The sequence below is a fragment of the Pseudomonas sp. 2 genome, assembly GCF_056627435.1.
In genome coordinates this window covers 337,114-394,784 of the sequence record NZ_JBWXNG010000002.1, presented here as the reverse complement: position 1 = coordinate 394,784, position 57,671 = coordinate 337,114, and the positions used below count along the sequence as shown (strand labels likewise).

Annotated in this window: 42 protein-coding genes (2 of these 42 only partly in view); 21 read left to right on the top strand and 21 right to left on the bottom strand. The window is 60.9% G+C overall.

What is annotated here, in order from left to right; all coding sequences use genetic code 11:
• From AC1MEK_RS04735 to AC1MEK_RS04720, 4 genes are all read left to right on the top strand, one after another.
• A protein-coding gene (locus AC1MEK_RS04735) for a serine hydrolase domain-containing protein (protein ID WP_480395101.1) crosses the window boundary here: on the top strand, positions 1 to 33 show its end. 1,068 nt of this gene lie to the left of the window's left edge; 33 of the gene's 1,101 nt are visible here — the last part of the coding sequence; its start codon lies off the left edge, out of view; the stop codon is at positions 31 to 33.
• Positions 30 to 368 carry an amidase gene (locus tag AC1MEK_RS04730; RefSeq protein ID WP_480395100.1) on the top strand — a complete coding sequence of 113 codons (339 nt, stop codon included), beginning with the start codon at positions 30 to 32 and terminating at the stop codon, positions 366 to 368. Before AC1MEK_RS04735 ends, AC1MEK_RS04730 begins: the two co-directional genes overlap by 4 nt.
• A gap of 72 nt (positions 369 to 440) precedes the next feature.
• Entirely contained in the window at positions 441 to 1,022 is a 582-nt protein-coding gene (locus tag AC1MEK_RS04725) for a YceI family protein (RefSeq protein WP_480395099.1), read from the top strand.
• Between the two features lie 2 nt (positions 1,023 to 1,024).
• A complete protein-coding gene (locus AC1MEK_RS04720) occupies positions 1,025 to 2,182 on the top strand; it encodes a phospholipase D-like domain-containing protein (RefSeq protein ID WP_480395098.1) in 1,158 nt (385 codons plus the stop codon).
• 14 nt (positions 2,183 to 2,196) lie between these two features.
• Here AC1MEK_RS04720 and AC1MEK_RS04715 read toward each other — a convergent pair whose 3' ends face one another.
• The gene (locus AC1MEK_RS04715) at positions 2,197 to 5,070 is read right to left on the bottom strand and encodes an RHS repeat domain-containing protein (protein WP_480395097.1); all 2,874 of its coding nucleotides are present in this window, start codon (positions 5,068 to 5,070) and stop codon (positions 2,197 to 2,199) included.
• A gap of 180 nt (positions 5,071 to 5,250) precedes the next feature.
• Here AC1MEK_RS04715 and AC1MEK_RS04710 point away from each other — a divergent pair, with 180 nt between their 5' ends.
• The 3 genes from AC1MEK_RS04710 (at position 5,251) to AC1MEK_RS04700 (ending at position 10,682) form a co-directional block, all read left to right on the top strand.
• A complete protein-coding gene (locus AC1MEK_RS04710; protein ID WP_480395096.1) occupies positions 5,251 to 5,832 on the top strand; it encodes a DJ-1/PfpI family protein in 582 nt (193 codons plus the stop codon).
• Positions 5,833 to 5,846: 14 nt separating this feature from the next.
• Entirely contained in the window at positions 5,847 to 6,152 is a 306-nt protein-coding gene (locus tag AC1MEK_RS04705; protein ID WP_480395095.1) for a ribbon-helix-helix domain-containing protein, read from the top strand.
• 159 nt (positions 6,153 to 6,311) lie between these two features.
• Positions 6,312 to 10,682, top strand: a complete 4,371-nt coding sequence (locus tag AC1MEK_RS04700; RefSeq protein ID WP_480395094.1) for a SpvB/TcaC N-terminal domain-containing protein — start codon at positions 6,312 to 6,314, stop codon at positions 10,680 to 10,682.
• A gap of 50 nt (positions 10,683 to 10,732) precedes the next feature.
• Here AC1MEK_RS04700 and AC1MEK_RS04695 read toward each other — a convergent pair whose 3' ends face one another.
• The 5 genes from AC1MEK_RS04695 to AC1MEK_RS04675 form a co-directional block, all read right to left on the bottom strand.
• Entirely contained in the window at positions 10,733 to 12,256 is a 1,524-nt protein-coding gene (locus AC1MEK_RS04695; protein ID WP_480395093.1) for a fumarate hydratase, read from the bottom strand.
• A gap of 250 nt (positions 12,257 to 12,506) precedes the next feature.
• Complete coding sequence (locus AC1MEK_RS04690; protein ID WP_480395092.1) at positions 12,507 to 14,900, bottom strand: RHS repeat domain-containing protein; 2,394 nt, start codon at positions 14,898 to 14,900, stop codon at positions 12,507 to 12,509.
• Between the two features lie 38 nt (positions 14,901 to 14,938).
• Positions 14,939 to 17,392, bottom strand: a complete 2,454-nt coding sequence (locus AC1MEK_RS04685) for an RHS repeat-associated core domain-containing protein (RefSeq protein ID WP_480395091.1) — start codon at positions 17,390 to 17,392, stop codon at positions 14,939 to 14,941.
• 93 nt (positions 17,393 to 17,485) lie between these two features.
• Positions 17,486 to 20,110: an RHS repeat domain-containing protein gene (locus AC1MEK_RS04680; protein WP_480395090.1), complete on the bottom strand. Its 2,625-nt coding sequence runs from the start codon at positions 20,108 to 20,110 to the stop codon at positions 17,486 to 17,488.
• Between the two features lie 96 nt (positions 20,111 to 20,206).
• Positions 20,207 to 21,145: a hypothetical protein gene (locus AC1MEK_RS04675; RefSeq protein WP_480395089.1), complete on the bottom strand. Its 939-nt coding sequence runs from the start codon at positions 21,143 to 21,145 to the stop codon at positions 20,207 to 20,209.
• Between the two features lie 319 nt (positions 21,146 to 21,464).
• Between AC1MEK_RS04675 and AC1MEK_RS04670 the strand changes: the two genes are divergently transcribed.
• Positions 21,465 to 22,583 carry a GGDEF domain-containing protein gene (locus AC1MEK_RS04670; protein ID WP_480395273.1) on the top strand — a complete coding sequence of 373 codons (1,119 nt, stop codon included), beginning with the start codon at positions 21,465 to 21,467 and terminating at the stop codon, positions 22,581 to 22,583.
• Positions 22,576 to 23,505 (top strand): iron-sulfur-binding ferredoxin reductase, encoded by a 930-nt coding sequence (locus AC1MEK_RS04665; protein WP_480395088.1) that lies wholly within the window; start codon positions 22,576 to 22,578, stop codon positions 23,503 to 23,505. Before AC1MEK_RS04670 ends, AC1MEK_RS04665 begins: the two co-directional genes overlap by 8 nt.
• Here the strand turns inward: AC1MEK_RS04665 and AC1MEK_RS04660 are convergent.
• A complete protein-coding gene (locus AC1MEK_RS04660) occupies positions 23,502 to 24,809 on the bottom strand; it encodes a hypothetical protein (RefSeq protein ID WP_480395087.1) in 1,308 nt (435 codons plus the stop codon). The genes AC1MEK_RS04665 and AC1MEK_RS04660 overlap by 4 nt on opposite strands.
• 303 nt (positions 24,810 to 25,112) lie before the next feature.
• Here AC1MEK_RS04660 and AC1MEK_RS04655 point away from each other — a divergent pair, with 303 nt between their 5' ends.
• Positions 25,113 to 27,902 carry an RHS repeat domain-containing protein gene (locus tag AC1MEK_RS04655; RefSeq protein WP_480395086.1) on the top strand — a complete coding sequence of 930 codons (2,790 nt, stop codon included), beginning with the start codon at positions 25,113 to 25,115 and terminating at the stop codon, positions 27,900 to 27,902.
• Between the two features lie 67 nt (positions 27,903 to 27,969).
• Here the strand turns inward: AC1MEK_RS04655 and pyk are convergent, their stop codons facing one another.
• Positions 27,970 to 29,421: a pyruvate kinase gene (gene pyk, locus AC1MEK_RS04650; RefSeq protein ID WP_480395085.1), complete on the bottom strand. Its 1,452-nt coding sequence runs from the start codon at positions 29,419 to 29,421 to the stop codon at positions 27,970 to 27,972.
• Between the two features lie 179 nt (positions 29,422 to 29,600).
• Between pyk and AC1MEK_RS04645 the strand changes: the two genes are divergently transcribed.
• Both AC1MEK_RS04645 and AC1MEK_RS04640 read left to right on the top strand, forming a co-directional pair.
• Positions 29,601 to 29,975, top strand: coding sequence for a tetratricopeptide repeat protein (locus AC1MEK_RS04645; protein WP_480395084.1), 375 nt, complete (start codon positions 29,601 to 29,603; stop codon positions 29,973 to 29,975).
• 312 nt (positions 29,976 to 30,287) lie between these two features.
• On the top strand, positions 30,288 to 30,647 hold the full coding sequence (locus AC1MEK_RS04640) for a PilZ domain-containing protein (protein ID WP_274134760.1): 360 nt from the start codon (positions 30,288 to 30,290) through the stop codon (positions 30,645 to 30,647).
• 9 nt (positions 30,648 to 30,656) lie between these two features.
• Here AC1MEK_RS04640 and AC1MEK_RS04635 read toward each other — a convergent pair whose 3' ends face one another.
• Genes AC1MEK_RS04635 through AC1MEK_RS04610 form a run of 6 tightly spaced genes read right to left on the bottom strand, consistent with a single transcriptional unit; the run spans position 30,657 to position 37,568 of the window.
• A complete protein-coding gene (locus tag AC1MEK_RS04635) occupies positions 30,657 to 32,012 on the bottom strand; it encodes a DUF58 domain-containing protein (protein ID WP_480395083.1) in 1,356 nt (451 codons plus the stop codon).
• Positions 32,009 to 33,064 carry an AAA family ATPase gene (locus tag AC1MEK_RS04630; protein WP_480395082.1) on the bottom strand — a complete coding sequence of 352 codons (1,056 nt, stop codon included), beginning with the start codon at positions 33,062 to 33,064 and terminating at the stop codon, positions 32,009 to 32,011. The genes AC1MEK_RS04635 and AC1MEK_RS04630 overlap by 4 nt, the downstream gene beginning before the upstream one ends.
• A complete protein-coding gene (locus AC1MEK_RS04625) occupies positions 33,061 to 34,278 on the bottom strand; it encodes a DUF4350 domain-containing protein (protein ID WP_480395081.1) in 1,218 nt (405 codons plus the stop codon). Before AC1MEK_RS04625 ends, AC1MEK_RS04630 begins: the two co-directional genes overlap by 4 nt.
• A complete protein-coding gene (locus AC1MEK_RS04620) occupies positions 34,275 to 35,867 on the bottom strand; it encodes a DUF4129 domain-containing protein (RefSeq protein WP_480395080.1) in 1,593 nt (530 codons plus the stop codon). Before AC1MEK_RS04620 ends, AC1MEK_RS04625 begins: the two co-directional genes overlap by 4 nt.
• Entirely contained in the window at positions 35,854 to 36,834 is a 981-nt protein-coding gene (locus tag AC1MEK_RS04615; RefSeq protein ID WP_480395079.1) for a stage II sporulation protein M, read from the bottom strand. The genes AC1MEK_RS04620 and AC1MEK_RS04615 overlap by 14 nt, the downstream gene beginning before the upstream one ends.
• Positions 36,831 to 37,568: an RDD family protein gene (locus tag AC1MEK_RS04610; protein ID WP_480395078.1), complete on the bottom strand. Its 738-nt coding sequence runs from the start codon at positions 37,566 to 37,568 to the stop codon at positions 36,831 to 36,833. The genes AC1MEK_RS04615 and AC1MEK_RS04610 overlap by 4 nt, the downstream gene beginning before the upstream one ends.
• 182 nt (positions 37,569 to 37,750) lie before the next feature.
• On the opposite strand from AC1MEK_RS04610, the gene sbcB reads away from it, so the two are divergent.
• A complete protein-coding gene (sbcB, locus tag AC1MEK_RS04605; protein WP_480395077.1) occupies positions 37,751 to 39,181 on the top strand; it encodes an exodeoxyribonuclease I in 1,431 nt (476 codons plus the stop codon).
• A gap of 102 nt (positions 39,182 to 39,283) precedes the next feature.
• Here sbcB and mvaT read toward each other — a convergent pair whose 3' ends face one another.
• The gene (gene mvaT, locus AC1MEK_RS04600; RefSeq protein ID WP_480395076.1) at positions 39,284 to 39,661 is read right to left on the bottom strand and encodes a histone-like nucleoid-structuring protein MvaT; all 378 of its coding nucleotides are present in this window, start codon (positions 39,659 to 39,661) and stop codon (positions 39,284 to 39,286) included.
• A gap of 347 nt (positions 39,662 to 40,008) precedes the next feature.
• Here mvaT and purU point away from each other — a divergent pair, with 347 nt between their 5' ends.
• Both purU and AC1MEK_RS04590 read left to right on the top strand, forming a co-directional pair.
• Entirely contained in the window at positions 40,009 to 40,860 is an 852-nt protein-coding gene (gene purU, locus AC1MEK_RS04595) for a formyltetrahydrofolate deformylase (protein ID WP_480395075.1), read from the top strand.
• 134 nt (positions 40,861 to 40,994) lie between these two features.
• The gene (locus AC1MEK_RS04590; protein WP_480395272.1) at positions 40,995 to 41,177 is read left to right on the top strand and encodes a hypothetical protein; all 183 of its coding nucleotides are present in this window, start codon (positions 40,995 to 40,997) and stop codon (positions 41,175 to 41,177) included.
• Here the strand turns inward: AC1MEK_RS04590 and gpgF are convergent.
• Positions 41,154 to 42,149 carry a glucosaminyl phosphatidylglycerol flippase gene (gpgF, locus tag AC1MEK_RS04585; RefSeq protein WP_480395074.1) on the bottom strand — a complete coding sequence of 332 codons (996 nt, stop codon included), beginning with the start codon at positions 42,147 to 42,149 and terminating at the stop codon, positions 41,154 to 41,156. The genes AC1MEK_RS04590 and gpgF overlap by 24 nt on opposite strands.
• 187 nt (positions 42,150 to 42,336) lie before the next feature.
• On the opposite strand from gpgF, the gene AC1MEK_RS04580 reads away from it, so the two are divergent.
• On the top strand, positions 42,337 to 43,821 hold the full coding sequence (locus tag AC1MEK_RS04580) for a helicase HerA-like domain-containing protein (protein ID WP_480395073.1): 1,485 nt from the start codon (positions 42,337 to 42,339) through the stop codon (positions 43,819 to 43,821).
• A 149-nt stretch (positions 43,822 to 43,970) separates the two neighbouring features.
• Here AC1MEK_RS04580 and AC1MEK_RS04575 read toward each other — a convergent pair whose 3' ends face one another.
• Both AC1MEK_RS04575 and AC1MEK_RS04570 read right to left on the bottom strand, forming a co-directional pair.
• On the bottom strand, positions 43,971 to 45,443 hold the full coding sequence (locus AC1MEK_RS04575) for an inorganic phosphate transporter (protein ID WP_480395072.1): 1,473 nt from the start codon (positions 45,441 to 45,443) through the stop codon (positions 43,971 to 43,973).
• A 237-nt stretch (positions 45,444 to 45,680) separates the two neighbouring features.
• On the bottom strand, positions 45,681 to 45,878 hold the full coding sequence (locus AC1MEK_RS04570; RefSeq protein WP_480395071.1) for a hypothetical protein: 198 nt from the start codon (positions 45,876 to 45,878) through the stop codon (positions 45,681 to 45,683).
• 834 nt (positions 45,879 to 46,712) lie between these two features.
• Between AC1MEK_RS04570 and pcaR the strand changes: the two genes are divergently transcribed.
• From pcaR to pcaD, 4 genes are all read left to right on the top strand, one after another.
• Positions 46,713 to 47,555, top strand: a complete 843-nt coding sequence (gene pcaR / locus AC1MEK_RS04565) for a pca regulon transcriptional regulator PcaR (protein ID WP_480395070.1) — start codon at positions 46,713 to 46,715, stop codon at positions 47,553 to 47,555.
• A gap of 298 nt (positions 47,556 to 47,853) precedes the next feature.
• The gene (pcaF, locus tag AC1MEK_RS04560; RefSeq protein ID WP_480395069.1) at positions 47,854 to 49,056 is read left to right on the top strand and encodes a 3-oxoadipyl-CoA thiolase; all 1,203 of its coding nucleotides are present in this window, start codon (positions 47,854 to 47,856) and stop codon (positions 49,054 to 49,056) included.
• A 169-nt stretch (positions 49,057 to 49,225) separates the two neighbouring features.
• Positions 49,226 to 50,515 carry an MFS family transporter gene (locus AC1MEK_RS04555; RefSeq protein ID WP_480395068.1) on the top strand — a complete coding sequence of 430 codons (1,290 nt, stop codon included), beginning with the start codon at positions 49,226 to 49,228 and terminating at the stop codon, positions 50,513 to 50,515.
• A gap of 93 nt (positions 50,516 to 50,608) precedes the next feature.
• Positions 50,609 to 51,397 carry a 3-oxoadipate enol-lactonase gene (gene pcaD / locus AC1MEK_RS04550; protein WP_480395067.1) on the top strand — a complete coding sequence of 263 codons (789 nt, stop codon included), beginning with the start codon at positions 50,609 to 50,611 and terminating at the stop codon, positions 51,395 to 51,397.
• 185 nt (positions 51,398 to 51,582) lie between these two features.
• On the opposite strand, the gene AC1MEK_RS04545 is transcribed toward pcaD, so the two are convergent.
• From AC1MEK_RS04545 to AC1MEK_RS04535, 3 genes are read right to left on the bottom strand one after another with little or no spacing between them, the layout of a single operon-like run.
• Positions 51,583 to 53,049: an AdeC/AdeK/OprM family multidrug efflux complex outer membrane factor gene (locus AC1MEK_RS04545; RefSeq protein ID WP_480395066.1), complete on the bottom strand. Its 1,467-nt coding sequence runs from the start codon at positions 53,047 to 53,049 to the stop codon at positions 51,583 to 51,585.
• Positions 53,046 to 56,174: an efflux RND transporter permease subunit gene (locus tag AC1MEK_RS04540; protein WP_480395065.1), complete on the bottom strand. Its 3,129-nt coding sequence runs from the start codon at positions 56,172 to 56,174 to the stop codon at positions 53,046 to 53,048. Before AC1MEK_RS04540 ends, AC1MEK_RS04545 begins: the two co-directional genes overlap by 4 nt.
• A gap of 3 nt (positions 56,175 to 56,177) precedes the next feature.
• The gene (locus tag AC1MEK_RS04535; protein WP_480395064.1) at positions 56,178 to 57,320 is read right to left on the bottom strand and encodes an efflux RND transporter periplasmic adaptor subunit; all 1,143 of its coding nucleotides are present in this window, start codon (positions 57,318 to 57,320) and stop codon (positions 56,178 to 56,180) included.
• Between the two features lie 252 nt (positions 57,321 to 57,572).
• Between AC1MEK_RS04535 and AC1MEK_RS04530 the strand changes: the two genes are divergently transcribed.
• A protein-coding gene (locus tag AC1MEK_RS04530) for a TetR family transcriptional regulator (RefSeq protein WP_480395063.1) crosses the window boundary here: on the top strand, positions 57,573 to 57,671 show its 5' end (the start). The gene runs 549 nt beyond the window's last position; the window shows 99 of its 648 coding nt (coding positions 1–99); its start codon is at positions 57,573 to 57,575; its stop codon lies beyond the right edge, outside the window.

The following is a 57,671-nucleotide window of genomic DNA, read 5'->3' as shown; positions in this document are numbered from 1 at the left end:
TTGAAAGCCGTGGCCGGGGAGGGCGCCCAATGACTACGCGCAAGAGCGTCATCCGCCGTCGACCGTTCAGCAGCCTGGGCATCCTGATTCTGCTCTCTCTGATCGCCGTGATCTGGGTCTGGCGCGTCCAGTTGCAGGCGTTTCCCACCATCATCAGCGCCTACACCGCCAAGGAGTACTGCTCCTGCCGGTTCGTGACGAACAACCCGGCCGAGTACTGCCACAGCTATGTCAAGCAGTGGCTGCCCAGCACCCTGAGCGAAAGCCCGACCGACAAGCGCGTCACGGCCACCGGCATGGGCCGCGAGAGCAGCGCGCAGTGGCAGGGTGTGCGACAGGGGTGCCGGTTGATATCGCCAGCGTCGTGATCGCGAACATCGCCAATTGCCTGTGGTCTGACTGCCGGATAAGGTTGGCTCAACCGCGCATCTGGAGTTCGCATGCCCATTCTCAACCTCCTGTTGCTGGCTTCGCTCGCCCTGCTGGCGCTGCCTGCCCAGGCGAACTGGTACCTGGATAACGAGTCCTCGCGGCTGTCGTTCATCTCGACCAAGAACGCCGATATTTCCGAGGTCCATCGTTTTCTCAATCTGCACGGCAAGGTCGACACCAAGGGCGTGGCTGAGCTGGAAGTGGAAATGGAGTCGGTGAGCACCGGCATTCCGCTGCGTGACGAGCGCATGCGCAGGCAGTTGTTCGACATCAAGCAATTCCCCGAAGCGCGCATCACCGCGCAGCTGGACATGCGCCCGATCAACGCGCTGGCCCCCGGTGCGCAACTGGAGTTGCGCCTGCCGCTCAAGGTGCAGATGCATGGCCAGTCCCAGAGCTACAGTGCCGAGCTGTTGGCCACGCGCCTGGATGATCGACGCTTTCAGGTGGTGACCCTCGAGCCGCTGGTGCTGCACGCCGAGGATTTCGGCCTGCTGCCGGGGCTCGATGACTTGCGCAAGGTCGCGGGGCTCTCTGCCATCGGGTTTTCGGTGCCGGTGGGCGCCGTACTCATCTTCACGGCGCGCTGACCATGCGCGGCGCGATCTTTCCGTGGCGTGACGACAACCACTTCAACCTGCTGGTGGACGGGCCCGCATTCTTCCCGCGCATGCTCGCCGCCATCGACGGCGCGCAGCAGCAGGTCGAGCTCGAGTTGTATCTGGTGGAGGCGGGGGCCTGCGCCGAAGCGGTGGTGCAGGCGCTGGTCAATGCGGCTCGGCGCGGCGTGATCGTGCGTTGCCTGTTCGATGATTTCGGTTCGCTGGCCTTCACCTTGAGCCTGCGCAATCGGCTGACCGAAGCCGGGGTGATCCTGCGCTTTTACAACCGCGTGCACTGGCGCCGCGGCATCCGTAATTTCTACCGCGACCATCGCAAACTGCTGCTGGTGGACAAGCAGCTGGCGGTGGTCGGCGGCACCGGCGTGACCGACGAATTCTGGCGCCCCGATCAGGACACCAGCGAGTGGCACGAGGTCATGGTGGAAATCCGCGGGCCGCTGGTGCTCGACTGGCAGGCGCTGTTCGACCGGCAGTTCCACGCCAACGCCCGCCGTCGCGCCTGGCGCCCCGCTGAAAACTTCGGCCTGCCGCGTTTGCCCAAGGCGCCGGTCAGCGGCCAGGGTTTTGGCCGAGTGGCCTACGCCGACTCACGGCAGCATCGCGACATTCTGCAATCGCTGATTCACGCGCTGTACACCGGCAAGAAACGCATCTGGCTAGCCACGCCGTATTTCCTGCCCACCTGGAAAGTCCGCCGTGCCCTGCGTCGCGCCGCTTCCCGCGGCATCGACGTGCGCCTGCTGCTCACCGGCCCGCGCACCGACCACCCTTCAGTGCGCTACGCCGGCCACCGCTACTACCCGCGCCTGCTCAAGGCCGGGGTGAAAATCTTCGAATACCAGCCCTGCTTCCTTCACCTGAAAATGGTGCTGGTGGATGACTGGGTGAGCATCGGCTCGTGCAACTTCGACCATTGGAACCTGCGCTTCAACCTGGAAGCCAACCTTGAGGCGATCGATCCTGGGTTGACGCAGGCGGTGACTGAAAGCTTCGAACGCGATTTTCTGCTCAGCAGCGAGGTCAGCCTCAAGGACTGGCAGGCGCGACCGCTGTGGCAGCGGGTCAAGCAGCGTGTGTGGGGGTGGGTGGATCGGTTGGTGGTCAATGCGCTGGATCGTCGGGGATAGGGCCTGGAAGGCTTTTATTGTCTTTTATGAAATGAGATGAAGTTGGCGATCGGTCTTGCTCTCCCTGAACTGGCGGTAACCTGAAGTAAATGCCTGAGTGCCGAGTCGAGAGCACCCAAGCTTGAAGAGTCTCCACCATCCAGGTTGTACGAAGACGCCAGAGGCATATTTAACTCGCCCTCTCGAGGGTTCAAGTGATCGATACGCGCCATCACCCAGGTCCATTCCACGCCAGTAAAACCCGGCTCCAATATTTTCAGCAGCATGTTTCTTCCCTGATTGAGACCCACTGCGATTCTGGTTCTGTTGCTGTCGTGTTCTGGCAGGCTAATTCCGGAGCGTGCATTAGGGTCTCCCATATGGCCCAACTGACCGACCTTGTCCGTCTGGCGGGGCGTATAGTGAAAATCCGGATGTTGCGCTTTGTGCCTTGTAAATTGGGGTATACCTCTTGTCGTTAACTGTGGGGCAGTCTGAATGAATGAGCCATCAGGCAGGGTCATTTGTACGTACTCATCCTCATAGTCTCGGGGAGGTGGGGCGAATGGCTTTTCCTCGTTGTCAATGCTGTTTCTCCCAACCGATGCGTGTGGGATGGAGGAGCCCCTCATACTTCCCCCCATATTGAAATAACCGCCATTAATGTAAGCAACGGGTGGATTATCACTGCGACTGGTGCGATTGATTTCTTCTCCCGTGGCCGATCCGAGAGGCAATAGACTGTCGCCGCCCGACATTTTCGGCGAGTAAATTCGGGTGTCAATAGACAAGTAATGCAGCACTCTGGGCCGTGCGGTTTCTCGTTCAAGTTCGAATCCAAGGCGCTGGAATAGCGCATTATCGCCTGTGATACTGACACTGATGATGCCAGGAGCAATGGTGCGAACACGAACAGGGGAGAGGAAGTTTCTGCGCACGATATCCCAGCTGTCGGCACCGTCCCTATCAAAGCGAGAAACCGGGTTATTCCGTGTCATCACATATACATTCAGACCATCCAAAACGCTTACCGAGTCGGGACTCACCCACCGCATCAACCACGGCGCGTAATACCTGAACCCGTAGTAATAAAGCCCCGTCGCATCCCGCTCCTTGCTCGAGTAACGAACGGTCTTGTAATTCGCCTCGACTGCACTGCGTGCCGCCCACCACGAGGTACCGCCGAACGGGTAATACAGTTCCTGACTGATCAATAAGCCCGCGTCATCAAGCTCCAGCATACTCGAGCCCAGATGATCGTTCAGGCTGTAGCGCACCTGATCGTTTTCAATGCCTGCCGGTTTGCCTTGCTCCCAGTGCAGGATGCGCACGCTGCTTAGCCCCGCTTGGACCGAGCACACAGACAACAACTCTCCATCGGGCTCGCTGCGCATTTCCAGCCCTGGCAAATAGCGCACTTCTCTGACAAGCGTTCTTGCCTGACTGCGTGCGTGGCTTAGTTTGCGACACCGCTGACACCCACTGTCGTAGAGGTAGATTTCGTCATCGTCGCTGCCGTCCTGATGTTGCACCGTGGTGACGCGGCTCATTTGATTTCTCAGGTCCCAGCTCAAGGACTGTCCGCGCAGCAGTTGTTGCAGGTTGCCGTTGGCGTCGAATCCCTTCTCGAAGTCGGCGTCATCGTCCTGCAGGCTGCGATTGCTATTGGGCGCGACGAGCAGGTTGCGGGTGAACGACTGAGTGCCGGCATGACGCAATTGCAGCAGATTGCCGCCAGCGTCGTACTGGTAGGTCTGGGTGTAATTGCCGAGTCGCTCGGGATCGGGCGGCAGGTTCTGCAAATCGGGCAAATCAGGTCCGTGGCTTGCACCGGTCGACACTTCACGGCCTGTCGCCTCGATTAATCGGGACAGACTGTCGTAGCGATAACGATTGATTGGTTCGATTTTCTGGTTGGCAAAGAAGCGGGTCGGCTGCGCCTTGTCTTCGATTTCGACCACGTTGCCCACGGCGTCGTACTGGTAGTGCAAATCCTGAAGTAAAGCGCCGCCGGGTCGTTGCGCCGTGATTCGTTTCAAGCGGCGGGTCTCGGGTTCATAGGCGGTTTCGCTGACGATTCCGTTGCCCAGCTTTTCGCTTACGATCTGGCCTTCAGCGCTGTAGCGGATCTGGCTGACCAACGCTCGAATGCGCTGGCTGCCACTGGATTGCAGGTGGACTGCCGCAGACAGGCCGGTGACGTCATAGCCATGCATGACCCGATTGCCCGTGGCGTCGACCTGCGTCACAGGCTGGGCAGTTGCATCAAAGGTGAAAGTGGTCGTGTGGCCTTCGCCGGGTTCGAGCATGGCGTCACGCCCGGTGACATCCAGCGGCCAGTCAACGGTCAGCGCATCGTTCAGAAAACGCCGATGTTCGAGCAGGGCCGCGCCGAGCAGGCCATAGTCGGTATACATCAGCGTGCCTGCCGGATCGTCATGACGGATCAACCGGCCGCATTGATTGTGCAGCGCCAGGGCATCGGATGCAGTGGCGTAGGCATAGCGCTCGACGACGGCAAGCGGTTGGCCTGCCAGCGATTCGCTCACGCAGACGGGGCGCAGGAGAGGGTCATGTTCGATGAGGCTGAAACTGCCTCGGCCATCGCGTATTTCCAGCCGCTGACCGTCGGCGCCGGGCAACGTCGAGCGCCATCCGGCATCGACGCTGTCATGGCGCAATACTCGCCCTGACAACGCGCGAACCACCGTGGTGTTGGCAGGCAGCCCCGCCGCCCACAGACGCGGATCCCAGTCGGCCAGCGGGCGTCCCGATACATCATGGAGATGGCGGGTGACCTGCTCGCGGATTTCGCCCCCCTCCTCGGCGCAGCACCAGGCGACCTCTCGGGCGCGCAAGGCGCGAGGTTCGATCACCTGCAACTGCGGAGTGTGGGTATGAAGGCTCATCGGCATGACATCCGTGTCGGTTCTCTCACAAAGCCTAGAACGCCTGTTCGCCCGGGCTCCGGGCAGTCGACCAGCGGCCAGTCCCGCCGTGCGCCTGTAGTACTAGGCTGTTACCCACCCACACCGGGTTGGCCAAATACTGCATGCCATCGCGCATCGCGTTTTCAGGGGGAATAGAGCATGGCTGCCAAGAAGATTCTCATGCTGGTCGGCGACTACGTCGAAGATTACGAAGTGATGGTGCCGTTCCAGGCGCTGCAAATGGTCGGGCACACGGTGCACGCGGTCTGCCCCGGCAAGAAGAAGGGCGATGTTATCCGAACCGCCATTCACGACTTCGAAGGTGATCAGACCTACAGCGAAAAGCGCGGCCATAATTTCGGCCTGAACTTCGATTTCGACAGCGTCAAATCCGCCGATTACGACGCATTGCTGGTGCCGGGCGGGCGCTCTCCTGAATACCTGCGGCTCAATACGCGAGTCCTTGAATTGGTGCGCGAATTCGGCCGGGACAACAAGCCCATCGCCGCCGTTTGCCACGGCCCGCAACTGCTGGCCGAAACCGGCGTGCTCAAGGGCAAGTCGCTCAGTGCCTATCCTGCCTGCGCCCCTGAAGTGCGGCTGGCCGGTGGCGAGTATGTGGAGATCGGCATGGACCAGGCCCACACCGACGGCAATCTGGTGACCGGCCCGGCGTGGCCTGCGCATCCGGCGTGGCTGGCGGCGTTCCTGAAATTGCTCGGTACTCAGATCATTTTGTAAGGCGAGGTGTTGCCATGTGCGAGCTCTACGTAAAAGCCGACCCCATCCTCTACGAGTCCCGCTCGCGCTCGTTGCGTATCTGCGGCGTGGTGACAACCTTGCGTTTGGAAAACCAGTTCTGGGACATCCTGGCCGAGATCGCTTCGCACGATGGCATCACCACCAATCAGCTGATCAGCAAACTGTATGAAGAAGTGATGGATTACCGAGGCGAAGTGGTCAATTTCGCCTCGTTCCTGCGGGTCAGCTGCATGCGTTACCTGAGCCAGCACCGGGTGAGTGCCACACCCTTGAGTCTGGTGCGCAATGCCGCGACATGACGGCCAGCGCTGGCCGCTATCGCGATACGTTCTAATCGCGCCGCTCAGAGGTTTCTAGACTCAAAGCATCGAGGCGTTGATCGCGACTCGGCGCATCGAATGCTGTGATCGCCCTCCCATCGTGCAACGCCAGTGTTCAAGGGACTGGAGAGCACGATCATGGCCGATCAGGAGCAAACCGTCGGGATCGCCGCGCCCTCGCTGCCCAAGGGTGGGGGCGCCATTCAAAGCATCGGCAAGGGCTGGGGGGCCGTCGGCGCGACCGGCGCTGCCTCGCTGAACATCCCGCTGCCCATCACCGTCGGGCGCGGCTATGCGCCAGCGCTGTCGCTCAATTATCAGAGTACGGTCGGCAACGGGCTGTTCGGCCTGGGCTGGAGCCTGAGCCTGCCCAGCGTGGCGCGGCAGGCGTCCAAGGGCGTGCCCTCGTTCACTGACGATGATCTGATCGTCGGCCCCGACGGCGGCGTGTGGATGGCCGAGCGTGATGCTCAAGGCCGGGTCGTCGAAACCACAGTGGTGCAGTACGGCGATCTGCAACTGGACAGGCCGTATCAGGTCATTCGCTACTTCGCCCGGCTGGAGGGCGCCTTCGCGCGGCTTGAGCACTGGCGCCACGCTGGCGATCCTCAAGGCTTCTGGCTGATTCACGATGCCGACGGGGGCTTAAGCATCTTCGGCCGCAGGCCGGCGGCGCGGCTGGCCGACCCGCAGGCCCCGGATCGCGTCGCCGAATGGCTGCTGGAGGAAAGCGTCAACCCGCTGGGCGAACACATCCTGTACGAGTATAAGCTGGAGGACCTTGCCGGGCTGACAGCAGCGACTGACCCGCGTCCCGGGCGCAACTTCCTGGCTCAGCGTTATCTATCGAAAGTGCGTTACGGCAATTTCACTGCCTGCGCCGATCTTTACCTGTGGCAGCCCGATACGCTGCCTGGGCTGCAGTGGCATTTCGACTTGTTGTTCGACTATGGCGAGCGGGACGGGCACTCCGATCACCTGGCCTACGGCGAAGACAGGGTCTGGGAAGGGCGCGCCGATTTTCACGCCTCGTTCGCCTACGGGTTCGAGCTGGGCAATCTGCGTTTCGTCCATTACGCCATCATGTTTCATCACTTTCCCGACGAGTTCGGTTCCGCCGAACCCATGCTGATCGCGGCGCTCAAGTTCCACTACAGCGATCTGCCCAGCAGCGGCAAGGTGCTGACGTCTGTCGAGAGCCTGGCCTGGTCGGCTGACGCGTCCCGGTCCATCCAGCGTCGCCCGCCGGTGGCGTTCGCTTATCAGGATTTCGACGTCGAGCAAGGCGCGTTCAAGGCGTTCGAGGCGATGCCCGGGCTGGACGATGGCCAGGGTTATCAATTGGTGGACCTGTACGGAGAAGGGCTGCCCGGCGTGCTGTATCGCGATGACAAGGGCTGGCTGTACCGAGAGCCGTTGCGCGATGCCCAGGCCGAGGATATGAATGCGGTCAGGTACGGCCCCTGGCAGTTGCTGCCGGGCGTGCCGGCTGCCGATTCAAACACAGGCGTGCAACAGTCGCTGGCCGATCTGACAGGCGACGGGCGGCTGAACTGGATCGTCGCGCAGCCGGCAATGGCCGGCTATTTCACCCTCAACCCGGACCGCAGTTGGTCAAGTTTTGCGCCATTCTCGGCGTTTCCTGCCGAGTTCTTCAATGCGCGCGGGCAGATGGCCGATCTGGTCGGCGGCGGGCTGTCCGACTTCGCCCTGATTGGTCCGCGCTGCGTTCGCCTCTATGCCAGCGAACGCACGGCAGGCTTTGCCCCCGGCCACGATGTCGAGCACGACGAAGAGGGCGATCGCCTGCCGATGCTCAGCGACAGCCCGTCGGAGCTGGTCGCGTTTGGCGACATTCTTGGCAGCGGCCAACAACAGCTGCTCAGGATTCGCCATGACGAGATCCGCGTCTGGGCGAATCTGGGCCGGGGCCGCTTCGGCAAGGGCTTCCGCTTCGCGGCGCTGCCCTTTGCTTATGAGGAATTCGACGCCGCGCGGGTGCGCCTGGCCGACATGGATGGCTCCGGCGCGGTGGATCTGGTGTACCTGCAGTCCGATGGCTTTCTTTTGTTCATGAACCAGTCGGGCCGCGCCCTGGCCGAACCAGTCAAACGGCTGTGGCCGCAAGGCGTGCATTATGACGCGCTGTGCCAGGTCAGCATGGCCGATCTGCGCGGCCTTGGCTGTTCCAGCCTGGTGCTGAGCGTGCCGCATATGGCGCCCCGGCACTGGCGCTACGATCACCCCGACGCCAAACCCTATCTGCTGCATGAAACCAACAACAATATGGGCGCGTCGGGCACGGTTACTTACCGCAGCTCTGCACAGGAGTGGCTGGACGAAAAACGCGAGCGGCTGGACGCCGGCGAGGTGCCCGAGGCGGGCGTGCCGTTCGCGCTGCACGTGGTGAGCCGGCAGACCCAGCTCGATGAGGTGACCGGCAATCGATTCACCCAGCTTTTTTCTTACCGGCAGGGTTACTACGACGGCCGTGAACGGGAGTTTCGCGGCTTCGGCCTGGTTTGCCAGACCGACAGCGAGGCCATGGACCCCAGCCGCGCGGCGGAAGGCTTCACCGCGCCAGTGCTCAGCAAGACCTGGTATCACACCGGGCGTTATCCAGCGCGCGCTGCGACGGGTTTCAACCACAGCGACAGCCAGGCGGTGGCGTTGGGGCCAGACTTGTTGAGTACTTACGTCGACGGTCGCGATCAACCGATCGTCAATCCAGGCGAACAGGACCTGCAGGAAATGGCCCGCGCCCTGGCAGGCTCGGTGCTGCGTGTCGAGGTGTTCGGGCTTGAGGGACAAGTGCCGAACCCGGTGCCGTATTCGGTGCAGAGTTCGCGCTATCGGGTGCGCCAGCTTCAGCCCGCAGGCGCCGGGCAACCTCACGCGCGCCTGCTGGCTTTGCCGCTGGAGTCGATCAGTTATCAGTACGAAGGCCAGGCTGACGATCCGATGTGCCAACGTATGATCAATCTGAACTGGGACGACTACGGCGTGCTGACCCATGGTGCAAACGTGAATTATGCAAGGCGCAAAACGCCGGCTGATCCGCCGCCTTTTGACGACGAGCACCAGCAGCGTTGGTGGCGCGCGGCCCATGATGAGGCCCAGCAACGCTATTACTTCACGGAAACCCGCGCCCAGGCGATCCATCTGGATACCGCGCAGACCTGGCGCCTGGGCCTGCCTTACCTGAACCGGGCCAACGCGATGATGGCCGAGGCAGCCGATATCGACGCCGAGGACATCAGCCATGAAGCATTCAGTGATCCGCAGGGCTGGTTCGCCTCGCTGCCGCGCACGCTGACGGCATTGACCAGGCAGCGCTATGTGGGCGCCGGGGAGGGCGAGGCCACCTTTCAGGCGCTGCCCGATGCGCTGGAGCTGGCCGAGCTCGACGAGCATGCGCTGACGGCTTATGACCGGGTCATGACCCCTGATGAACTGACCGCTAAACTGCTCGAATTGGGCTATCAGCGCATGGCCTGTGTGTTGCCGGAAGAACCCTCGCGCATCCTTTGGTCAGTGAAGCGGGGATTCAACACCTACGCAGGGGCCAGCGACTTTTATCGCGTCGACGCTTTCCGACCGACCTCAAGCCATGGTCTGAGCCTGGTGGAATACGACGCCTACAGTCTGATGGTCCGTGCGATGACAGCCCCGGATGGTTGCAGAACCTCGGCAAGCTTCAGCTACTACAGCCTGCAGCCGCTCAGGATCATCGATCCCAACCAGAACAGCCAGGAAGCGCTCTACGATGGTTTTGGCGTCATGTGCATGACCAGTTTCTACGGCACTGAACTGGGCGAGCCGGTGGGGTTCGGCTCGCTGGAAGACGTGCAACTGTTCAATGAGACGCCCGAACAGGCGCTGAACTCACCGTCCTCGATCCCCTACGCCACGGCCATCCATTACGACGCCTTCAGCTGGATGAACCACAAGGTTCCGGTTCACAGCCTGACCCTGCAATGGGACCGCTACCCGGATGATCCCGAGCGGCAGTTACGCAAAATGCTCACCTCGGTGGACGGTTTTGGCCGAACCCTACAAACCCGTCAACTGGTCGAGCCGGGGCTGGCTTATGAGGTGGTCGATTCAAAACTGTCGTTCGAGGACGGCAAATTGCGTGAGGTTGCGGCCGACCCGCGCTGGCGAGTCAGCGAGCGGGTGGAATACAACAACAAGGGCCTGGCGATCAGGGTCTATCGGCCTTATTTCACCAACAGCCACGGTTATGTCGACGACAGCTCGGTGCGCGAACACTGGTACCACGACAAGCAGTTCCACGACCCTCTGGGGCGCCCCACTGAGACCTGGACCGCCAAGGGCTGGCTGCGCCGCACGACGTACGTGGGCTGGTACAGCATCGCGGAAGACGAAAACGACACCGCCGAAGAGGTCAATGCCCGGCGGGCAGAGGCCGGCTTGCCCTTGCTGGACGACGGATCGAACGTGGGCCGGAAAAAGAACGTGTTCGGTTTCAGCGAACGTGGCCCATGAAAAAGCCCGGCACGCAGGCCGGGCTTTTTCACATCAGGCAATGGGAGTGCTTACTGCACTTCCACCGCCAGGCTGTCACTGATCTTCTTCTGCCAGATGGCAGGACCGGTGATGTGTACCGACTCGCCCTTGCTGTCGACCGCAACGGTGACCGGCATGTCTTTGACTTCGAACTCGTAGATCGCTTCCATGCCCAGTTCAGGGAATGCCAGCACTTGCGATTTCTTGATCGCCTGAGCCACCAGATACGCAGCGCCGCCGACGGCCATCAGGTAGACAGCCTTGCTGTCCTTGATCGCGTCGATGGCGGTCGGGCCGCGCTCGGATTTGCCGATCATGCCCAGCAGGCCGGTTTGCTCAAGGATCTGACGGGTGAACTTGTCCATGCGCGTGGCAGTGGTCGGGCCAGCCGGGCCAACCACTTCGTCACCGACCGGATCGACCGGGCCGACGTAGTAGATGAAGCGGCCTTTGAGATCCACCGGCAGGGTTTCGCCCTTGTTCAGCATCTCGACCATGCGCTTGTGCGCAGCGTCGCGGCCGGTGAGCATCTTGCCGTTGAGCAGGACGGTTTCGCCCGGCTTCCAGCTCTGCACTTCTTCCGGGGTCAGGGTGTCGAGGTTGACGCGACGGGCCGACGGACCGGCTTCCCAGACGATTTCCGGGTAGGCGTCCAAAGGTGGCGCTTCCAGCGACGCAGGGCCGGAGCCGTCGAGCACGAAGTGGGCGTGACGGGTGGCAGCGCAGTTGGGGATCATGCAGACCGGCAGCGAGGCGGCGTGGGTCGGGTAATCCATGATCTTGACGTCGAGCACGGTGGTCAGGCCGCCCAAGCCCTGGGCGCCGATGCCCAGCTGGTTGACCTTCTCGAACAGCTCCAGACGCATTTCTTCCAGGCGGTTGGACGGGCCGCGCGCCTTGAGCTCGTGGATGTCGATGGACTCCATCAACACTTCCTTGGCCATGACCGCGGCCTTCTCGGCGGTGCCGCCGATGCCGATGCCCAGCATGCCAGGCGGGCACCAGCCGGCGCCCATGGTCGGCACGGTTTTCAGGACCCAGTCGACGATCGAGTCGGACGGGTTGAGCATCGCCATCTTCGATTTGTTTTCCGAACCGCCGCCCTTGGCCGCCACGTCCACTTCAACGGTGTTACCCGGCACGATGGAGTAGTGGATGACCGCTGGAGTGTTGTCCTTGGTGTTCTTGCGAGCGCCGGCCGGGTCGGCGAGGATCGAGGCGCGCAGGACGTTTTCCGGCAGGTTGTAGGCGCGGCGCACGCCTTCGTTGATCATGTCGTCCAGGCTCATGGTGGCGCCGTCCCAGCGCACGTCCATGCCCACGCGTACGAAGACGGTGACGATACCGGTGTCCTGGCAGATCGGCCGATGGCCGGTGGCGCACATGCGCGAGTTGATCAGGATCTGGGCCATGGAGTCGCGGGCGGCCGGCGATTCTTCACGCAGGTAGGCCTCGTGCATGGCCTGGATGAAGTCCACGGGGTGGTAATAGGAAATGAACTGCAGGGCGTCGGCGACGCTCTGGATCAGGTCGTCTTGCTTGATCACGGTCATGAAGCGCGCTCCTCTGATAGGCGGGAACATGTTTGGGGCTGTTTTCGCAAGAGGCTTTCGACTTCCACGTAAACGGCCTTCGGCTCGGCTACCGCTCAGGCAGCGGCAGGAAAAAGGCGCGGCAGTATACCGCGTGAGCGACGGCGCGACACCCTGCCGCAGGGTTAAACATACGTCTAACGGGACAGGGTGCGCCGAACGGTTGTATCAGCAGCACAGGTGCGTCTGATGCCTTCCCGAGGCGTTCGGATCAGGCGGGATAGTACGTTTTGAATGTAGCCGGTACATAGTCAGGCCCACTCGAATAGAGTGTCGGTCCATGGAAGCCTTTCAAATGCTTGAGCTCAGGGCTCCTGTGCAGCGGTGTGGTTGTGGTAATACCGTCAGGAGTCCAGTAGCTTCCCGTTTTGCCCATCCAGCCGGGTCCCGTCGCGTATATGACTTCGTCATAGCCCCTGACCGGCCGTCTCAGGACGTTAGCGACTTCCTGCGCCGCTCCGCTGGTGCCTCCCTGGCAGGCGATCAGGACGAGCTCCTGATCTTTGGGATAATGCTTCAATCGTGGGGCTATTTCGCGTCTGGCAACGTTTGCTGCGGATTCCTGAACGCCTCGTGCATTCATCAGCGTTCCATCAGCGCCGCCATGGGTTTGAAAGCCTACCTGGTTATCCCAAAGCGTTTTGTGGAAGTACATGCCTTTCTCGGAAATGATCTCTGCGTCCCCTTCCATGCGTATGGCTTTGGTAGGACGAAGGTTTGCCGCTTTCGCTGATTTGCTGGCAAGGCCGCCCAGAACGCTGGCTCCCAGACCTGTTGCAAACGAAATCCACCCCAGAATGTCGGTGGTATGTTCGTCCGCGCCTGCGATCTCCATGCCCAACGCTGCCACGCCGGTCCCAAAAGATACGATGTCCAACGCTGCGCAGCCCACAATCATCATTGCGCTGGGAGTGAGCGCACTCCATCCAATGTAGGCACCTGCTGCCATGATGGTTGAGGCAGCACCCAGACTTGCGATCAACGCTGCGGCGCTGAGAGCCAGCCCGAGGCCAGCTAGCGCATAATTCAGCCAACTATGCCCGTCAGGATCGATACGATTGACCGGATCCCCTGCGCAGTAGGCATACGGATTAATCCCGCCGCTTGCGAACGGGCTTTCGCTGTCGGGGCTGAGAAAACACATCAGTACCGGGTCATAGGGGCGGTAATCGCCGAGGATCTGCCAGCCAGTCAGCGGCTCGCTGCGTTGGCCTGCATAGCCGAACGGCACATGTTCGTCGTGATGATGTTCGACGCCATACGCGCTGTAGCGACGGGGGCGCACCGTGCTGTCGGTTTCAAGGCGCACACTGCCTTGGGCATCTGCACCCAGCAAGGTGGTTTGGCGTATCCCGTCAGTGAGCTTGCTGATGGCGAACAGACCATGCTTATCCGAGTGGTACTGCAGGCTGTCAGTGCCGGTCCGGTCGTGGGTCAGTTCCTCGCCGCTGAAGAAACTGCGGGTCAGGATGCCGTCGACAGTGCGGTCTGCAAGCCGACCGTGAGCGGTGTACCCGTATTGGCACATTCTTTCGCCGTGTTTGACTTCAACCAGGCGATTCTGGGCATTCCAGACCATGCTGCGGCCCAGACTGTCGCTGATGACCCGACCGCAGGCGTCGTAAGTCAAGGTAGTCTGCGACGGCCAGGATTTGTGCGTGTGGGTAACCTTCACGACCTGCGTGGGGTTTTCAATGGCGTAGAAATAGCGCGCTTCGTCAACGCTGTTGTCGGTGTAGGTGGTCACGACCTTGGTATGGCCATTGAGCGCATTGAAGGTGAAATGTTGGCGGGCGATACGGTTGCCGAATGGATCGCCGGGAGCGACAAGGGCGCTGGCGGAGTACCCTGTCAATCGGCCCCGGATGTCGTATTCGAACGTTTCTTTGCCTTGATCCGCCCCCTCGGTCCAGGTGCGCGAAGCCACCTGATCCAATGCCGAGTAGCTCAGGGTTTGCAGGATAGTACGGGTGGCTGCGTCGCCATTTTCATCAAGGGTGACGGTTTCGAATGTGCGAGTGTGCTCGCGGCCCAAGGTGTCGTAGGTCAGTGAAGTGGTCACTGTCCGGCGCTGTTGGATGTCCTCTACCAGAATGCTGATCAGGCGCGACAGCCCGTCATAGCGATAGCGCGTGTGCACGTTGCCAGCGTGCGTCTGCTCGACACGGCCATGGGCGTCCAGATGACGCTGGTGCAACGTACCTTCAGGGTCGACAAATGTCAGTAACAAGTCATTCAGCGAATAGTGCCAGTGGGTGTCGTGCAGCATGTTGTCGACGCACCAGGTGTCCTGGCTGGGTTGACCTGCGGTCGTGAAACCGAACGACTCGGTGCCAAGCGCTCCGCTTGCCGAAGCGGGCATGCCCAATGGATGGTAAGTGAGGATATGTGCGGGCTCTCCCTGAGGCGTGACGCTGAGTAACTGGTTGTTCAGCATCTTCTCGTAGGTGAACTCGACGCGCCTGCCGTCGGCCAGAGTGTTCGCTGTAGGCGGAAGTTGCCCCTCAGTGTAGTGGTAGCGGGTGGTACGGCCTGTGGCTTCTACGGATAGCTGGCGGCCCAGGCCATCGAAGGTCTGTCGGCCGATCATCATGGGTGCGTTCATTTTTCCAATCCTTGGAAGTTTTATCCAGGAGGTCGTCATCAAAGTTTGATGGTCGTACCGTCCGGGAAGAAAAAGGTTGGCTTGGCCTCTCGATAAGTCGTCTTCCAGGCCGTGAACGGGTTCCGTGTAGCACGCAAGCGTTCCAGGAACGGAACGGTTTCGGTCGGAATATTGGCTGCGTTGCGGGAGGTTTGAAGATTGGCGAAGCCTTTGACGAATGTTTTCTGACTGAACGCCTGTACAGGGCGCCCCAGTTCCCTGGCAACCTCGACTGCCGCACCATTTTTGGCTCCCCAACAGGACAACAAGACGAATGAATGGCCTGTCTGGTCAACGCTTTTGAGCTGAGGCGCGATGAAGTCTCTGGCCAGATCAGCCGCCCGGGTAACCTTGCCGTCTGGTCCCATCAGTAATGCCCGCAGAGGGTCTCCGTGGGTGAGCAGCGCGGCATGGCCGGTACCTTGATAGGTTTCGATGAGGCCCACGTGTACTGTCCCCGAAGAGTCCTTGAGAAATTCGGTGGAGCGGCCAAGGCGCTTGACCTGAGGGCCTGTCCAGCCACGCTCTATATCCAGAGTTCTCTGTCTGGCACTGGCCTGCCTCAGACCTCGCAACTTGGCCCCGACCCCGGCGCCCGTCAATCCTGTCACCAATGAGATTCCTCCTAGAATCCCGGTCGCGGTGCCATCCTGTCCCGTGGCTTCGAGTGCTGTGCTCGCAATGCCGGTGGCCAGGGAGACAATGTCCAGCGTCGCTACGGCAAGTGCTGTGATCTGCGCTGTGGTCAGCGCCCCAGCTCCGGCATGGAACAGGGCCCCCGCAGCGGGCAGGGCTGCCTGCAGACCGGGAATCAGCGCCACGGCGCCCAACGCAATGCCGAGCCCCGCCAGCGCGTAGCTGACCCAGCTGTGTCCGTCGGGATCGACACGGTTGACCGGGTCGCCGCCGCACCAGGCGTACGGGTTGATTCCGCCAGGTCCAAACGGGCTGTCGCTGTCGGGTGCCAAAAAGCACATCAACACCGGGTCATAGGCGCGGTGGCCGCCGGGGAGGTACCAACCGGACAATGGCTCGCGCTGCTCGCCCGTGTAGCCGAAAGGGCTGCTGTCGAGATAAGAGATATCTGCGCCGTGAGCCGTGTAACGGCGTGTGCGAATCGATTCGCCAACCTCCACGCGCGTGCTGGCCTGGGCGTCGGAGCCCACCAGCATGTAGCGACGCACGCCGTCGGTCACTTTGCTCAGACCGAACAGGGCGTCCATGTCGCCAATCAGCTGAATGTGCTCATGGCCGGTCTGCTTGTGGGTGAGTTGATCGGCGCTGTAGTGGTCACGCGTCAGCGAGCCATCGAGCACGCGATCCGTGAGACGACCGCTGGGGTCGTAACGGTATTGGCACGTGCCGGTCGGGGTGCGCAGCTCAGTGAGTCGACCCTGGGTATCCCATTGCATGTTGCGGCCGAGGCTATCGTGGGTGACCCGACCGCAGGCGTCGTGAATCAGGCTGATGTGTGCAGGCCAGGACGCATGGCTATGAGTGATTTTGACCACTCTGGCCGGATCGTCACTGGCGTAGCTGAAGCGGGCCTCATCGCTACTCCCGTCGGCGAAGTGGCTGATGACTTTTTCGTAGCCGTTCAATGCATTGAAGGTAAAGAACTGTTCGACAATTCGATTGCCATACGGGTCTTGCGGCGCGGCGAGCGCGTTGGCGGTGTAGCGCACCAGCCGGTCGCGCACGTCGTATTCGAACGTTTCCGTGCCTCGTTGGCTGCCATCGTTCCAGTGGCGAGCAGTGACCTGATCCAGTGCCGAGTACTCAAGCGTCTGGGTGAAGGTGCGTAGGGTGTGCTGACCGCTGGCATCATCCTTAGGCGTACCAGGCTGGATGACGGTGAAGGTGCGGGTATGCTCGCGCCCCGCGTCATCGTAGGTAATGGAGGTGGTCAGGGTTTTTCCGTCCGAATCGCTGACGCTGAGCGTGATTGGACGTGAGAGTGCGTCGTAGGTGTAGCTGGTGTCGGTTGCATCGACGCTGGTCTTTTCCACACGGCCAAATCTATCCAGGTGGCGTCGGTGAGCGGCTCCCTGAGTATCGTCGAAGCCTTGCAGCAGCCCTGCGAATGAGTATCGCCAAGCGGTGGTGTGGATGTTTTCGTCGACGGTCCAGCGATCGGTGGCCGGTTGGCCGGTAGCTGTGAAGTTGAAGGTTTGAGTGCCCAGTGCTCCCGTGACAACTGAAGGCTGGCTGTGAGTGGGGTGGTGGCTTATCTGTGTCGTTGCCTCACCTTCGGCGGCGATACCCAGCAATTGATTGTTCAGCGCCTTCTCGTAAGAGAAGGTCACTCGCTTACCATCGGCGAGCGTATTGGAGGCTGGAGGAATCTGGCCTTCGGTGTAGTGATATTGGGTAATGCTTGGGCCCGTTTGCACGGTGAGCTGGCGTCCGAGGCCATCGAAGGTCTGTCGGCCGATAATCATGGGTGTGTTCATTTTTTCCAGTCCCTGGAGTCGTTCGGTTTTCAGGGAAACCTCTGGTACGCAGACATTCCCCTACCGTCATTGCGGCCTTGCGCAGGATTCGCTTTACGTGGTTCGGGCGGGTTGGCTGATCGGGGCAGTGACCGCGATGGTTTCCGGATGGTTGTCATCGCTGTGCAAGGCGTATGTCCAGTTCACGACCGTGTCGTCCGCCAGCCGCTGTTCGACGGTGCGCCCGTACACGTCGAGTTGAACGTGGGTCACGCGATCTGGCTGCCCAGGAACCTGGATAGCGGTACTGACGATGCGGTCCAGCCCGTCGCGTGCCCACGCCTTGGTACGAATCAGTGTGCCCTGGGTATCGTAGAGTTGTTCGCTGAGTGGGCTACCGGCAGCGTTGTAGCGGGTCAGCGTGGCAGGCCCCCGAATGTCTGCGTTTTGCTGCCATGCCTTGAGGGTCAGGTTCACCGGATCGTGTTGGGTGCGGCTTTGGACTCCGTCGGGAGAGGTGCTGCAGGCGACCCGTCCCCAGTCATCGTAGTGGGTGGTCGTCGTGAGCGTGAGTGGCGTCACGTCCGCGGGATTTTCCGGGGCCCGCAACCAGTCCTGCTGCGTCTCACTGATGGTTCGCCCTTCTGCATCGAATACGGTGCGGGCGATCTCGCGAAACACGCCTGGCGCATGGTCGATGTCTTCCAGCTCGACACGGATTGTACGGCCTTCTCCGTCGAGCCATTGTCGGCGCCGCTGCCCGGTAGCATGACGATGCTCGATCATCACTGGATTGTCGCCCCCCGCACCTACCTGTCGGGCCAGATCGTCATTTATATGGTAGGCCGTGGTGCGCGTGGCTTGATAACGGCTGTCATCCGCGGTGACCGCAAGGCTGATTCGGCCCAGAGCGTCATATTCGTAGCGGGAAATCACGCCAGCATAATTGCATTCGCGCGTGAGCTGCCCGGTGCCGAGTGAGCGAGCACTGCTTTGGGTCGCGCTGACTTGATCGGTATTCTCGAACCCTCGAACGGTGACGTGAGTACTCAACTCATCTTTCGTGAGTTCATAACGATAAAGCGTCGTGGTCGGCTTGCCGTTGAGCGTGGTGACTCTGCTGGCAACGCGGGCATAGTGCGGACCCTGTTCGCTGATGTAGGTCTGGGTCGTGCTTTCCGTGAGACGCCCCAGGGTTTCATCCATGGCCGTCTCAGAGCTGACAACGATGAACGCGGCGGCGCCCTCTACGCATGAAGGCAGTGACTGGTAAGTGTAGGAAGTGGACGTCTCGGACGCGCCGCCATAGGTTCCATCCGTCAGGCGGGCAGGTTTGACGGTTTTCTTCTTCAGAAATCTGACTATCCCCAACGGGTTTGCCGGGCAGCCCTCGGCGCCGCTGGCAGGGTAGTACTCATTGTGTTCTTCGATACCGTTGGGCGTGCGAGTGAACAGGACATTGCCAGAGGCGTCGTAGCGATACTCGGTTTCTTCGCTGCGCCGCTGATTGATCTTGTGATCAATGAAAGTCGTGGTCATCTTGTGAGGCAACTGACACCATGCCGGTTGATCCGCCCACGGGGTGTCGGGCGCGATGTTATAGGTGGTGCCGCTCTGGATCTCGCAATCGCCGCGTTGGGTGGTTTCGCGGGTCTGCAGATGGAAGCGATTCCAGGTGCGGGTGATGATGGCCAGGGTCTGGCCTTGCCCGTCAGTCTGGGTTTCGGTCAGGCCGTAGTCGTAGTCCTGTTCCACCTCATAGAGGTTGTCGCGGCCGTTTTCCCAGTCGAATGCCTGATCGCTGCCGTACCCCAGGAAGTTGTGCGCGCCGTCCCATTCGTACGAGCGAGTGAGTTCGGTATTGGATGTGCCTGCCGAGTGTTTCCATTCGACGACCCTTGGCAGAACGGGGAAGGGCGCCCCCGGCGGCAGTGGGTGACCGAATTCACCCGTTCCCCAGGTCACGCTGTCCGAGGCACCCAGCGGGCTGGTCAGCTCGGTGGGCAGCAGCAGGTGATTGCGGTCATCCAGCGAGTGCGGGTCGTAGACAATGCTGAAGGGGGATTCGATGCCTGGCAGGTAGATATCGCCCAACATGTCGTTCGACAGCTGCAGACGCAGCGTTTCGGTTTTCTGGCCGGGTACCTTGAACCGGACCTCGCCTTCATCGCTTTCGATGTGCAGCAGGGTGCGGCTTTCATCGCGGATCTTTTCAAGGATGAAATCGTCATTGGCAAACGCCGACCACTGCACATGAACGCGTCTGCCCTCGGGGCTACGAATTTCCGTGACCAGATGGCGGGAGCTGTCCTGCTGGCATGTCAGGATTTCGCTTTGCCCGGTTTTGTGATCGATGCGGAACACGCCTTCGCTTTGGCACGTCACGACCATGGATTTGAGTTTCACGTCGAAGAACGCGAGTTCTCCTCCGGGCGTGAGGTCGGAGCTGTCCAGATCGACGGCAAACTGTTCACCGGACGAAAGGCGCAAAGTGGGGGTGTCCTGATGCAGGTCAAGTTCGCTCAAGTCCAGCGACCAGCCCAGGCCAAAGCCACGGTTGCGCGAAGAACCCATCACGCTGAATGCCAGGGTGGGCGATAGAGATGGTCCGGCCAACTGGTTGGCGGGCATCAGAGGGAGTTGGAAGGCAATCGTGAATTGACCGGTGCGCGTATCGACGCCGGTTTTTATGCAGTCCATGAAATTTGTGGCTTGGGTGTGAATTCCGTTTAGAGACATTATCGCTGTTTCCTGCAAGCCTGTTGGTGAGTGTCACGGGCATGCCACTCGATAAGCGCAATGGGAGGGCATGCCTGTAACGAATGGGCGATTTTGCTATTCGTACATCTTGAAGTTAGGAATGTTGCCGTTGCTTTCTTGGGTCATCTCGATCTTGTGCATATTTCCATATTGATCCAGCAGTCCCCAACGGCTCGGTTCGCTTTTGTAAGCGATGTTGTAGTCCTCTATGGTTATCTTGAGGCGTACGAAGTTCATGACATTTGGCCTGCTGACCTTGAGCTTGACGTTCTGAAAGACGAAGCTTTTTTCTGTACCGACCCTGTAGGCATAGTGAAAGTGCTGCTGGTAGCGAGTGTTGGGCGCCTCACCGCTTGGGATGCTGTAATACCAGGGGGAAACATCTATCTGGTTCTGGTAGTAGCAGACTCCCTCATCTGCACCAAAAGGGATGGAGTCGACGAGTCTGTATTTTTTGTCCTTGAAAGACAGATGATACGTGTCGAAATCCGCGTCGAAATCGTCGATTTCCTCATTGACGACGTCCTCTCCCCAAAAACTGAAATCTTCCCGTGTCATGCGCAGAGGTGTGATCGACTCGACAATCGCAAAGGAGTTGAAACGGCTGGTCTCACTGATATAAAGCGTATTCTCGTCCTTACGAATAGCCGCATAGACTTTATCCAGAGAACCGCCTGGACGCGTTGACGAGATGTAAAACTTTTTTCGACGTATGGTTGATCCATACTCCAGGTTGGCGGGTGGAACACCCGTGCTCTGAAAGTATTCGAACCGTTCATCGCGTTTGGGGGAGGCATAGAGCCCCGCTGAAAGTTCTCTGTATATGCCGTCATCATCCAGGGTGACCAATTGAATGCTGTCCAGTTGCTCGTCGGTGAGTACGATGTCTTTCTTTGGGGTGACGCTGACGGTGACTTGAAGTTGCTGATTGCCGTTGGCATAAACCCGATTCGAGTTGGAGGTTACGCCGATAGTGAGCTTGGTAATCCAGTTGGTATCGTCGGTGGGTCTCATTATGTTCCATCCCTGGTTGTTGAGAGTTGGCTCATGGTAGGCCCGGTTCCTGAGTCGGAAGATATAAATATATATATCGCTCAGTGAAAGCCTGAGCATGTGTTTCAGAAGTTTCCATTGGCTCTCATGGGCACTTCCGTGTTCAGCGCTGACCGCCTGATGTCCACGGGGCCAAGGGATACGTTGGCGAAAGCCCCTGATTCCTCTACATTGAGAGCCTCTGAGGGCGAGGGGCTGTCAGCCGCTTCCGGTCCGCAGCCCCGGCAATGTAAAAGCGCAATGGCTGCACCCGCAGGACAGGACAACTGCTTATCCAATGATGAACCCACTTCACAAAGAAGGCTCGGTCCAGCGCCTGCGCCTCAAGCGTCACGGGATGGCTGCCTGTACCTACGTATTGCTGATTGCGCTGGTCTGGGTGGCGTTCTGCGCAGGCTACTACCACGCGACGTTCTTCGGCGTATGGCTGGCCAGCGTTACGGTGCTGTTGTCGCAGGGGATCCTGAGTCTGGTGTTCTTCGGCGGTTACAATCAGCGCTTCAAGGACGCCAGCCTGACCGAGCTGCAGGTCCTGATGGGGCTTGGCTGGCAGACATTCCTGCTAGCCCATATGGACTCGGCGCGCGGCACCTTCCTGGTGCTCTACGTGCTGGTGCTGCTGTTCGGCCTGTTCCACCTGCCCCCCAAAGTCTTCACTCGCTGCGCCGTTTTTGCCCTGCTGGGCTTCACCGGCCTGAATCTGTGGGATGCGTATAGCGGTCAGCTCGACGATCCCGGCCTCGCCACGTTGCAAACCTGCGCCCTGTTCATCGTGCTCAGTTGGCTGTGTCTGTACGCGCGTTTCGTGCAGCACTCGCGCCAGCGCATGCATCAGCACCGGATCACGCTGCAGGCGCATCAGGAAACCCTGCGCGGCATGATGTTTCAGCTCGAAGAGCTGGCTTCCACCGACGAGCTGACCAACCTGTTCAACCGCCGGCATTTTCTGCGCTTGGCCACCCGCGAGCTGGAAATCATGGACGGTCATCACACTCAGGGGCTGGCGCTGATCGACCTCGACCACTTCAAGCGGGTCAACGATCAGCTTGGGCACTCCGCCGGAGATCGGGTGTTGCAGGTGTTTGCCGCGACGGCCAGCCAGTGCCTGCGCAGCGATGACGTGCTGGCGCGCTATGGCGGCGAAGAGTTCGTTTTGTTGATCCCCCGCGCCACCCGCGCGCAACTGGTTGACTGCTGCGAGCGTGTGCGCGTGGCGTTCGAGCAGGTATCCATTCCCGGATTGCCGGGCCTGGAGCTGAGCCTGTCGATCGGCATGACCCTGATCGAGCGTGGCGAGGATCTGGACCGCGCCCTGCAGCGCGCCGACCAGTCGCTGTACCGCGCCAAGCATCTGGGCCGTAATCGTTGCCATGGTGCCTGGGATTACGTCGATGCCTGAGTTGCGCGCCGGGAGGCGACATTGGCAAGTGGCGCCGGGCAGTAATCTGCTCGACGCGCTGAATGGCGCGGGCTTGAGCGTGCCCTACAGTTGTCGCGCGGGCAGTTGCCATGCGTGCCTGGTGCGCTGCGTGCAGGGTGAGCCGGACGACGCGCTGCCTGAAGCCCTGGCGCAGGACAAGCGTGAACAGGGTTGGCGTCTGGCCTGTCAGTGCCGGGTGGCGTCGGATCTGGTGGTCGAGGTTTTCGATCCGCTGCGCGATGGCTTGCCTGCCCAGGTGGCGTCCAGCGACTGGCCGGCTGCCGAGATCCTGCGCCTGCGACTGACGCCCGAACGCCCGCTGCGTTATCGCGCCGGCCAGCATCTGGTGCTGTGGCTGGACGGTGTGGCGCGCCCCTATTCGCTGGCCAGCCTGCCCGGCGAAGATCCTTGGCTTGAGTTCCACATCGATTGCCGCCACGCCGGGCAGTTCGCCGATCGCGCCCGGCAACTCCGGGTGGGCGATCCGGTGCGACTGGGCGAGCTGCGTGGCGGGGCGCTGCATTACGACCCTGATTGGCAGGAGCGGCCCTTGTGGCTAATGGCGGCAGGTACGGGGCTGGCACCGCTCTGGGGGCTGTTGCGCGAGGCCCTGCGCCAGAGCCATCAAGGGCCGATCCACGTATGGCACGTGGCGCGAACAGGCTATCTGCAGGGTGAAATTCAGGCGTTACTTGAGCACGCTGCAAATGTTCAATATACCCACGTGCCGTCGGCGGAGATGGCGCCTGCCCTGGCGGAACTGAAACCGCCAAGGCAGGCTGTCGCGTTGCTGTGTGGCGGTCCTGAGCGGCTCGATGCTTTCGCCAGACGACTGTTCATGGCCGGGCTGCCGAGGCGGCAGGTGTTTGCCGATGCGTTTGTTGTTGGGGGCAGTGATTAGTTTCTGGGGGAGTGCGTCAGGCAACGCAGCACGTAACCTCTACCGACCATCTCATGATTCTCATCCAGCATTGTGCCGAAGCCGTATATCACGGTTTTGCCATTTGCTTGGACGATGAAACCAAGAGCTTTCATCTCCGGGGCCCGGGGGAGCCAAATAAGTTGATAACCGGCACCGTCAAGTCCGAACGCGGGATCCAGGTTACCATCGTTCAGGTATCGCCCAATGACAAGAATACTGTTGTACACATAACCGACGGCGATGAACTGTTTGAACGGCATTGCTGCGCCGATACCCGCCCAGATCGATTGCTGAAAGCCGAATTGCAAGTCGCCTTTACTGTTTTTTAATTTCCCGTTGTGATCGAACATACAGCAGGTCGCGTATGAGTAACTGTCAGGGGGGATCCCCCATGACGACGACCCCACGCAGAGAATGTCTCCGGTGCCAGGTACTGTCACTGCGCCATGGAGCATGTGAGTATCTTCCCAGTCAGCGTATCCATGGTTGCCGAACGACTCATCCGCACTTCCATCGCTAAGGATTTCTGATATTCGACCTCCCCAATAATCTCCCGCCGCCATGGTGTAGCCAATAAGCAACATTTGGTGTTTATCCGAGCTCGGCAAAATATCCCTAACTCTGCTAAACGGTCCCGGATTTTTATACATGATGACGCCATTATCTCCGAATGTCGTGTCCAGCCTGCAGTCCAGATTTAGCCTGAGCATCAGAGGGTTGCTTCGCAGATATACATGTTGATCATGCAAGGAAACGTTGGCGTCAAATTGCTGGGCAGTCTTTACGAGCGCGTTGTCTGAAACGTTTGAGCGTCCCCAGTCGTAAACGGTGTGGATGATGATGCCGTCGGTGCCAAAATTCTGGTCCAAAACGCCTTTGGAACTCAATCGGATTATTCCAAAAGCAAGGGGGTCGCTGATACTTAATACCGTATTGTGTATGAAAATCATGATCCAGTAATCATCGGTTTTCTTGTCGTCAGTAGGCAGAAGCAGGACGGCAAAGGGCATAAATAAATAGAAGTCTTCGGGGTTGGGAACACTCAATTCCAGAAATGGGTCATCAGGGAACATTGAGTCGTCCAATACCCCTTCGTCATTCAGCCAGAAAAGACTGTGGCCATTCCGCTCGGTATTGAAGCCTAGGCACAAGAGTTTGTCATTTTTGGGAACACAAGACGAAATCCGGCTAATCGAGGGGGCCGTGAACATGCCTTCTGTTGAAAATGAGGGATCGAGAAGTTCTGGAGTTTTTTTGGTTTTTTTGTCGCGTAACGTCTTCATGTTTACATTCCTTGTATAGGGAGCGCAGCTTGGAAAGTGCATTTTTACTGCAAATTAAATTCTGAGGGGGATGGCGTGCTCAGGGAAATATTCATTCGCTTTCAAGCTGCTTAGTGTTATCACGAGAGGTGATATGCTTAATGAGTAGGTCGTGTTTCGGGCGATACAGGTGCGGTTGTAAACACGTGACTGTCATTTATGACAGTAGATGAATCTGCTCATAAGGCGTATGAGTGGAATTGCACCACTGACAACGGGGTGGCAACGCTGGACGCGTTGGCGGGTTTGAACAAGGAGGCTCTAATGTCTGGTTCAACACACTCTCTGTGCAGTCATACGCCGCAGCTGGCTGTTTTCGAGCCTCGCGGTCTGATCGTGCGAAACATTGAGTTTCATCGCAGGCAGCAAGACGCAGAACTCGACACGCTGATCAACCGCCAGCGCTTTGACGATGCCGGGCATTTAATCGCGTGTCAGGATCCCAGGCTCGGGGAGAGAGGCGGTGCGCAGGATAATCTGACCAATCTGTTCAGCCTTTCAGGCAGTGCGCTTGCCTCGGACAGCGTCGACGCCGGATGGCGCGCCACGCTGCCAGGCGTTGCAGGTGAGTCCCTTACGGTTTGGGACAGCCGCGAGCAGATGCGGCAGAACAGCTTTGACGAGCTGCTCAGGCTGGTGGCTGTCAGCGAGCAGACGGTGGACGGTGAGGCGGTGACGGTCGAGCGGCTGATGTATGGGGCAGCCGACGAGAATGCCTGCAATCGGTGTGGACGTCTGATTCGTCATGACGACACAGCGGGCACGTTATTGATCGATGACTACGGCATGTTCGATCGCCCTCTGATCGAGCAGCGCAGGTTTTTGAGAGATTTGAACGTCCCGGACTGGCCTGTGGAAGTGGACGGGCGCCAGGCATTGATTGAGGACGAATCTTTCAAGACCCAACACTCGTTCAATGCATTGGGTGACGTGGTGAGGCAGGTTGATGCCAGACAAAACATTCAGCTTTCTGGCTACGACATTGCGGGTCACTTGATTTCGGCCTCTCTACATTCGACCGGTTCAACTCCCGTGCTCTTGTTGAGTCAGATCTCGTTCAATGCGCTGAATCAGATTGAGCGCGAGACAGCGGGCAATGGCGTCATAACTCACGCGCAGTATTGTGCCCAAAGCGGGCGACTGCTCTCTCTTCAGTCTGGATTGCCCGGCGAACCTGCTCTTCAACGGCTGGACTATGCATACGATCCGGTCGGAAACGTCACCGCCGTCGAAGAGGCTTGTCGATCTTCCGTTTATTTTCGAAATCAGGAAGTCGACCCCATCAACACGTACGCCTATGACTCGCTCTATCGCTTGGTCGAAGCCTCGGGGTTTGAGTCTATCCAGCCTGAAAGTTGGCGCTCGTTGATCGGGCAGTACGGCGTGCATGTCAACGCCGGGCAACTGGCCAATTATCACGAGCGATACGAATACGATTCGGCAGGCAACTTGCGGACGTTGGAGCACCGCGGTGGCCATTCATTCACGTTGCGTAACGTGACTTCGCAATTCAGCAATCGAAGTTTGCACATCCAGGGCGACTGGGTGCCTGGCGAGCAGGATATAGCGGAAGGTTTTGATCTCAATGGCAACCCGCTTGAATTATTTCGAGGCCAATCGCTGGTATGGGATGCACGTAATCAGCTGCGACAGGTTTCGCCAGTCGAACGTGACACAGAACAGAGCGACAGTGAGTGTTATGTCTACGGGGCGTCGGGACAGCGATTGCGCAAGGTCCGGCTTGCCTTGACCCGTCGCAACTTGCGATCACGAGAAGTGCGCTATTTGCCCGGACTGCAACTGCACTTCGACTCGGTAGGTGATAAGTCCTGGCACGTTATCGAGATAAAAGTCGGGCGCAGTCTAATTTCCTGGATCCGCTGGGAGCAGGGCGCCCCACCCGGCGAGGGAGCGGGTTTTGGCCGGTTTTCGCTGACCGATCACTTAGGGTCGACGACGCTGGAACTGGATGAGGCAGGCAGTATTGTCAGTCAGGAAAGTTATTACCCCTATGGTGGAACGGCGTGGTGGCTGAAGACCGGCGATGCCGCCAGTTTCAAGACCCAGCGCTATTCAGGCAAGGAACAGGACGTCAGTGGACTGTATTACTACGGCGCACGTTATTACGCCCCTTGGCTGATGCACTGGATCAATCCGGATCCGGCGGGGAGTATCGACGGGATCAATCTGTTCAGGTTTGTCAGGAATAATCCGGTGACGATGACGGACCCGAGCGGGCGAAACCCGACGGTGACGTTGTTGTATGGGTTCGATTCGACGCGGGCGCTGTATCTGCAGAGCGGGTTCAATGCAGCAGGGCGCAGTGTATTCACTCTGGACCTCATGAATGCCGGCATTGGCATTACGCCCGACGTGGTCGAAGAAGATTACAGTGGAGTCATCGGCTTTTTTTTCGAGAGTGAGGATGACGAAGAAGGTATGGATGACGATCGTGCAGTGCCCAACGAGGGTGTGCAGGTCTTCCTGGACAAAGCCAGCCATTATCATCAGGGAGCGGAGCCTGCTCGGGCCACGCTGCAAAGCTGGTCTGATTATCTCTTCACCCATAACGCACAATTTGACGTACAGAAGAAGCTCCAGCGGTATGCGGGTAATCCAGCCAAGGTCGGCGAGTTTTGGCGCAAGAATTTGAACACGCCGCTATCCCAGAGTGCTCAGGATCAAGCAACGCAGCTTTTGCTAGAGGATCCGGCCGCATTGTTCAAGCACCCGAGTGCCGATATGAAAGTTGCAGCGCAAGGCGTCATCAACTGGTTGTTCAGGCGTCTGTCAAAGCTGGGGCTGGACTGGGCCCACAGTGATTCTCCCGCATTACCGGATGATATCCAGTTTGTCGATGTGGGCCTGCGCAATCCCGAATCGCCGTCTCAAGGGTGGGAAGATTTGAGCGAAGCGCATTTTGCCGCTCAGGGGTATAAACAGGCAGATGCGGGATCTGCCTATGAACCCATCACTTATTCTGAACGCCGGCATGTGGCGCGAAACGAATTGTCGCGCGTCACTCTGCTGAAACTGTCGCAATTGCAGCATTGACCACCGTCACAAAAAAGCCCCGACACTCTTCCGAGCATCGGGGCTTTTTCATGATCGGCGCAGTGGCTTAAACCATCGGGTCGCCGACGTGCAGGATCTTCATGCCATTGGTGCCACCAATGGTGTGGTAGCTGTCGCCCTTGGTCAGGATGATCCAGTCGCCTTGCTCGACCAGGCCGCGCTTGAGCAGCTCGTCGGCAGCCGACTGGCTGACCTGGCCGGCCGGCAGCGAGGCCGGGTCGAACGGGATGGTGTAGACGCCACGGAACAGGGCGGCGCGCGCTTGGGTTTCGCGGTGCGGGGAGAACGCGTAGATCGGCACCGAGGAGCGGATGCGCGACATGATCAGCGGGGTGTAGCCGCTTTCGGTCAACGCGATGATCGCCTTCACGCCCGGGAAGTGGTTGGCGGTGTACATGGCCGCCAGCGCGATGCTCTCGTCACAGCGGGTGAACGAGTGGCCGATGCGGTGGCTGGAGGTCTTGCCGGTCGGATGACGCTCGGCGCCGACGCAAATACGCGCCATCGCTTCAACCGCTTCGACCGGGTAGGAACCGGCGGCACTTTCGGCGGACAGCATGACCGCGTCGGTGTAGTCCAGCACGGCGTTGGCCACGTCGGACACTTCGGCGCGGGTCGGCATCGGGCTGGAAATCATCGATTCCATCATCTGCGTGGCCACGATCACCGCCTTGTTGTGGCGACGTGCGTGCAGAATGATTTTCTTCTGGATGCCCACCAGTTCCGCGTCGCCGATTTCTACGCCCAGGTCGCCACGGGCAACCATGACCGCATCACTGGCGCGGATCAGCGCATCGAGGGTTTCGTCGTCGGCAACGGCTTCGGCGCGCTCGATCTTGGCCACCAGCCAGGCGGTGCCGCCGGCTTCGTCGCGCAGTTTGCGGGCGTATTCCATGTCGGCAGCGTCACGCGGGAAGGACACGGCCAGGTAGTCCAGGTCCATCTCGGCGGCGAGCTTGATGTCTTGCTTGTCTTTGTCGGTCAGCGCGGGCGCGGTCAGGCCACCGCCGCGGCGGTTGATGCCCTTGTGGTCCGACAGCGGGCCACCGATGGTCACGGTGCAATGCAGGGCGTCGGCGGTTTGCGTGTCTACGCGCATGACCACGCGTCCGTCGTCGAGCAGCAGTTCGTCGCCTACGCCGCAATCCTTGACCAGATCGGGGTAGTCGATACCGACAACTTCCTGGGTGCCTTCGGTCAGCGGATGGCTGGTGGAGAAGGTGAACTTGTCACCGACCTTCAGCTCGATCCGCTTGTTGGCGAATTTGGCGATGCGGATTTTCGGACCTTGCAGGTCGCCCAGCAGCGCAACGAAGCGGCCATTCTTGGCGGCGATGTCGCGGATCAGCTTCGCGCGAGCCTTATGCTCGTCGGGCGTGCCGTGGGAAAAGTTCAGGCGGGCAACGTCCAGGCCAGCAAGAATCAGCTTCTCGATGACTTCGGGCGAGTTACTTGCCGGGCCAAGTGTGGCTACGATTTTGGTGCGACGAACGGACATGCACAAACTCCTTAAATGAAGCGCAGCGAGAGGCTACTACTGTATTGGCCTGTAGTCATTGTTCCTTTGCACTACCTTGTCGCCCGAGCACTGGGCAATCGGCGCAAGGCGGTAGACTCAAATCGGTCTTGAAGAAATTCCGCGGCGCGCCGATACAAGGCAGAGCACAGGAGACTCTCATGCGAATCGTGATGATATTAGTGGCGCTGGCAGCGCTGGGCGGCTGCACCCGCTGGGCAATGAACAGCCATCTGGACAACGCCAACCGCGCGTACGCCAAGGGCGACTGCGATACGGTCATGTACAACCTGTCCAAGGTCGACCGCGAAAGCCGTTCGCGCCGCTACGTGCAGCCGGAAGTGTCGATGCTGCGCGGGCAGTGCCTGGAACGCCAGAAGTTCTACGTCGATGCGGTGCAGACCTATCAGTTCATCGTGACTCAGTACCCTTACAGCGAATACGCGTTCCGCGCCAAGGCGCGCCTAGACACCCTGCACCAGCTGGGTTACGACAATCTCGCACCCGCTGCCGTACCCAAACCTGCTTCACTTTAGTTACACCCATTTGGATAGACGGTGGTTTTTTTGAGTGGATGTCCCTGCAAGTTCAGCTAGGCTGAAAAACGGTAGGGACCTACAGATTTCATCACAGGAGTGACGAAAGGCACTTCTGTCGTCGAAGCAGGCTGATCGATTGGCATGGTTAGCGCCAAATCGAATAATCAGACGAGTGACTTCGATGATCGCTGGTGAGTCAGATGACGTCCCTGTTGTAATAACAGGCTGGTTGGCTTGTGCGTGACTGGCAGGCGAACCTCTTAGCATTAGCGCGGCCATGCTCAATGGCTACCCAAGGACGAGTGTCCAATGCTTAATGAAAGACGAATCGAACGTCACCAGCTGCCGTATTACTTGCAGGTGTTCAACCGCTACACCGACAAGCCGATGGGTTGTCTGGGCAATGTCTCCGAGCAGGGGTTGATGCTGATCAGCGACCTGCCCATCCTCGTTGCGGCGGACTTTCAACTGCGCTTGAAAGTGCCGGATGAGAAGAACGGGCTGTATCACATCGATATCAACGCCAGTTGCCTGTGGTGCCAGGAAGACGAAACGCCAGGCGTGTTCGACTCCGGCTTCAAGATCCAGGCGGCACCGCCCGAGTACTTCCATCTGATTCAGGCGCTGCAGCGCTATTTCAGTTTCTATCCGCTGGAAGCGTCTGCCTGAAAGCGGCCGTTATAAAGTGCCGGCTTTTTTCCAGCTCAGATAGCGATTGACCAACTGCGGCCCCAACTCACCGGGCCGCACATCCAGCACCGGGACGCTATGGGCGCTCAAGCGCTCATGCAGGCTTGCCCGTGCATTGAGAAAATCCACCGTGCCGCAATAGTCCAGCGCCTGCTGCCAGGTTTGCACAGGTGCATGACGCTGCTCATCGAGCACCTCTTCGCGAAGGCTGGCGACCAGCACCCGGTGATGGCGGCTCAGTTGCTTGACTGCTGCCAGCAACTGATCGTCGTCTTCATCGCGCAGGTTGGTCACCAGCACCACCAATGCCCGGCGTTTCTGCCGGGCGAGCAGTTGGCGGATCGCCGCGCCGTAGTCGGCGGGGTGCCGGGTGCTGTCCAGGTCGTACACGTGGTTGAGCAGCAGGTTGAGCTGGCTTGCGCCCTTGACCGGCGGCAGATGGCGGTTTTGGTCGGCGGCGAACGTGGAAACACCCACCGCATCACCCTGCCGCAGGGCGACATAGCCCAGCAGCAGGCAGGCATTGAGTGCGTGGTCGAAGTGGGTCAGTTCGCCGTCCTGGCTGCGCATGCGCCGCCCGCAATCGAGCAGGAAGACAATCTGCTGATCGCGTTCATCCTGATACTCCCGCGCAATCGGTGTGCGCTGGCGGGCGGTGGCCTTCCAGTCGATCTGCCGCAAGCTGTCGCCCTCGCGAAATTCGCGCAGTTGATTGAATTCCAGCCCCAGGCCACGACGCTGGCGCTGACGCACGCCGATCTGGCTGAGCCAGTTGTCGACGCCCTGCAAGTGGCCGCCGTGCAGGCGGGTGAAGTCCGGGTAAACGCGGGCTGAATTCACCGCCGGCAGATAGCGCCGTGACGACCACAGCCGCAACGGGCTGCGCAGCTGGACTTCGATACGTTCGAAGCTGAACAGGCCGCGGCTGGTGGGGCGCAGGCGATAGCTCAACTGTGCCGTGCGACGGGCGCGCAGGAGCAGGTCCTGGGATGCATGCTGCACCTCGCAGCGATTGCCCGGGCCTTCGGGGCCATGGTCGAACAGGTTCAGGGCCAGTGAGCGCGGCGAGTCATGCTCGACCTCAATGCGCACCTCGCTCCAGCGCCCCAGGGCCAGACTGCCGGGCAGATGACGGCGAATGCCGGGAGAGGGCACACGCCACAGCCAGAATGCGTCCAGTGCTGCCAGCCCTGCGACCGCCCAGAGCATTATCCAGAACAGGCCATCGAGCCTGGCGACCGGCCCGCGTCCCAGCGCCTGCAGTACGCCCAGCACGATGGCGAACCCGGTCAGCGCGACCAGCCACCACAGCAGCCGTGAGGATGGCTTGAGCAGTTGCTTCATTGGCGCGGCGCCGGGACCTGATCGAGCAGTTGCTTGAGCACCTGATCCACTGACATTCCTTCGATGTCCAGTTCCGGCGAGAGCCTGACCCGGTGACGAAGCACGGCCAGTGCGCAGCCCTTGATGTCATCGGGAATCACGAACTCGCCGCCGCGCAGCAATGCCCGGGCCCTGCCGCCGCGCACCAGCGCGATCGACGCCCGCGGCCCGGCACCCAGGGTCAGGCCCGGCCAGGTGCGCGTTGCCCGGGCCAGCCGCACCGCGTAGTCGAGAACCTGTTCGTCCACCGGCAAGTCGCTGGCGATGCGCTGCAGGGCCTGCACGTCCTTGGCGTGCATCAATGTGCGCAAGGGCTGCACGTCGAGCATGTCCGAGCGGGTAGAGCGGGTCACCTGGCGGACCATGTCCAGTTCCTGAGCGGCTTCCGGATAATCCATGCGCAGCTTGAGCATGAAGCGGTCGAGCTCGGCTTCGGGCAGCGGATAGGTGCCTTCCTGTTCGATGGGGTTCTGCGTGGCCAGCACCATGAACGGCTGTGGAATCGGCAACGCACGGCCCTCGAGGGTGACCTGGCGCTCCTGCATCGCTTCGAGCAGGGCCGCCTGGGTCTTGGCCGGGGCGCGGTTGATTTCGTCCGCCAGCAGCAGATGGGTGAACAGCGGGCCCTTGCGCAGCTTGAACTGCTCGCTCTGCATGTCGTAGACCGCATGGCCGGTCACGTCGCTGGGCATCAGGTCCGGGGTGAACTGGATACGCGCGAAATCGCCACCAAAACACTTGGCCAGCGCGCGAACCAGCAGGGTCTTGCCGAGGCCCGGAACGCCTTCGAGCAGCACGTGCCCGCCGCCGATCAGCGCGGTCAGCACATCGTCGATCACCGTGTCCTGGCCGATCACCGCTTTCTGCAGTTCATGGCGCACGGCCTGGGCCAGATGGATGGCGCGCTGACGCTGTTGCGCCGGATTGCTGGCCGGCGTCGGATGCTCGGCTTGCTGGTGCTCGGCGCCGGGCTGTTCGAGGTGTTCGGCGGAGCCGGTCGGGTGATCGCTCATAGGGAATTCCTGAGGGTTTGCAGGTAGGCAACCTGACGGGTGAATTCGCTGCTGGAAACGCGCTCTTCCAGGCGTGGGCGCAGTGCGTGGCCGATGTCGCTGGTGGGCTGGCCGGTGGTACGTGCCAGCATTTGCCACTGCTCGGCGACCGACAGTGACTCGAAACCGGGGTGACGCTGCCGGGCGCGGCGCAGGATGTCCTGCTGCAAAGCTCGCAGCAGTGCATGCTGGCCTTTGCGCCGCAGGATGAAATCGGCGCTGGCCCGCAGGTGCTCGGCCAGTTGCCGACGCGCCCCGGAGGGCTCCGGCTGCAGCGGCCCGTGGCGCATCCCGGCGTGCCACAGGCCTGCGCCCAGGCACAGGGCCAGTGCCAGCAGCGCTTGCGGGAAGTATTTCCAGAGCAGGCCGAAAAGATCGTCGTGCTCGGTGCGCAGCAGCATCGTGACGTCGCTGTCCTGGCTCAGGTACCAGAGCAGCCAGGCGTTGTCGTACTTGCCGATGGCGCGGGTTTTCCACAGGTCGGCATCGGTCAGAACGGTGATGACGCCCTGACCGTAGATCATCTGCAGCATGTGCGTGGCGTCCGCGCTGTTGGCCCAGGACTGCGCATGGTCCTCGGGATCGTCCAGGTGGAAGGCCGGGTCGAAGCTCATGTAGGCCGGATCGCTTTCGTTCTGTACGTACAGCCGGGTCAGCTCGGGCCAAGGTGTGTGGGGCGTCTGGATGTCCGGGGTGCTCAACGGAATCACCGGTTTGAGCTGATCGCGCTCGCGGCGTTTGTCCTGCTCGCGCAGGTCGCGGGTGAGGTACTGGCGAATCTGCAGTTGATCGAGCAGCAGGTCACCGCTGCGGCCCTTGTCCTTGTCCCACAGCTGCTCGGCGACGAACAGCAGGCGGCCGCCGCCCCTTGCCCAGGCGAGCAGGCGCTTGACCTCGGCGGGTGTCATCTTCTCGCGGGTGTCGAGCAGCATCAGCGTTTGCGCACGCTGCTGCGTGTCGGGAAGGGTGCTGAGCGCCTGGGTCGTGGTGACGGTCAGGCCGCGCTGGCGCAGGAAGGTTTCGGCTGCCAGATACGGGTTGGCCCGTGCCTCCGGGGATGGCCCCTGATCGACGGTCTCCTGGTAATGCTCCAGCTTTTTCAGCAACGGGATGCTGGCGGCGATGATGCTCACCACCACCAATGCAGCGAGCAGAATGCCCAATCGCCTGCTCATGCCGACGCCCCATTGCTGAAGAGCTTGCGCCAGCCATCGCACAGGGTTTTCTGCACCTCGGTTTCGGGCAACTGATGGCCGTACGCCAGGTTCTGCCAGTGGCGGGTCAGCTCATGGCTGAACGCGTGCAGTGAGGGCTGGCCGAGCCCTGCCACGCGTTCGAGCACCTGGCCTTCGGTATCGGCGGTTTTCAGTGGCAGCGCGTAGTCGGTCAGCAGCCGGCTGAGCAGCGCCCGGTACAGCAGGCTCAGGGCATCTCGCGGCGAACTCGGCCAGAGTTTTTCTGCGGCATCAGCCACATCCGTCGGCAGGCTCTCGGCATTCACCTGCAGGCCGAACAGCTGCTGAGGGGCATGTGCTCCGGCTTTTTTCCTTGCGGGCGTGCGACCTACAAAAGTGGTGAACCAGCGGCGATAGCGCCAGATGATCCAGGCAACCAGTGCGACGATCGCCGCCCACAGCAGCACCTGGAAAACCGTCGACAGGGTCTTGCCCAGATTGAGCAAATGCACGATCGCCTGCGCCAGCCAGTCGGGTGTGTCGGTTGTCCTGGCGCCGTGTTTCTTTTCCGGCAAGCGCCAGCCCGAGACGGCTTTGGGGTTCTTGAAGGGCGGGCTGTCCAGCACCGATTTGATATCGGCCCGGGACTGCTGGCTGGTCAGCGACTGATTGAGCAGGCGCGGCGCAGTGGGCCCGGCCACCTGGGCGTCGGCCAGCGGCGAATCCAGCGGCGGCAGCGGGCAGCTGTAGGCCGGCTCGTCGAGTGGCTCATCGGCCATGGCGGGCGCCGAGTGCAGGCCAGCAGCCAGTGCAAACCCCACCAGCAGCAGGTAGGTGCTGCCGATGATGCGCTGGCGCAAACGGCGGAACGCCAGTTCGATATCCCAGGCTTCCAGCGTCGTACGGCGGTTGAGGTAAAGGGCGAAGCCACATGACACGTAGATCGGCCCCCAGATCACCAGCACCAGCGCATAGAAGGCATTGGTCAGGTGCTCCAGCCAGTTCCAGTGGCCTTCGATGTCCAGCAGGCTACGCCAGGACCAGTCCAGCTCGACCTGCTGGGGAATGAGCGCATAGAACAGCACCATCATCCCGGCCCACAGGCACATTTCCAGCGTGCTGCCCATTGAGGTGAGCAGGCGCGCGACCCGCAGGTTCTTCTCGCCCAGCAGGGCGATGCGCTGGGCGCGAGCCAGGCCGTCGAGGCCTTCGAGTTGCTGGACCGGCAGATTGAAGCTGCGGCTCAGGCTGAAACGCCGCCAGGTCAGGCTGGCGAGCAATTGCGCTTTAAGCGCCCGTGGCCAGGCGCTCAGGGCTTGCCTGAGCGAGGGCGCGGCGCCGAACAAGGCTTGCGACAGAATCAGCAGCGGCAGTCGCTCGAACGCTGGCTTCAGCCACCAGAACAGCAGTATCGCCAGGGTCGGGTAGTCCCAGAGCAGGGCGCTCAGCAGCGCGAAGACAGGCAGGGTGACGATCGCCCAACTGCTCATCAACAGGCGTCGATGCTGGCGAGCCAGAACGACGCCCAGATCGACGGCCTCCCAGGGATTGCGCGGGCGAATCGCCACGCAGGCTTCAGTCAGGCGCATGGGCGGTGCGTCCGGCGAAGGTCAGATAGGCGATGACCAGCGCCCACAAGGCCGCGCCCACCAGGTACTTGGTGCCCGGCTGCGGCCAGGTCATCGATGACCAATAGGCCTCGATAAACGCGGCGATCGTTAGAAACAGCATCACGCCACCGATCAGCCGCACGCTGGTTTTTGCTGCCATGCGCAGCGCTTCGCCACGGCGCAGCGAGCCGGGCGCCAGCAGCGCCCAGCCCAGTTTCAGGCCGGCCGCGCCGGCCAGCGCGATGGCCGTGAGTTCGAAGGCGCCATGGCCGACCACGAACGGCCAGAAGGTCTGGCTGAAGCCGACATGGGTCAGATGCCCGGCCACCGCACCGATCATCAAGCCGTTGAACAGCAGGAAGAACAGGCTGCCCAGGCCGAACAGCAAGCCGCTGGCGAAGGTCTGAAAAGCGATGCCGATGTTGTGCATGATGTAGTAACCGAACATCAGCCAGTCGGTGCTCGCGCCGCGTTCGGCGGCCTGGCCCAGACGCCGCGCGGCGGGGTCGTACATGGCCTCCATCTCGCCCACCTGGGCGGGGCTGACCACGCTGTAGATCAGGTCCGGCCAGGCGTAGACCAACAGGCCCATGACGATCAGGCTGCCGAAGAACAACAGCCCCGCCAGCAGAACCAGGCGCCATTCGGCACGGACCAGCCGGGGGAAATCGGCGAGCACGAAGCTCAGCAGTTGCGCGGCGAACTGGCTGCGATGCCGGTACAGCTGTTGATGGCCGCGCATCGCCAGTTGCTCCAGCGGCTCGACCAGGTGGGTGCTGTAGCCGCGTTCCTGGGCCAGTGCCAGATGCTGGCAGATCTGCCGGTACTGTTCGGTGAAACCGTCTCCTGCGGGATGTTTGCCCCGGCTGCGCTCCAACGCATCGAGGCGCTCGGCGAAGCGTGCCCAGATCTCCTGATGGCGCTGCTCGAACTGGCTTTGCTTCATGACGCCCCCGCCAGGCCAAGGGCCAGGCCGTTCAAGTGATTGACGACGGCGGTGGCGTCGTTCGGTGAGGGCATTTGCAGCGGCCCGGCCAGAATCCCGGCCAGTTCCTGAACGCGGGCAGGGGAAAGGTCTTGCTGGCGTTCGGCGAATGCCAGCACGGCGCGCTGTTCTTCCAGCGTCAGCAGCAGTGGAGCAATGATGGGAGTGGCCTGGGGCAGGACCGGCCGCTGCGCTGGCTTGTCGCGATAAATTACCAGCGTGCCGGCGGCGAGGTCGCCCAGGCGCTTGAACCCTGGGTGCTGCAGGCAGGTGAAGGCGCCCACGCTGTAGCCGAACGGCAGCATGTCGACGAAGCGCAGCAGATTGCGCAGCAGCGAAGCGGACCAGCCGACGGGCGTACCGTCGTCGTGTACCACCCGCAATCCCATGACCAGCTTGCCCGGCGTGCGGCCCTGGTTCAGCACCTCGAACAGCACCATGTATCCCCAGTTGGTCAGGAACAGCACCAGCATGAACAGGCCAGTGCCGAACTCGCCCAAGGCCTTGAGCAGGAAGAACAGGCCGACCAGCACTGCGCCGCGAATCAGCAGGTCAAGGGTGAAGGCCAGTGAGCGTGAGAGCAGCCCGGCAGGGCGCAGGATCAGGTCGATGCCTTCCGGGGTTTCCATGCGGATACGGGTGTCCAGCGGGGCAGGCTGCGCAGCGATCCTTGGCCAAGCTTGCGAGGAGGACATTGTGGGGAGGGGTACGCCTGAAAATAAAGTTTGATGCTAGCCAGCGCGGCAGAGCTAAGCAACCGGAGGTTTCATCGGCGATATGTGGGAAACGTCTCTAATTGTCCGGTGAGGTTGCGGGCGGCCAGGGCTGGGCGAATTCATCTGTTAGACTCGCCCGATCTTCTGCACAGGATCCACCCGTGACTTCCAGCATCTTCTGGTACGACTACGAAACCACCGGGATCAATCCGCGTAACGACCGGCCGCTGCAGGTGGCCGGGATTCGCACCGACGATCAGCTCAACGAGATCGGCGAGCCGGTCAATCTCTACTGCCAGCCAAGCGATGACATTCTTCCGCACCCGGCGGCCTGCCTGGTCACTGGCATCACCCCCGCCAGGCTGGCCGAAAAAGGTCTGTGCGAAGCCGATTTCATGACCCGCGTGCACGCCGAGCTCTCAAAGCCCGGTACCTGCGGCGCCGGCTACAACACGCTGCGCTTCGATGACGAGATGACCCGCTACAGCCTGTATCGCAACTTTTTCGACCCTTACGGGCGCGAATGGCAGGGCGGCAACAGCCGCTGGGATCTGATCGATGTCGTTCGCACGGCCTACGCCCTGCGCCCCGAAGGCATTGTCTGGCCCGAGGAAGACGGGCGCGTCACGCTCAAGCTCGAACGGCTGACGGCGGCCAATGGCATCGATCATGGCCAGGCCCACGATGCCTTGTCCGACGTGCGTGCCACTATCGCGCTGGGCCGGCTGATTCGCGACCGGCAACCCAAGCTCTACGACTATCTTTTTCAGTTGCGCAGCAAGCACAAGGTTCAGGATCAGATACGCCTGTTGCAGCCGCTGGTGCATATATCCGGGCGCTTTTCGGCAGCGCGAAGTTATTTGAGCGTTGTACTCCCGCTGGCCTGGCACCCGACCAATCGCAATGCGCTGATTGTCTGCGATCTGTTTCACGACCCGCGTCCGTTACTGGACGAAGACGGCGAGATATTGCGCCAGCGCTTATATACGCGACGCGAGGATCTGGCCGAAGGCCAGTTGCCCGTTCCACTCAAACTACTGCATATAAACAAATGCCCGGTAGTCGCGCCGTTGAGCGTGCTGCGAGAGGAAGATCGTCAGCGTCTGGCGTTGGATTTCGAGGTCTATAAACAGCGCAGCGCCGAGCTGAGTGCCGGGCAGGCGGTCTGGCAGGACAAGTTGAAAAAGGTTTATGCCAGTGATGAATTCGCTGTCAGCGAAGACCCTGAACAACAGCTATATGATGGATTTATTAACGACCGGGATCGCAGGCTGTGTGAACAGGTGCGTCTGGCCGAACCGCAACAACTGGGCAGTGAAAGCTGGCCTTTCGATGATCCGCGCCTGCCTGAATTACTGTTCCGTTACCGGGCGCGAAACTTCGCTGAAACCCTCAGTGTCGCCGAACAGCAACGCTGGTCGAGTTTCTGTCAGTGGCGTCTGACGGACCCGCAGGCCGGTGCGCCCAATACGCTCAAAGCCTTTACCCGCGCGCTGATCGAGCTGTCGCTCAAGGCCACGCCAGAGCAGCTCAAGGTCCTGAGCCAGTGGCAGGATTACGCGCTGCAACTTCAGCAGCGGGTCGGACTGTAACGTTGGCCGTTCAAAAAAACGGGCAATAAAAAACGCCAGCATTCGCTGGCGTTTTTTCATGTCGCACATCACTGCACAACGACTGTCGCAACAAGCGGGGGATTAGCCCAGCAGGGTTGCCCAGCTTTCTACTTCGTCACCGCCCCACTTGGCTTTCCACTCTTTCAGCGTCTTGTGGTTGCCGCCTTTGGTTTCGATGATTTCGCCGTTGTGCGGGTTCTTGTATTGCTTGACCTTGCGCGCGCGCTTGGTGCCGGTAGTTTTGACAGCGGCGCCGCGAGGGGCTTTGAGTTTGGACTCTGGATCCAGCAGCGCGATGATGTCGCGCAGGGATTTCTGGTATTCACCCATCAGCGTGCGCAGTTTGCCTTCGAACTCAAGTTCTTTCTGCAGTTTGTCGTCAGCTTGCAGGTTTTGCAGGCGGGCTTGCAGTTCTTTGATGGCTTCTTCTGTTGCGCGGTATTCGTTGATCAGGGACATGAGGGCTACCTGTGTTGTGAGGGGCAAGCGGTAATGCCGTAATAATAGGCAGAGTATTTGCCCAAGTAAACATTTAAGAAAAGTTTTATCTGAAGCATTTTGAAATAGCTGAGCAAAATGCGCGGTCGTTCAAACAAGAGTTACGCCGATGCCTTGCCTAAGTGCGCCTCTATTTAGTGCAGTTATCGCAGGTTCCCAAGGCGCCGGGCAGGGCCTTGAAACACTGATCCATTACCGCCGATCGGATCCCGATCGGGCTTTCCTGAAATCCGCTTCACCGGAATACTGCACAGTCGCCGGGTAATCGCTAGAATGGCCGCCTTTGCGAAGTTCTGGAGTTTCCCCCCATGCGCACTTTTCGTCTGGTGATCGCTTGCCCGGACCGTGTCGGCATCGTTGCCAAAGTCAGTAACTTTCTGGCGTCGTACAACGGCTGGATCACCGAAGCGAGCCATCACTCTGACAACCTCAGCGGCTGGTTTTTCATGCGTCATGAAATCCGTGCCGATACCCTGCCGTTCGATATCGAAGGATTTCGCCAGGCGTTCGCGCCGATCGCCGAAGAGTTTTCGATGGACTGGCGCATCACCGACTCGGATCAGAAAAAGCGCGTCGTGCTGATGGCCAGCCGTGAGTCGCACTGCCTGGCTGACCTGCTGCACCGCTGGCACAGCGATGAGCTGGACTGTGAAATCGCCTGTGTGATTTCCAACCACCAGGACCTGCGCAGCATGGTCGAGTGGCACAACATTCCTTACTACCACGTCCCGGTCGACCCGAAAGACAAGGAGCCGGCATTCGCCGAGGTCTCGCGTCTGGTCAAGCAGCATGACGCCGATGTGGTGGTGCTGGCGCGTTACATGCAGATCCTGCCGCCGCAGCTGTGCCGCGAGTACGCGCATCAGGTGATCAATATTCACCACAGTTTCCTGCCGTCGTTCGTCGGTGCCAAGCCGTACCATCAGGCGTCGTTGCGCGGCGTGAAACTGATCGGTGCGACCTGCCACTACGTGACCGAAGAGCTGGATGCAGGTCCCATCATCGAGCAGGACGTGGTTCGCGTCAGCCACCGCGACAGCATCGAGAACATGGTGCGTTTCGGCCGTGACGTCGAGAAGATGGTCCTGGCCCGCGGCTTGCGCGCGCACCTGGAAGATCGCGTGCTGGTGCATGACAACAAGACGGTTGTGTTCGACTAAGCTCGTTCTCCAGGCCGTTGATTCTGGCCGAAGGCCGTAGCAGTCCGGCTTGCCGGCGACAGCGATCAGAAGACCGCCGTCGCCGGCAAGCCGGACTGCTACGGTCAACGCAGAGACGAAAATGGGCAGCAATGATGACCAACCCCCTCGACAAAGCCACCTCCAAAGCGCCGCCCACCCTGGGCGAGGGCTGCCTGAGCCGCTACGACCCCGATGCCCTGTCGCCCGAAGACGGCACCGAGTTCGAAGGCGCCGAACAGCTGTGGAAGCAGATCAAGCCCCAGGACGATGACTCAGTGGCTCTTGACCCGCAGTAGCTTCATCAGCAGCGGTTTGCCCACCAGCAGCAGAAACACCGGCCCGCCTGCGACCAGGTAGAAGTAGTACGTCACGATTCGCCAGATCAGGATCGCCGCCGCCGCGGTCGATTTGCCCACCACCGGCGCCAGCAACGCCGCCGAGGTCAATTCCGCAGCGCCCGCGCCGCCCGGCGACAGGCTGAACTGCCCCGCGCTCAGCGACAGCATCTGCACCAGAAACGTCCAGGCCCAGTCGACGTCCACACCCAGCCCGCGCAACGCCAGATACAGCACGCTATAGCGTAAGCCCCAGTGCACGCAGGTCAGGGCGAATACCTTGAGCAGCACGCGGTGCGGCATTTTCCAGGTTTCGGCCAGCGCATCGCGAAAATGCAGCAGCTTGCGCGCCCAGCGGATGCGCGTGGTGTTCTTGCGCCGCAACCGCGTGAGCAGGCGGCCGTTGAACAGGATGATGCGCCGATGAAACCGCGCAAAGCCGGCGCACACCACCAGCCCCGCGCCGATCAGCAAGGCGCTGGCGATCAGCATCCACTCCAGGTTTTCGCTGAGCCGATGAAAGACCGCATAAATCAGGATGCCGATCAGCGCCAGCAGAAAGAACACCAAGTCATTGAGTTGGTCGGTGGCGAATGCGGCGGTGCTTTTCGCCGGGCCGATGCCGCAGCGCGACAACAGCGCCACCAGGGTCAACGGCGCGCCACTGCCGCCGGGTGTTGCGCTGTAGGCGAATTCGGTGGCCATGACGATGCCCAGGCTCTTGCGCATGCCCACGCCAGCGGCGGCCTCGCCCAGCAACAGGCGCAGGCGCATGGTGTTGGCGCACCAGCCCACGAGCACCATGGCGAACATGGCCAGCAGCAGGCTCATCGGAAAGTTGCGCAGGCGATGGAACATGTCCGCACCGCCCATGAAAAAGGGGATCGACAGGGCAGCCAAGAGTAGCAGGGCGAGCCAGAACAGGCGCTTCACACGATCATCCCGTTCATGTTCGGCTGTAAGAAAGTAGATGTCTGATTGTGGGGCATGGTCGCTCAGTGTGTTGTCACCGTTGGACTAGAGTGAAGGGGCCGACTCTGCTTGGCAATCTTCAATGCAGGTCAGGGTGGACATCACGCCTGGGTCTACCTGCCCACAACTTTGACGTGTAGGTGACGACATGGCGGATGTTCAACAGATACTCATCGGCGCGGGCCCGGACGGTCAGCCGGTCGGGCAGGCCATGCGCCTGGCCAATCGCCACGGCCTGGTGGCGGGCGCGACCGGTACCGGCAAGACCGTGACGCTGCAGCGCCTGGCCGAGGTCTTCAGCGATGCTGGTGTGGCGGTGTTCGCTGCAGATATCAAGGGCGACCTTTGCGGCCTGGGTGCAGCGGGCAATCCCCAGGGCAAGGTGGCGGAGCGAATCGCCGGGATGCCCTGGCTCAATCACACGCCGCAGGGCTATCCCGTGACCTTGTGGGACGTACATGGCCAGTCAGGTCATCCGTTGCGTACCACGTTGTCGGAAATGGGGCCGTTGCTGCTCGGATCCCTGCTTGAGTTGACCGACAGCCAGCAGTCCGCGCTCTACGCCGCGTTCAAGGTCGCGGATCGCGAAGGCCTGCTGTTGCTGGACATCAAGGACCTCAAGGCGCTGCTCAACTATCTGCATGACAACCCGCAGGTGCTGGGCGAGGACAGTGCGCTGATGACCACCGGCTCCAGCCAGGCGTTGCTGCGCAGGCTGGCCGTATTGGAGCAGCAGGGCGCCGAAGCGCTGTTTGGCGAGCCGGCTTTGCAACTTGAAGACATCCTGCAGCCGGCCAGCGACGGCAGAGGACGTATTCATCTGCTCGACGCCAGCCGCCTGGTGCACGAAGCGCCCAAGGTCTACGCCACCTTCCTTTTGTGGCTACTGGCCGAGTTGTTCGAGCAACTGCCCGAGCGGGGCGATGCCGACAAGCCGCTGCTGGCGCTGTTTTTCGATGAAGCGCACCTGCTGTTCGCCGATACCCCCAAGGCGTTGCAGGATCGCCTTGAACAGGTGGTGCGGCTGATTCGTTCAAAAGGCGTGGGCGTGTATTTCGTTACCCAGTCACCGGGAGATTTGCCGGACAACATTCTGGCGCAACTGGGGCTGCGGATTCAGCACGGTCTGCGGGCGTTCACCAGCAAGGAGCAGAAATCCCTCAAGGCCGTGGCGGATGGCTTTCGCCCCAACCCTGAGTTCGACGCGCTGGCGGTGCTCACCGAACTGGGCATCGGCGAGGCGCTGGTGGGGACCTTGCAGGAGAAGGGCACGCCCGAGATCGTCAGGCGCGTGCTGGTGGCGCCTCCGCAATCGCGGATCGGGCCGCTGAGTGATGCCGAGCGCGCGGCGTTGATCGCGCGATCGCCGCTGGCCGGGCGTTACGACAAGCCGATCGATCGGGAGTCGGCCTATGAAATGCTGCTGGCGCGCAAGGTGCCTGAAGCGCAGGCCGCACCCGCCGGCGAGGAAAAATCCGAAGGCGGATTTGCCGATATGGCGGGGGGATTTCTCGGTGGCTTGGCAGGGCAGGCGGTCAAGAGCGCGATGCGTCAGGCAGCCAATCAGATCGGCCGGGAGTTGGTGCGGGGCTTGATGGGGTCGTTGCTGGGCGGGGGCAAGAAGCGGCGTTGAATCGTTCGATGTGCCGTAGCAGCAGGGCTTGCATCGTTGGAAAGCGCGAGCTTGCGAACTTCGCACTTGTGGGAGCCGGCTTGCTGGCGAATGCGATCTCAAGATCGCTCCCGCCGGCAAGCCGTGCTGCTACGGTTATGTTTACATCATCAACCCAGCGCTTTGGACGCCAGCCAGAACAGGCCCGCCGACAGTCCGACGGTGGCGGGCAGGGTCAGCACCCAGGCCAGCAGGATGTTGCGTACAGTGCCGCCCTGCAGGCCGCTCTTGTTGGCGACCATGGTGCCGGCCACGCCTGACGACAGGATGTGGGTGGTCGACACCGGTAGCGCGAAGACGTTGGCCAAGGCGATGGCGCTGGCGGTGGTGATCTGCGCAGACATGCCCTGTGCGTAGGTCATGCCCTGTTTGCCGATCTTCTCACCGATGGTCAGGACCACGCGCTTCCAGCCGACCATGGTGCCGATACCCAGCGCCAGGGCAACCGCCAGAATCACCCAGAACGGTGCGTATTCGGTGGTGGCCGTCAGGTCTTTACGCAGCTTCTCCAGATCGGATTTCTCGCGGGCATCCAGGCTCGGCAGCTTGCTGACTTTGCGCGCGGTGTCGTCCAGGCACAGCAGGTAGCGGCGCACTTCGATACGGTGCTCAGGCGCCAGGCTGTGGTAGTCGGTCACGCCCTTGAGGTTGTTCAGCAGCGCGTCGATGGTCGGCTCGGTCTGCTCGGGGTTGCAGCTGAAGCGCTCCGGCAGGTCACCGGATTTGGCCTTGCCCAGCGCCAGATACTCGCCCAGCGTTGCGTTATTGCGCTGGTAGAACTGGCTCAGGTGCAGGGTCGCATCGCGGGTGCGTTCGATCTGGTAGGTGGTGGTGGAGAGGTCCAGGACGAACTGCGCCGGCACGATGCCGATCAGCACCAGCATGATCAGGCCGATGCCTTTCTGGCCGTCGTTGGAGCCGTGCACGAAGCTGACGGCCATGGCCGAGATCACCAATACCAGGCGATTCCAGAACGGCGGGTGTTTCTTGTCATCGATGCTGCGGCGCTGTTCCGGGGTCTTGTGCATCTTGGACAGCGGGCGCCAGGTTTTCAGGCCGATCAGCACCAGCGCGGCGACGATAAAGCCCATCAGCGGCGAGAACACCAGCGAGGCGCCGATATCGATTGCCTTCTGCCAGTTCACGCCGTCGGCCAGCGGAATGTGGTTGATCAGCGCATTGGCCAGGCCCACGCCGAGGATCGAACCGATCAGCGTGTGGGAGCTGGAGGCCGGAATGCCGAAGTACCAGGTCCCCAGGTTCCAGGTGATCGCGGCCGCCAGCAGCGAGAACACCATCGCCAAGCCGTGGCCGGTGTTGACGTTGATCAGCAATTCGACCGGCAGCAGGTGAACGATGGCATAGGCCACGCCGACGCCGCCGAGCAGCACCCCGAGAAAGTTGAACACACCAGAAAAGAACACCGCCAGATGGGGCGGCATGGCCTTGGTGTAAATGACTGTCGCCACCGCGTTGGCGGTGTCATGAAAGCCGTTGATGAACTCGAAGGTGAGGACGAAAGCCAGGGCGAGCAACAGGCTCACAATCACCCAGGCGTCCAGTCCGCTGAATAAATCGATCATGGAAGGTTTTCTGACCCGGTATTAAGGGGGCGGGATTATGACAGAAAAAAAACATCACGATAGGCAAGCCGCCAATTGGTAGCAGCCTGCAACGAAATTTCTGCCCCACCACCACCCTATTGACTTCCTGTCGGGAAGCAAAATGGCATGCACATGAGCTTCAACCTTAGCTCAAACCGGGTCGAGTGCAGCGTGGATCTGCCCGGCGCGAAACCTGGCGCCGAAGCATATGGAGATTCACGGCTCTTCTTTGAGCTCGTTTTCCATTTTCTGCAGTTCTTGCTTGAACGCCTGATCGAGCAGGCTGGCCCGCTTGCGCCATGGCTTGCGCTCGGGATCGGGTTGCGCGGCATAAGTGGTCACTTCACCGCCGTAGACATCCTTGTAACGTTGTTCCTGGCGCTCTAATTCTGCGCGCAGTTCATCTTTGGTCACGTTGTTACCTGATTGTGTCGAGTTTGATTCTGGCGATAACGCATGGGCAGAAAATGCCGGTGGCCGATGACAGGTCGATTTGAACAAACGAATGCGACGAGTCCTGGGCGAAAGTATTGGACACTTTCTGTCACATGCGGCTACGCGCACCAGAACGACATAGCTGCCGTAGCAACATTCACTTTGTTTCCGGTTGCCAGAGTTCTGGCCAATTGACCAGGCTTGCGCCTTGGCTATCGCCGGGGCAGTGCACGGGGGCAATGCAAACGGTGCGTGGATTGGATCCAGGGAACAATTGCCGGGGAGGAATCCGCGCCAGGGCGTAATAGCACGTCAATTGGTCAACACTATCGTCCAAGATGAACGCAAGAGTCAACTCTGCTGAAACGCTCTAGTGAATTAATGAGGATTAATTCTGCATGCTTGTACGAAGCTTCCGAAGTTTGTGCCAGTCATTGATGTGACAGAAGTTTGTAATCTCAATTGCAGACTGACTGAGACAAAAAACTGGCGACGTAATTCCATGAAGATTTTCGCTCGCTGACCGGCGAGATGTATCCACGTGGTTACAAACTGGCGGACCTTCGGGAGGCAGAGACAAAAACGGCCTTGCGGTGAGCAAGGCCGTGCCTGGGACTTCTCAGTGGGTACCTGACCAGTATTTCCAAGAAGCCACACAGTGGCGTGTGAAAGGTATAAGCAACGAGGCGACCGGTCAATTGCGATTATCGGCCAGTGGTTCGATAATCGCCCAAATCACCCTTGCCGTCCTCGCAAAAAGAGGCGAGAGTGGCGCTACAGATGGCCTGCGTGGCGGCGACGAACGGTGTCAAGATGAACGATCAACTGCGTAATTCCTTTGCCTCACTGGCGCCTCCCATCGTGGCGTCGCCCGCCAAGAGGATCCAGGCGTTTACCGGTGACCCCGATTTCATGACCTCGCTGGCCCGCGGTCTCGCAGTGATCCACGCCTTCCAGGAACGCAAGCGCCACCTGACCATCGCGCAGATCAGCCACCGCACCGAAATTCCCCGCGCAGCCGTCCGGCGCTGCCTGCACACGCTGATCAAGCTCGGTTACGCCACCACTGACGGGCGCACCTATTCGCTGCTGCCAAAGGTGCTGACGCTGGGCCACGCCTATCTGTCGTCGACGCCTCTGGCTGTTTCTTCCCAGCCGTATCTGGACCGCATGAGCAACCAGCTGCATGAGGCCTGCAACATGGCGACCCTGGAAGGCGACGACATTCTTTATATAGCTCGTTCCGCGACGACCCAGCGGCTGATTTCGGTGGACCTGGCCGTGGGCGGGCGCCTGCCGGCCTATTGCACGTCCATGGGCAGGATCCTGCTGGCGGCGCTCGATGATGTGTCGTTGCAGGAGTATCTGGATCACGTCGACCTGCAACCCAAGACCAGCCGCACCCTGCGCACGCCGGAAGCCTTGCTCGAATGCCTGCAACAGGTTCGCCAGCAAGGCTGGTGCATCGTCGATCAGGAGCTGGAGCAGGGCCTGCGTTCGATCGCGGTGCCGGTGTACGACGCCTCCGGCCAGGTGTTGGCGGCGCTCAATGTCAGCACCAGCGCGGGGAGGGTGCCGCGCAACGAGCTGGAGCAGAAGTTTTTGCCGATCATGCTCGATGCCAGCCGCGACTTGAGTAATCAGCTGTTCACTTGATATCCGACCCGTCGCGATCCGGCTTTCTGGCGAATGCGCCTTCAAGAACGCCCCCGCCGGCAAGCCGTGCTGCTACGGGGGCGTGGAAACCCCTCTTAAGGATGTGTTCGATTACCGAACGCTTCGTCGATTATCGGATTGTTCCGCCCCTCGCTCAGGCATAACCTCAATCTCATCCCGGCGCTGATGGCTCGCGCCGCTCACCGATTGACGTTCTGAACCTGGATCCCCCATGGCCGCGATGCCTTCTCTGCAAGCGCGTAGCGCCTGCGCCAGCGGACCAGGTACGAGGAGAAGCATGATGCGTGACGTGTTTATCTGCGATGCAATCCGCACCCCGATCGGCCGTTTCGGCGGCGCGCTGGCGACGGTGCGCGCCGACGACCTGGCCGCACTGCCGATCAAGGCGCTGATCGAGCGCAACCCCTCGGTGAACTGGAACGAGCTGGACGAAGTGTTCCTCGGCTGCGCCAACCAGGCCGGCGAAGACAACCGCAACGTGGCGCGCATGGCCGCGCTGCTGGCGGGCCTGCCGTACAGCGTGCCGGGCGTGACCTTGAACCGCCTGTGCGCCTCGGGGCTGGACGCGGTGGGCAGCGCCTTTCGTGCCATCGCCTGTGGCGAGATGGAGTTGGCGATCGCTGGCGGCGTCGAGTCGATGTCCCGCGCGCCGTTTGTGATGGGCAAGGCCGACGCCGCCTTTGGTCGCGGCCAGAAGCTGGAAGACACCACCTTGGGCTGGCGCTTCGTCAACCCGCTGATGAAAGACCAGTATGGCGTCGAAACCATGCCGCAGACCGGCGACAACGTCGCTGAAGACTTCAAGGTTTCCCGCGAAGATCAGGACGCCTTTGCCCTGCGCAGCCAGCAGCGCACGGCAGCGGCACAGGCCAGCGGCTTCTTCGCCGAAGAAATCGTGCCGGTGCGCATCGCCCACAAGAAGGGCGAAACCATCGTCGACAAGGACGAGCACCCGCGCGCCGACACCAACATGGAAGCGCTGAGCAAGCTCAAGCCGGTCAACGGCCCGGGCAAGACCGTCACCGCTGGCAACGCAGCCGGTCTTAATGACGGCGCCGTAGCACTGATCCTGGCCTCCGCCGAAGCGGTGAAAAAGCACGGCCTGACTCCGCGCGCCCGCGTACTGGGCATGGCCAGCGCAGGCGTCGAGCCGCGCGTGATGGGCGTCGGCCCGGTGCCTGCGGTGCGCAAACTGGTCGAGCGTCTGGGCCTTGCGGTGTCGGATTTCGACGTCATCGAACTCAACGAAGCCTTTGCCAGCCAAGGCCTGGCGGTCATGCGTGAGCTGGGCTTGGCGGACGATTCACCCAAGGTCAACCCGAACGGCGGCGCCATTTCGCTCGGCCATCCGCTGGGGATGAGCGGCGCGCGTCTGGTGCTCACCGCCTTGCATCAATTGGAGAAAACCGGCGGCAGAAAGGGACTTGCCACCATGTGCGTCGGTGTAGGACAGGGCCTGGCCCTGGCGATAGAACGATAATCGGCACAAAACCAGATCAACCACCCGAGCTCATCGGGTTGCCTCCACGAAAAGGCAACCCGGGGCTTGGGCGGTTGTCCTTGTGATGTCGAAGTGTTACTGCTTAAGTCTAAGTGTTACAGGTTATGTCGTAGACTGGCTGGCCTTTACAAAATATGGGGAAACAATAATGACAACGACTCACTACACCGGAGAAGAAAGGAGCAAACGGATTTTTGCGATTGTGGGTGCCTCTTCAGGCAACCTCGTGGAATGGTTCGACTTCTATGTCTACGCCTTCTGCGCGATCTACTTCGCACCGGCCTTCTTCCCGTCCGACGATCCGACCGTACAACTGCTCAACACCGCAGGCGTGTTTGCCGCGGGCTTCCTGATGCGTCCTATCGGTGGCTGGCTGTTTGGCCGCGTCGCCGACAAACATGGCCGCAAGAACTCCATGATGATTTCGGTACTGATGATGTGCGGTGGCTCGCTGGTCATCGCCTGCCTGCCGACCTACGCCTCGATCGGTGCCTGGGCGCCGTTCCTGCTGCTGGTGGCACGTCTGTTTCAGGGCCTGTCGGTGGGTGGCGAATACGGCACCACGGCCACCTACATGAGTGAGGTCGCGTTGCGGGGGCAGCGTGGTTTCTTCGCCTCCTTCCAGTACGTGACGCTGATCGGTGGTCAATTGCTGGCGGTGCTGACCGTGGTCATCCTGCAGCAATTTCTCAATGCCGATGAGCTCAAAGCCTACGGCTGGCGGATTCCGTTCGTGGTCGGTGCCATCGCGGCAGTCATCTCGCTGCTGCTGCGCCGCTCGCTGAAAGAAACCACCACCGCCGAAGTGCGTCAGGACAAGGACGCCGGCAGCATGGCCGCGCTGTTCCGCAATCACGCTGGCGCCTTCATCACCGTGCTGGGCTACACCGCCGGCGGCTCGCTGATTTTCTACACCTTCACCACTTACATGCAGAAATACCTGGTGAACACGGTGCACATGGACGCCAAGACCGCCAGTTACATCATGACCGGCGCGCTGTTCCTGTACATGTGCATGCAGCCGGTGTTCGGCGCACTGGCGGACAAGATCGGTCGCCGTGCCTCGATGCTGTGGTTCGCAGGCCTGGGCACGATCTGCACTGTGCCGATCCTGATGACCCTGAAAACCACCACCAGCCCGGTGCTGGCCTTTGTGCTGATCACCCTGGCACTGGCGATCGTCAGCTTCTATACCTCGATCAGCGGCCTGGTGAAGGCCGAGATGTTCCCGGTGCATGTCCGTGCCCTGGGCGTGGGCCTGGCCTACGCCGTGGCCAACGCCATCTTCGGTGGCTCGGCCGAGTTCGTGGCCCTGAGCTTCAAGAACATGGGGTCGGAAAACACCTTCTACTGGTATGTGACGGCGATGATGGCAATTGCCTTCCTCTTCAGCCTGCGCCTGCCGAAGAAGCCGGAATACCTGCACGAAGACCACTGATTCATTTCCATCGCGCGCGCCTGCACCCGGGCGCGCGTCATCCATACTCTTCAATGACTTTCTCGCAAAGTGCTCGATAAAAAGGGAGCTGCTATGGCATTCGTACAACTTGAAGACGGTGAACTGCATTACCAGATCGACGGGCCGGCCGGCGCGCCAGTGCTGGTGCTGTCCAACTCGCTGGGCACTGACCTGCATATGTGGGACGCGCAGGTCGCCGCGTTCAGCAAGTCGTTCCGGGTCGTGCGCTACGACACCCGTGGCCATGGCAAATCCCTTGTCACCCAAGGGCCTTACACCATCGAACAACTGGGGCGTGATGTCCTGGCGCTGCTCGATGCGCTGAAGGTCAAACAGGCGCACTTCTGTGGATTGTCCATGGGCGGGTTGATCGGCCAGTGGCTGGGCATTCATGCCAATGACCGTCTGCACAAGCTGATCCTGTGCAACACCGCCGCGAAAATCGGTGGTCCGGAAATGTGGGACCCGCGCATCGAGATGGTGGAGAAGGGCGGCGAACAGGCGATGAAAGAGCTGGGCGCCGGCGCTGTCGGCCGCTGGTTCACCCCGGACTTCGCGCGGGATCACGCCGACAAGGTCAAGCCGGTGACCGACGTGCTGGCCTCGACTTCGCCACTGGGCTATGCGGCTTGCTGCGCGGCGGTGCGTGATGCGGACTTCCGTAAACAGCTGCATTCGATCACCGTGCCGACGCTGATGATCTGCGGCAGCCACGACGCGGTGACGACCGTTGCCGATGGCCATTTCATCCAGAACCACATCGCCGGTTGCCAGCTGTCCGACTACTACGCCGCGCACCTGTCCAACGTCGAGCTGGGTGAGGTGTTCACCTTGCGCGTGACGGAATTCTTGTTGAGTTGAGGTGATGTAAGCATTTGAACCTGTAGGAGCCGGCTTGCTGGCGATGCGCTGTGTCAGACGCCACATCATTGAATGATCCACCGCATTCGTCGGAACGCCGCCCGCACCAAGCCGGCTCCTACAGTTGATCTTCGTTTACCCAATAAAAAACCCACCGGCTGGTGGGTTTTTTATTGAGCGATGAATCAGAACAACCGGGTTTCCGGCACGTCCCCCGCAGTCGGCTTCTTCTCGCCGGTCTGGGTCTGTTCGTACCAGCCGCCACCCAGGGCCTTGTACAGATTGACCTCGCTGGTCAGCTGCGACAGGCGATCGGTGATCAACGACTGCTGCGCGCTGAACAACTGACGCTGGGCGTCGAGGAAGGTCAGGTTGCTGTCGACACCGATGCGATAGCGACGCTCAGCCAAGCGGTAGTATTCCTGGTTGGCGGTGACGAAATCGGTCTGTGCCTTGAGCTGGTCGGTGAAGGTCTTGCGCGAAGCCAGGCCGTCGGAGACTTCCTGGAACGCGGTCTGAATCGCCTTCTCGTAGTTGGCCACGCCGATGTCTTTCTGGATCTTCGAGTAATCCAGGCTGGCGCGCAGGCTGCCGGCGTTGAAGATCGGCAGGTTGATCTTCGGCGTGAACAGCCAGGTACCCGAGCCGCCCTTGAACAGGCCGCTCAGATCGCCGCTGGCGGTACCGGCACTGGCCGTCAGGCTGATGCTCGGGAAGAACGCCGCGCGCGCTGCACCGATGTTGGCGTTGGCGGCCTTGAGGCTGTACTCGGCCTGGAGGATGTCAGGACGGCGTTGCAGCAGCTCCGACGGCAGGCCAGGCGGCATCTCGTTGAGCATGTCGGCGCTCAGCGGTTTGGACGCAGGCAGGTTGGCCGGCAGGCCGGTGCCCAGCAGCAGGACGAGGTTGTTCTCGTCCTGCGCGACCAGACGCTGATACTGCGCCAGCTTGACCCGGGCGCTCTCGACCGAGGTGCGCGACTGTGCGAGGTCCAGTGCCGAGGCCACGCCGACTTCGTTGCTGCGCGAGGTCAGGCGGAAGCTTTCCTCGAAGGCGCCGAGGGTGTCCTGCGTCACCTTGTACAGCTCTTTGTCCGCCTGCCAGGTCAGGTAGGCGTTGGCGACGTTGGCCACCAGGCTGATCTGCGTGCTGCGGCGGGCTTCTTCGCTGGAGAAGTAGGTCTGCAGCGCTTGCTCGCTCAGGCTGCGCACGCGGCCGAACAGGTCCAGCTCATAGGCGCTGACCCCCAGGCCCACCGAATACTGGCTGGTGATGCCTGCCTGGCCGCTCTGGGACAGGTCGGCCGGCACCCGCTGACGGGTACCGGTGGCGTCGGCGGCCACGGCCGGGAACAGGTCCGCACGCTGGATGCGGTACTGGGCCCGGAAGGCGTCGATGTTCAGGGCCGCGACACGCAGGTCGCGGTTGTTTTCCAGGGCCGTCTGAATCAGTTGTTGCAGCGCCGGGTCCTGGAAGAACTGGCGCCAGCCTTGCTCGGCGGCTGCCTGGTTGGCCGCCTGGGCCGGCGAATACGCCGGGCCTTGCGGATACTGGGCGGCCACCGGTGCGGCAGGCTGCTTGTACTCGGGGATCAACGAGCAGCCGCTAAGAACGATCGCGGTCACTGCCAGAGAGATCAGGGACTTGCTCATTGGCCAGCCTCATCATGTGGAATATGTTTCTGTTTGCTCTTGAACAGCGAGGATACCGAAACGAAGAACAGCGGTACCCAGAAGATCGCCAGGATCGTGGCCGTAATCATACCGCCGATTACACCTGTACCGATCGAGTGCTGGCTACCCGAGCCTGCGCCGGTGGAGATCGACAGCGGCACCACGCCGAGGATGAACGCCGCCGACGTCATCACGATCGGACGCAGACGCATCCGGCACGCTTCGACGGCCGCATCGATCAACGACTTGCCTTGTTCATGCAGTTCCTTGGCGAACTCGACGATCAGAATCGCGTTCTTCGCCGCCAGACCCACCGTCACCAACAGACCGACCTGGAAGAACACGTCGTTGGACAGGCCGCGCAGGCTGGTGGCCATTAGCGCACCGATCACACCCAGCGGCACCACGAGCAGGACCGCGATCGGGATCGACCAGCTTTCGTACAGCGCTGCCAGACAGAGGAAGACCACCAGTACCGAAAGCGCGTACAGCGCCGGCGCCTGCGAGCCCGACAGCCGTTCTTCGAACGACAGGCCGGTCCAGGAGTAGCCGATGCCTTGCGGCAGTTGCTGGGTCAGGCGCTCGATTTCCGCCATGGCCTGGCCGGTACTGTAGCCCGGGGCCGGGGTACCGAGGATTTCTTCGGCCGGAACACCGTTGTAGCGCGACAGTTTCGGCGAACCGAACACCCACTCGCCGGTGGCGAAGGCGCTGAACGGCACCATGGTCCCGCTGGCGTTGCGCACGTACCACTTGTTCAGGTCTTCAGGGCTCATCCGCGATTTCGGGTTGCCCATGATGTAGACCTTCTTCACCCGACCGCGGTCGATGAAGTCGTTGACGTAGTTACCGCCCATCGCCACCGACAGGGTGGTGTTGATGTCCGACTGGGTCACGCCCAGGGCGCGGGCTTTTTCGTCATCGATGTCCAGCTGGTATTGTGGCTCGTCGGTCAGCCCGTTCGGGCGCACGCCCGCCAGGATCTTGCTCTGCGCCGCGAGGCCCAGTAACTGGTTACGTGCCTGCATGAGTTTTTCATGGCCCAGGCCGCCCTGGTCCTGCAGGTACAGGTCGAAACCGGTGGCGTTACCCAGCTCCAGTACCGCAGGCGGTACAACGGCGAAGGACATCGCGTCGCGGAAGCCGAAGAAGTGCCCCTGGGCACGCTTGGCCACTTCGAACACGCTGTTGGACGAGTCACGCTCTTCCCACGGCTTGAGCATGACGAACGCCAGGCCCGAGCTCTGGCCACGACCGGCGAAGTTGAAGCCGTTGACCGTGAACACCGAGTTCACGCCCGGGTCGGTCAGCAGGTATTCGCGCATCTTGTCCAGGGTGGTCTGCGTACGCTCGGCAGTGGAGCCGGGCGGCGTCTGCACCTGGGCGAAGATCACGCCCTGGTCTTCTTCAGGCAGGAACGCGGTCGGGATGCGAGTGAACATCCAGATCATGCCGGCGAAGATCAGCAGGTACGCCAGGAACGCCGGGAACTTGTGGCGAATGACGTTGCTCACGCCACGCTCGTAGCTCAGGACGCTGCGGTCGAAGGTGCGGTTGAACCAGCCGAAGAAACCCTTGCGCGGCTGAGCGTGCTTGACCGGGTCGATCGGCTTGAGAATGGTGGCACACAGTGCTGGCGTGAAGATCAGCGCAACCAGTACCGACAGGGCCATGGCCGAAACCACGGTGATCGAGAACTGGCGGTAGATCACACCGGTGGAGCCGCCGAAGAACGCCATCGGCAGCAGTACCGCCGAGAGCACCATCGCGATACCGACCAGCGCGCCCTGGATCTGCTCCATGGATTTGCGCGTCGCGTCCCGGGGAGACAAGTGCTCCTCGGCCATGACCCGTTCGACGTTTTCCACCACGACGATGGCGTCGTCCACCAGCAAGCCGATGGCCAGCACCATACCGAACATGGTCAGGGTGTTGATGGTGAAACCGGATGCCGCAAGGATGCCGAACGTACCGAGCAATACCACCGGCACAGTCATCGTGGTGATGATGGTGGCGCGGAAGTTCTGCAGGAACAGGTACATCACCAGGAACACCAGGATGATCGCCTCACCCAGGGTGTGCACTACGCCGTTGATCGACTCTTTGACCACCGGAGTGGTGTCATACGGGTAAACCACTTTCATCCCTGGCGGGAAGAAGGGTTCCAGGCGGCTCATGGTGTCGCGGATCGCCTGGGCGGTGTCCAGCGCGTTGGCGCCGGTGGCCAGCTTGATCGCCAGACCGGAGGCCGGTTTACCGTTGAACTGCGCGTCGACGCTGTAGTTCTCGCCACCCAGACCGATGGTGGCGACGTCCTTCAGGCGCACTTGCGAACCGTCCTGATTGACCTTGAGCAGGATGTTGCCGAACTGCTCGGAGGTCTGCAGGCGGGTCTTGCCGATGATGGTGGCGTTGAGCTGCTGACCCTTGACCGCCGGCAGGCCGCCGATCTGGCCGGACGACACCTGAACGTTCTGCGCGGTGATCGCGCTCTTCACGTCGACCGGGGTCAGCTGGAAGTTGTTCAGCTTGGCCGGGTCCAGCCAGATGCGCATCGCGTACTGGGCACCGAACACCTGGAAGTCACCCACGCCCGGGGTACGGGCGATCTGGTCCTGGATGTTGGAGACGATGTAGTTGGACAAGTCTTCCTTGGCCATGCTGCCGTCTTCGGACACCAGGCCGATCACCAACAGGAAGTTCTTCACCGCTTTGGTCACGCGCAGGCCCTGCTGTTGCACCTCTTGGGGCAGCAGCGGGGTGGCCAGGTTCAGCTTGTTCTGGACCTGAACCTGAGCGATGTCCGGGTTGGTACCCTGGTTGAAGGTCACGGTGATGGTCATGCTGCCATCGGAGTTACTTTCGGACGAGATGTAACGCAGGTTGTCGATACCGTTCATCTGCTGCTCGATGACCTGTACCACAGTGTCCTGCACGGTCTGTGCGGACGCACCTGGGTAGGTCACCTGAATGGCGATGGCCGGCGGCGCAATGGCCGGATACTGGTTGATCGGCAGCTTGAGAATGGAAAGCGTACCGACCAGCATGATCACGAGGGCGATTACCCACGCGAAAATGGGTCGATCGATGAAAAACTTCGACATGAATCAGTTACTCCCTTGTGCGGGAGCCGGTGCCGCCGCGGGCTTGACGTTGGTCGCTTCGGTGGCTTTCACCTGCGCACCCGGCTTGACGTATTGCAGGCCTTCGGTGATGACGCGATCGCCGGCGCTCAGGCCTTTTTCCACCACCCAGTCGGTGCCGATGGTGCGGTTGGCGACCAGCTGACGCAGTTCGACCTTGTCTTCCTTGTTGACCACCAGCGCGGTCGGTGTGCCTTTGAGGTCGCGGGTAATGCCTTGCTGCGGCACCAGGATCGCCTGCTCGTTCACACCGGCCTGCAGACGTGCATGCACGAACATGCCTGGCAGCAGGGTGTGGTTGGGGTTGGGGAACACGGCGCGCAAGGTAACGGAGCCCGTTGTCTGGTCCACCGACACTTCGGAGAACTCCAGCTTGCCGTCTACCGGATACTGGCTGTTGTCTTCCAGGGTCAGCTTGACCTTGGCAGCGTTGTCTCCGGCTTTCTGCAGCTTGCCGCTTTCCAGCTCGTGACGCAGGCGCAGCATCTCGGCCGAGGACTGGATCACGTCGACGTAGATCGGGTCCAGCTGCTGAATGCTGGCCATGGCGTCGGCCTGGCCATTGGTCACCAGCGCACCTTCAGTGAACAGCGAACGACCGATGCGGCCGGAAATCGGCGCATACACCTTGGTGTAGCGCAGGTTGATCTCGGCGGTCTGCACGGCAGCCTGGGCTTCGCGGGCGTTGCCGACGGCGGTGTCGTATTCCTGGCGGCTGACGGCCTGCTCGTTGATCAGCTGCTTGTAGCGGCCTGCCAGCGAGTTGGCCGACTCAAAAGTGGCTTTCGCACTGTTGAGGTTGGCTTCGTAGATGGCCGGATCGATCTGATACAGCTGCTGACCGGCCTTGACGTCGGTGCCTTCAGTGAACAGGCGCTTGAGAATGATGCCGTTGACCTGCGGACGCACTTCGGCGACGCGGTAGGCAGTGGTGCGGCCCGGCAGGTCGGAGACCAGGGTGTAGGCCTGAGGCTGGATGGTCACGACGCCGACCTGAGGAGGGGGTGGAGCAGCAGCTGCCGCTTCTTCCTTTTTACTGCATCCGCTGAGCAGCGATGCCACGGCGACGGCAGTGACCAGTACGGTAACAGCTGGCTTGAATTGCATGAAAATCCTCGGGTCAGGAGCAACGCTCATGAAAAGTGAAAAGGGCGTAAAGGGTTTTCCGGCTGGATAAGTAGCAAGCTAATGAATATACTTACGTTCACGCTTGTTTGTAAATACCTGTGACTGCGACAGACGAACGCACTGCAAGCATCGATTTCCCGCGCGGGACAAGGCAATACAAGGGCCGCCCGCTATGCTGTTCAGGCCACTCGAGCGCAGAGCCTGAACCATCATCATTGAGGTTTTACTGCCATGGTTCGACGCACGAAAGAAGAAGCTCAGGAAACGCGCAGGCAGATCCTTGAAGCCGCCGAGCAGGCCTTCTTCGAGCGCGGCGTGGCGCGTACGACC

What these genes read in the sequence shown, in the direction of transcription:
- AC1MEK_RS04625 (WP_480395081.1), bottom strand. Translation starts at nt 34,278, where the DNA reads ATGAGCAGGCGATTGGGCATTCTGCTCGCTGCATTGGTGGTGGTGAGC.
- AC1MEK_RS04705 (WP_480395095.1), top strand. Translation starts at nt 5,847, where the DNA reads ATGTGCGAGCTCTACGTAAAAGCCGACCCCATCCTCTACGAGTCCCGC.
- AC1MEK_RS04580 (WP_480395073.1), top strand. Translation starts at nt 42,337, where the DNA reads ATGGCGGATGTTCAACAGATACTCATCGGCGCGGGCCCGGACGGTCAG.
- AC1MEK_RS04610 (WP_480395078.1), bottom strand. Translation starts at nt 37,568, where the DNA reads ATGTCCTCCTCGCAAGCTTGGCCAAGGATCGCTGCGCAGCCTGCCCCG.
- AC1MEK_RS04720 (WP_480395098.1), top strand. Translation starts at nt 1,025, where the DNA reads ATGCGCGGCGCGATCTTTCCGTGGCGTGACGACAACCACTTCAACCTG.
- AC1MEK_RS04695 (WP_480395093.1), bottom strand. Translation starts at nt 12,256, where the DNA reads ATGACCGTGATCAAGCAAGACGACCTGATCCAGAGCGTCGCCGACGCC.
- AC1MEK_RS04635 (WP_480395083.1), bottom strand. Translation starts at nt 32,012, where the DNA reads ATGAAGCAACTGCTCAAGCCATCCTCACGGCTGCTGTGGTGGCTGGTC.
- AC1MEK_RS04665 (WP_480395088.1), top strand. Translation starts at nt 22,576, where the DNA reads ATGCCTGAGTTGCGCGCCGGGAGGCGACATTGGCAAGTGGCGCCGGGC.
- pcaD (WP_480395067.1), top strand. Translation starts at nt 50,609, where the DNA reads ATGGCATTCGTACAACTTGAAGACGGTGAACTGCATTACCAGATCGAC.
- AC1MEK_RS04690 (WP_480395092.1), bottom strand. Translation starts at nt 14,900, where the DNA reads ATGAACGCACCCATGATGATCGGCCGACAGACCTTCGATGGCCTGGGC.
- AC1MEK_RS04590 (WP_480395272.1), top strand. Translation starts at nt 40,995, where the DNA reads ATGACCAACCCCCTCGACAAAGCCACCTCCAAAGCGCCGCCCACCCTG.
- AC1MEK_RS04715 (WP_480395097.1), bottom strand. Translation starts at nt 5,070, where the DNA reads ATGAGCCTTCATACCCACACTCCGCAGTTGCAGGTGATCGAACCTCGC.
- AC1MEK_RS04675 (WP_480395089.1), bottom strand. Translation starts at nt 21,145, where the DNA reads ATGAGACCCACCGACGATACCAACTGGATTACCAAGCTCACTATCGGC.
- AC1MEK_RS04700 (WP_480395094.1), top strand. Translation starts at nt 6,312, where the DNA reads ATGGCCGATCAGGAGCAAACCGTCGGGATCGCCGCGCCCTCGCTGCCC.
- AC1MEK_RS04670 (WP_480395273.1), top strand. Translation starts at nt 21,465, where the DNA reads ATGAACCCACTTCACAAAGAAGGCTCGGTCCAGCGCCTGCGCCTCAAG.
- AC1MEK_RS04640 (WP_274134760.1), top strand. Translation starts at nt 30,288, where the DNA reads ATGCTTAATGAAAGACGAATCGAACGTCACCAGCTGCCGTATTACTTG.
- AC1MEK_RS04540 (WP_480395065.1), bottom strand. Translation starts at nt 56,174, where the DNA reads ATGTCGAAGTTTTTCATCGATCGACCCATTTTCGCGTGGGTAATCGCC.
- AC1MEK_RS04575 (WP_480395072.1), bottom strand. Translation starts at nt 45,443, where the DNA reads ATGATCGATTTATTCAGCGGACTGGACGCCTGGGTGATTGTGAGCCTG.
- purU (WP_480395075.1), top strand. Translation starts at nt 40,009, where the DNA reads ATGCGCACTTTTCGTCTGGTGATCGCTTGCCCGGACCGTGTCGGCATC.
- AC1MEK_RS04730 (WP_480395100.1), top strand. Translation starts at nt 30, where the DNA reads ATGACTACGCGCAAGAGCGTCATCCGCCGTCGACCGTTCAGCAGCCTG.
- mvaT (WP_480395076.1), bottom strand. Translation starts at nt 39,661, where the DNA reads ATGTCCCTGATCAACGAATACCGCGCAACAGAAGAAGCCATCAAAGAA.
- AC1MEK_RS04655 (WP_480395086.1), top strand. Translation starts at nt 25,113, where the DNA reads ATGTCTGGTTCAACACACTCTCTGTGCAGTCATACGCCGCAGCTGGCT.
- AC1MEK_RS04725 (WP_480395099.1), top strand. Translation starts at nt 441, where the DNA reads ATGCCCATTCTCAACCTCCTGTTGCTGGCTTCGCTCGCCCTGCTGGCG.
- AC1MEK_RS04615 (WP_480395079.1), bottom strand. Translation starts at nt 36,834, where the DNA reads ATGAAGCAAAGCCAGTTCGAGCAGCGCCATCAGGAGATCTGGGCACGC.
- AC1MEK_RS04660 (WP_480395087.1), bottom strand. Translation starts at nt 24,809, where the DNA reads ATGAAGACGTTACGCGACAAAAAAACCAAAAAAACTCCAGAACTTCTC.
- AC1MEK_RS04545 (WP_480395066.1), bottom strand. Translation starts at nt 53,049, where the DNA reads ATGAGCAAGTCCCTGATCTCTCTGGCAGTGACCGCGATCGTTCTTAGC.
- pyk (WP_480395085.1), bottom strand. Translation starts at nt 29,421, where the DNA reads ATGTCCGTTCGTCGCACCAAAATCGTAGCCACACTTGGCCCGGCAAGT.
- AC1MEK_RS04685 (WP_480395091.1), bottom strand. Translation starts at nt 17,392, where the DNA reads ATGAACACACCCATGATTATCGGCCGACAGACCTTCGATGGCCTCGGA.
- AC1MEK_RS04555 (WP_480395068.1), top strand. Translation starts at nt 49,226, where the DNA reads ATGACAACGACTCACTACACCGGAGAAGAAAGGAGCAAACGGATTTTT.
- AC1MEK_RS04620 (WP_480395080.1), bottom strand. Translation starts at nt 35,867, where the DNA reads ATGCGCCTGACTGAAGCCTGCGTGGCGATTCGCCCGCGCAATCCCTGG.
- pcaF (WP_480395069.1), top strand. Translation starts at nt 47,854, where the DNA reads ATGATGCGTGACGTGTTTATCTGCGATGCAATCCGCACCCCGATCGGC.
- AC1MEK_RS04645 (WP_480395084.1), top strand. Translation starts at nt 29,601, where the DNA reads ATGCGAATCGTGATGATATTAGTGGCGCTGGCAGCGCTGGGCGGCTGC.
- pcaR (WP_480395070.1), top strand. Translation starts at nt 46,713, where the DNA reads ATGAACGATCAACTGCGTAATTCCTTTGCCTCACTGGCGCCTCCCATC.
- AC1MEK_RS04630 (WP_480395082.1), bottom strand. Translation starts at nt 33,064, where the DNA reads ATGAGCGATCACCCGACCGGCTCCGCCGAACACCTCGAACAGCCCGGC.
- AC1MEK_RS04535 (WP_480395064.1), bottom strand. Translation starts at nt 57,320, where the DNA reads ATGCAATTCAAGCCAGCTGTTACCGTACTGGTCACTGCCGTCGCCGTG.
- AC1MEK_RS04680 (WP_480395090.1), bottom strand. Translation starts at nt 20,110, where the DNA reads ATGTCTCTAAACGGAATTCACACCCAAGCCACAAATTTCATGGACTGC.
- AC1MEK_RS04710 (WP_480395096.1), top strand. Translation starts at nt 5,251, where the DNA reads ATGGCTGCCAAGAAGATTCTCATGCTGGTCGGCGACTACGTCGAAGAT.